Source organism: Paenibacillus rhizoplanae (assembly GCF_042684125.1).
Taxonomy (GTDB): domain Bacteria; phylum Bacillota; class Bacilli; order Paenibacillales; family Paenibacillaceae; genus Paenibacillus_AQ; species Paenibacillus_AQ rhizoplanae.
In genome coordinates, this window is record NZ_JBHUKY010000023.1 from 167,431 (window position 1) to 225,101 (window position 57,671).

The 57,671-nt window shown below is 54.0% G+C and carries 44 protein-coding genes (2 of these 44 only partly in view); 29 read left to right on the top strand and 15 right to left on the bottom strand.

What is annotated here, in order from left to right; genetic code table 11:
- A protein-coding gene (locus ACFSX3_RS13780) for a helix-turn-helix domain-containing protein (protein ID WP_209984721.1) crosses the window boundary here: on the top strand, positions 1-367 show its end. Its footprint begins 839 nt before the window's first position; the window shows 367 of its 1,206 coding nt (coding positions 840-1,206); the start codon falls outside the window, past its left edge; its stop codon occupies positions 365-367.
- 286 nt (positions 368-653) lie between these two features.
- On the opposite strand, the gene ACFSX3_RS13785 is transcribed toward ACFSX3_RS13780, so the two are convergent.
- The 5 genes from ACFSX3_RS13785 to ACFSX3_RS13805 form a co-directional block, all read right to left on the bottom strand.
- Positions 654-2,408: an ABC transporter substrate-binding protein gene (locus ACFSX3_RS13785; protein ID WP_209984718.1), complete on the bottom strand. Its 1,755-nt coding sequence runs from the start codon at positions 2,406-2,408 to the stop codon at positions 654-656.
- Between the two features lie 78 nt (positions 2,409-2,486).
- Positions 2,487-3,386 (bottom strand): carbohydrate ABC transporter permease, encoded by a 900-nt coding sequence (locus ACFSX3_RS13790; RefSeq protein ID WP_051478569.1) that lies wholly within the window; start codon positions 3,384-3,386, stop codon positions 2,487-2,489.
- Positions 3,387-3,398: 12 nt separating this feature from the next.
- On the bottom strand, positions 3,399-4,355 hold the full coding sequence (locus ACFSX3_RS13795; protein WP_209984716.1) for an ABC transporter permease: 957 nt from the start codon (positions 4,353-4,355) through the stop codon (positions 3,399-3,401).
- 87 nt (positions 4,356-4,442) lie between these two features.
- The gene (locus ACFSX3_RS13800) at positions 4,443-6,035 is read right to left on the bottom strand and encodes a response regulator transcription factor (protein WP_209984713.1); all 1,593 of its coding nucleotides are present in this window, start codon (positions 6,033-6,035) and stop codon (positions 4,443-4,445) included.
- Between the two features lie 5 nt (positions 6,036-6,040).
- On the bottom strand, positions 6,041-7,819 hold the full coding sequence (locus tag ACFSX3_RS13805; RefSeq protein WP_339219132.1) for a cache domain-containing sensor histidine kinase: 1,779 nt from the start codon (positions 7,817-7,819) through the stop codon (positions 6,041-6,043).
- A 215-nt stretch (positions 7,820-8,034) separates the two neighbouring features.
- On the opposite strand from ACFSX3_RS13805, the gene ACFSX3_RS13810 reads away from it, so the two are divergent.
- The 7 genes from ACFSX3_RS13810 (at position 8,035) to ACFSX3_RS13840 (ending at position 16,095) form a co-directional block, all read left to right on the top strand.
- Positions 8,035-10,110, top strand: coding sequence for an EndoU domain-containing protein (locus tag ACFSX3_RS13810; protein ID WP_379255941.1), 2,076 nt, complete (start codon positions 8,035-8,037; stop codon positions 10,108-10,110).
- Between the two features lie 19 nt (positions 10,111-10,129).
- Positions 10,130-10,591 carry a hypothetical protein gene (locus tag ACFSX3_RS13815; protein ID WP_209985161.1) on the top strand — a complete coding sequence of 154 codons (462 nt, stop codon included), beginning with the start codon at positions 10,130-10,132 and terminating at the stop codon, positions 10,589-10,591.
- Positions 10,592-10,758: 167 nt separating this feature from the next.
- Positions 10,759-11,235, top strand: coding sequence for a hypothetical protein (locus ACFSX3_RS13820; RefSeq protein WP_209984708.1), 477 nt, complete (start codon positions 10,759-10,761; stop codon positions 11,233-11,235).
- An 80-nt stretch (positions 11,236-11,315) separates the two neighbouring features.
- Positions 11,316-11,762 (top strand): hypothetical protein, encoded by a 447-nt coding sequence (locus ACFSX3_RS13825; RefSeq protein ID WP_209984705.1) that lies wholly within the window; start codon positions 11,316-11,318, stop codon positions 11,760-11,762.
- 220 nt (positions 11,763-11,982) lie between these two features.
- On the top strand, positions 11,983-13,875 hold the full coding sequence (locus ACFSX3_RS13830; RefSeq protein WP_379255949.1) for a cache domain-containing sensor histidine kinase: 1,893 nt from the start codon (positions 11,983-11,985) through the stop codon (positions 13,873-13,875).
- Positions 13,872-14,708, top strand: a complete 837-nt coding sequence (locus ACFSX3_RS13835; protein WP_209984700.1) for a response regulator transcription factor — start codon at positions 13,872-13,874, stop codon at positions 14,706-14,708. The genes ACFSX3_RS13830 and ACFSX3_RS13835 overlap by 4 nt, the downstream gene beginning before the upstream one ends.
- Before the next feature lie 244 nt (positions 14,709-14,952).
- Positions 14,953-16,095, top strand: a complete 1,143-nt coding sequence (locus ACFSX3_RS13840; protein ID WP_209984696.1) for a glycerate kinase — start codon at positions 14,953-14,955, stop codon at positions 16,093-16,095.
- 291 nt (positions 16,096-16,386) lie between these two features.
- Here ACFSX3_RS13840 and ACFSX3_RS13845 read toward each other — a convergent pair whose 3' ends face one another.
- On the bottom strand, positions 16,387-17,301 hold the full coding sequence (locus ACFSX3_RS13845) for a dihydrodipicolinate synthase family protein (protein ID WP_209984694.1): 915 nt from the start codon (positions 17,299-17,301) through the stop codon (positions 16,387-16,389).
- A gap of 96 nt (positions 17,302-17,397) precedes the next feature.
- Here ACFSX3_RS13845 and ACFSX3_RS13850 point away from each other — a divergent pair, with 96 nt between their 5' ends.
- From ACFSX3_RS13850 to ACFSX3_RS13860, 3 genes are read left to right on the top strand one after another with little or no spacing between them, the layout of a single operon-like run.
- Positions 17,398-18,156: an IclR family transcriptional regulator gene (locus ACFSX3_RS13850; RefSeq protein ID WP_209984691.1), complete on the top strand. Its 759-nt coding sequence runs from the start codon at positions 17,398-17,400 to the stop codon at positions 18,154-18,156.
- 41 nt (positions 18,157-18,197) lie between these two features.
- Positions 18,198-20,177, top strand: a complete 1,980-nt coding sequence (locus ACFSX3_RS13855) for a YjhG/YagF family D-xylonate dehydratase (RefSeq protein ID WP_379255952.1) — start codon at positions 18,198-18,200, stop codon at positions 20,175-20,177.
- Positions 20,174-21,757 (top strand): glycoside hydrolase family 43 protein, encoded by a 1,584-nt coding sequence (locus tag ACFSX3_RS13860; RefSeq protein WP_209984687.1) that lies wholly within the window; start codon positions 20,174-20,176, stop codon positions 21,755-21,757. Before ACFSX3_RS13855 ends, ACFSX3_RS13860 begins: the two co-directional genes overlap by 4 nt.
- A 276-nt stretch (positions 21,758-22,033) precedes the next feature.
- Here ACFSX3_RS13860 and ACFSX3_RS13865 read toward each other — a convergent pair whose 3' ends face one another.
- Complete coding sequence (locus tag ACFSX3_RS13865) at positions 22,034-23,650, bottom strand: mannitol dehydrogenase family protein (protein WP_209984684.1); 1,617 nt, start codon at positions 23,648-23,650, stop codon at positions 22,034-22,036.
- On the bottom strand, positions 23,651-24,727 hold the full coding sequence (gene uxuA / locus ACFSX3_RS13870) for a mannonate dehydratase (RefSeq protein ID WP_209984681.1): 1,077 nt from the start codon (positions 24,725-24,727) through the stop codon (positions 23,651-23,653).
- A 224-nt stretch (positions 24,728-24,951) separates the two neighbouring features.
- Here uxuA and ACFSX3_RS13875 point away from each other — a divergent pair, with 224 nt between their 5' ends.
- Positions 24,952-25,605: a GntR family transcriptional regulator gene (locus ACFSX3_RS13875; protein WP_209984678.1), complete on the top strand. Its 654-nt coding sequence runs from the start codon at positions 24,952-24,954 to the stop codon at positions 25,603-25,605.
- A gap of 147 nt (positions 25,606-25,752) precedes the next feature.
- Here the strand turns inward: ACFSX3_RS13875 and ACFSX3_RS13880 are convergent, their stop codons facing one another.
- Entirely contained in the window at positions 25,753-26,658 is a 906-nt protein-coding gene (locus ACFSX3_RS13880) for an AraC family transcriptional regulator (protein WP_339219105.1), read from the bottom strand.
- Positions 26,659-26,843: 185 nt separating this feature from the next.
- On the opposite strand from ACFSX3_RS13880, the gene ACFSX3_RS13885 reads away from it, so the two are divergent.
- Both ACFSX3_RS13885 and ACFSX3_RS13890 read left to right on the top strand, forming a co-directional pair.
- Entirely contained in the window at positions 26,844-28,928 is a 2,085-nt protein-coding gene (locus ACFSX3_RS13885; protein ID WP_209984675.1) for an alpha-glucuronidase family glycosyl hydrolase, read from the top strand.
- 91 nt (positions 28,929-29,019) lie between these two features.
- Positions 29,020-29,814 (top strand): Nif3-like dinuclear metal center hexameric protein, encoded by a 795-nt coding sequence (locus tag ACFSX3_RS13890; protein WP_209984672.1) that lies wholly within the window; start codon positions 29,020-29,022, stop codon positions 29,812-29,814.
- Positions 29,815-29,883: 69 nt separating this feature from the next.
- Here ACFSX3_RS13890 and ACFSX3_RS13895 read toward each other — a convergent pair whose 3' ends face one another.
- Complete coding sequence (locus ACFSX3_RS13895) at positions 29,884-31,209, bottom strand: sugar phosphate nucleotidyltransferase (RefSeq protein ID WP_209985150.1); 1,326 nt, start codon at positions 31,207-31,209, stop codon at positions 29,884-29,886.
- Positions 31,210-31,225: 16 nt separating this feature from the next.
- The gene (locus ACFSX3_RS13900; protein ID WP_209984668.1) at positions 31,226-32,041 is read right to left on the bottom strand and encodes a DUF6492 family protein; all 816 of its coding nucleotides are present in this window, start codon (positions 32,039-32,041) and stop codon (positions 31,226-31,228) included.
- 218 nt (positions 32,042-32,259) lie between these two features.
- Between ACFSX3_RS13900 and ACFSX3_RS13905 the strand changes: the two genes are divergently transcribed.
- The 6 genes from ACFSX3_RS13905 (at position 32,260) to ACFSX3_RS13930 (ending at position 39,369) form a co-directional block, all read left to right on the top strand.
- A complete protein-coding gene (locus tag ACFSX3_RS13905) occupies positions 32,260-33,015 on the top strand; it encodes a YheC/YheD family protein (RefSeq protein ID WP_209984665.1) in 756 nt (251 codons plus the stop codon).
- A gap of 221 nt (positions 33,016-33,236) precedes the next feature.
- Positions 33,237-34,256, top strand: a complete 1,020-nt coding sequence (locus tag ACFSX3_RS13910; RefSeq protein ID WP_209984662.1) for a LacI family DNA-binding transcriptional regulator — start codon at positions 33,237-33,239, stop codon at positions 34,254-34,256.
- Positions 34,257-34,381: 125 nt separating this feature from the next.
- Entirely contained in the window at positions 34,382-35,377 is a 996-nt protein-coding gene (locus tag ACFSX3_RS13915) for an ABC transporter permease (RefSeq protein ID WP_209984659.1), read from the top strand.
- Between the two features lie 73 nt (positions 35,378-35,450).
- Positions 35,451-36,278, top strand: a complete 828-nt coding sequence (locus ACFSX3_RS13920) for a carbohydrate ABC transporter permease (RefSeq protein WP_209985146.1) — start codon at positions 35,451-35,453, stop codon at positions 36,276-36,278.
- Between the two features lie 33 nt (positions 36,279-36,311).
- Entirely contained in the window at positions 36,312-37,952 is a 1,641-nt protein-coding gene (locus tag ACFSX3_RS13925) for a sugar ABC transporter substrate-binding protein (RefSeq protein ID WP_209984657.1), read from the top strand.
- Between the two features lie 61 nt (positions 37,953-38,013).
- Positions 38,014-39,369, top strand: coding sequence for a glycoside hydrolase family 30 protein (locus ACFSX3_RS13930; protein WP_209984655.1), 1,356 nt, complete (start codon positions 38,014-38,016; stop codon positions 39,367-39,369).
- 122 nt (positions 39,370-39,491) lie between these two features.
- Here the strand turns inward: ACFSX3_RS13930 and ACFSX3_RS13935 are convergent, their stop codons facing one another.
- On the bottom strand, positions 39,492-40,517 hold the full coding sequence (locus tag ACFSX3_RS13935; protein ID WP_209984653.1) for an ABC transporter substrate-binding protein: 1,026 nt from the start codon (positions 40,515-40,517) through the stop codon (positions 39,492-39,494).
- Between the two features lie 219 nt (positions 40,518-40,736).
- Here ACFSX3_RS13935 and ACFSX3_RS13940 point away from each other — a divergent pair, with 219 nt between their 5' ends.
- The 3 genes from ACFSX3_RS13940 (at position 40,737) to ACFSX3_RS13950 (ending at position 46,003) form a co-directional block, all read left to right on the top strand.
- Positions 40,737-41,252: a hypothetical protein gene (locus ACFSX3_RS13940; protein WP_209984651.1), complete on the top strand. Its 516-nt coding sequence runs from the start codon at positions 40,737-40,739 to the stop codon at positions 41,250-41,252.
- A 133-nt stretch (positions 41,253-41,385) separates the two neighbouring features.
- Positions 41,386-42,432, top strand: coding sequence for a LacI family DNA-binding transcriptional regulator (locus tag ACFSX3_RS13945; RefSeq protein WP_209984649.1), 1,047 nt, complete (start codon positions 41,386-41,388; stop codon positions 42,430-42,432).
- 376 nt (positions 42,433-42,808) lie between these two features.
- Positions 42,809-46,003, top strand: a complete 3,195-nt coding sequence (locus tag ACFSX3_RS13950; RefSeq protein ID WP_209984647.1) for an alpha-mannosidase — start codon at positions 42,809-42,811, stop codon at positions 46,001-46,003.
- 130 nt (positions 46,004-46,133) lie between these two features.
- On the opposite strand, the gene ACFSX3_RS13955 is transcribed toward ACFSX3_RS13950, so the two are convergent.
- Positions 46,134-47,879, bottom strand: a complete 1,746-nt coding sequence (locus tag ACFSX3_RS13955; RefSeq protein WP_209984645.1) for an ABC-F family ATP-binding cassette domain-containing protein — start codon at positions 47,877-47,879, stop codon at positions 46,134-46,136.
- Between the two features lie 139 nt (positions 47,880-48,018).
- On the opposite strand from ACFSX3_RS13955, the gene ACFSX3_RS13960 reads away from it, so the two are divergent.
- From ACFSX3_RS13960 to ACFSX3_RS13975, 4 genes are all read left to right on the top strand, one after another.
- Positions 48,019-50,709 carry a family 78 glycoside hydrolase catalytic domain gene (locus ACFSX3_RS13960; RefSeq protein ID WP_209984643.1) on the top strand — a complete coding sequence of 897 codons (2,691 nt, stop codon included), beginning with the start codon at positions 48,019-48,021 and terminating at the stop codon, positions 50,707-50,709.
- Positions 50,710-50,774: 65 nt separating this feature from the next.
- The gene (locus ACFSX3_RS13965) at positions 50,775-51,176 is read left to right on the top strand and encodes an RrF2 family transcriptional regulator (protein WP_209984640.1); all 402 of its coding nucleotides are present in this window, start codon (positions 50,775-50,777) and stop codon (positions 51,174-51,176) included.
- A 183-nt stretch (positions 51,177-51,359) separates the two neighbouring features.
- Positions 51,360-52,292, top strand: a complete 933-nt coding sequence (locus ACFSX3_RS13970; protein ID WP_209984637.1) for a class I SAM-dependent methyltransferase — start codon at positions 51,360-51,362, stop codon at positions 52,290-52,292.
- Between the two features lie 173 nt (positions 52,293-52,465).
- Complete coding sequence (locus ACFSX3_RS13975; protein ID WP_209984631.1) at positions 52,466-52,894, top strand: GreA/GreB family elongation factor; 429 nt, start codon at positions 52,466-52,468, stop codon at positions 52,892-52,894.
- An 88-nt stretch (positions 52,895-52,982) separates the two neighbouring features.
- On the opposite strand, the gene ACFSX3_RS13980 is transcribed toward ACFSX3_RS13975, so the two are convergent.
- Positions 52,983-54,917 carry an NAD(+) synthase gene (locus ACFSX3_RS13980; protein ID WP_209984629.1) on the bottom strand — a complete coding sequence of 645 codons (1,935 nt, stop codon included), beginning with the start codon at positions 54,915-54,917 and terminating at the stop codon, positions 52,983-52,985.
- Positions 54,918-55,111: 194 nt separating this feature from the next.
- Between ACFSX3_RS13980 and ACFSX3_RS13985 the strand changes: the two genes are divergently transcribed.
- Positions 55,112-55,951: an MBL fold metallo-hydrolase gene (locus ACFSX3_RS13985; RefSeq protein ID WP_209984627.1), complete on the top strand. Its 840-nt coding sequence runs from the start codon at positions 55,112-55,114 to the stop codon at positions 55,949-55,951.
- A 3-nt stretch (positions 55,952-55,954) separates the two neighbouring features.
- On the opposite strand, the gene ACFSX3_RS13990 is transcribed toward ACFSX3_RS13985, so the two are convergent.
- Positions 55,955-56,728, bottom strand: a complete 774-nt coding sequence (locus ACFSX3_RS13990) for a DeoR/GlpR family DNA-binding transcription regulator (protein ID WP_209984625.1) — start codon at positions 56,726-56,728, stop codon at positions 55,955-55,957.
- Positions 56,729-57,050: 322 nt separating this feature from the next.
- Here ACFSX3_RS13990 and ACFSX3_RS13995 point away from each other — a divergent pair, with 322 nt between their 5' ends.
- On the top strand, positions 57,051-57,671 hold the beginning of the coding sequence (locus ACFSX3_RS13995) for an L-fucose isomerase (RefSeq protein WP_209984623.1). 1,146 nt of this gene lie beyond the right edge of the window; only the first 621 of its 1,767 coding nucleotides appear in the window; the start codon lies at positions 57,051-57,053; the stop codon falls past the right edge of the window.

Here is a 57,671-nt window from a genome sequence, read left to right on the forward strand (position 1 = left end):
CAGACTTGCGGTAGCTAAGGGAGAATACAGCAAGGTTCTTGCGCTGGCGGAGCAGTACCCGCAGGAGGATGGACCGTATGCATCCAGCGTCCAGCTCATGTGCGGCATCGCCTGGGTTCATCTCGGCCGGGACGATGAAGCGCTGATCAGCCTGTCAAAGGCAGAGCCGGGGGATCAGGTCTACCACCCGCTTGACCGCGCCAACCTGTTGACAGCTTATGCTTACCGCGCACAGATCTGTATGCGCCGGGGCATGAAGGAGGAAGCATTGCGGCTGGCCCAAATCGCTTATGATCAGGTGAAGGAATACCCGCCTTCCATATACACCGAAATGATCAACGAAACTTACCGCGAGCTGCATAGCTAACTATCCTTATAGCGCAGCAAACAACACCCGTGCGATTTCCCGCACGGGTGTTCTTCCTACTGTATTGAAATTTAGTTTGAACTATAAATCTTCAGATAAAGGAAGGAGCGACGGAGGAGATTTTGGAACTGTAGGAGCGTTAGCGTCCGCCTTTGTTTCCGGATTTCTACCGCCAACAGCGGGCACAATCAAGAAATCTGGAAACAACAGCGGCCGGAAGTCCAAAATCTCCGCAGTGGCGACTACTCCGTTGATCTGTGTATTTGAGCTCACCCTACATAAAACTCTATTTGCTGCTCCACAGCTCCACACGGTCCTGGACATACTTGGTATAGCCAGCTTCCATTTTCTTAACGCCGGCTTTTTCCAGATCGGCCATGTAATCATCCCAGATTTTATCGAATTCAGCCGGTTTGGCCAGAATCGCCTGCGGGATGCGCTTCCACGTAATATCCTTCATTTTATTGCCCAAGATGGAGACCTCATCCTCACCCGGGATAGCAATGTTCCAGGCAGCGCCGTACGCTTTTTCCTTGAATTCTTCCTCTTTCGGGAACAGATCCTTCCAAGTAGTAGCTTTGTAAGCTGCCAGCGTCTCTTTCTCAACATCGCTATAGCCCAGCACCAGTTGCTCAGGGAAGTTCTTGGTGTAGTAGTTGCCCGTGGAATCCTTGGCACCATCACCATAATGAACCATCATGTTCCAGTAGAAGCCAATGCCCGTTTCCTTCGTGAAGGCGGTGTTGTCGTTATTAATGCGGTCCTGAACTTCCTGCGGAACTACGCGTTTACCGTTCTCCACTTTATAGTGCTTGCCTTCAATCCCCCAATTGTTCAGGATCTGACCTTCATCAGAAGCCAGGAAATCCAGGAACTTGATCGTCCGCACCGGATCGGGGTTGGTGGTGGAGATGGAGATGCCGTAGCCGCCCATGAAGCCGGTAGGCCAGAAGCTGGTTTCCTTGTATTCATCCGTCAGAGTGACCGGATAGTGTCCGTAGGTCTGCTCGAATTTGCCGGCTGTTTTGAGGGCTTGCTGCGCGTCATTGTAATCCCAGTCCTGGTCAATCAGGCCGAGCACGCGTCCAGTGGCTACTTTGGCTTTGTACTGGTCGTATTTCTGCACGAAGCTCTCCTTGTCAAGCAGGCCGATATCGTTCATGTGGTTCAGCCAGCGGAAATATTCCTTTTCTTCCGGACGGCGGAAGTGGTAGATCGCTTCGTGAGTCTCCTGATCGACGTAATATTCACCGTCATCGGAGCCGCCGGTAGTGGCTACCGCAGGGTTGGTTACGGAAATGTACATATGCCAGTCATCTGCGTTCAGGGAGACGCCGATGTTCTTGTTGCCGTTCTCATCGGTAGGGTGTTTATCCAGGTACGCTTTAATGACGTTCTCATAATCCTTGACGGTCTTAATCTCAGGGTATCCGGCTTCCTTCACGACCCGGTGCTGCAGCTCGAAGCCGCCGCCCGCTACGAATTTCTTCTCATCCACCGCTGCCCAGGTGGGGATCGCGTAGATCGATTGGTCTTCGTTCGTATACTTGGCCCGGGCGAGATTGTCGCCGAGCACTCGCTTGATGTTAGGGGCATGCTTATCGATCAGATCGGTCAGATCCAGGACCGCGCCGGCGTCCACCAGCTTGCCGATGTCGCCTTTAGCCGAGATAATGTCGGGGTATTCCCCGCCAGCTGCAATGAGAGCAATCTTCTGCTGCGGATCACCGACAGCGAATTCGGCATCGAGGGTGACGCCGGTCTTTTGCGTAATGACGGTGCTGACCTCATCCTTCATATTGTTCCAGTTCGGATTAGGGTCTTCCGCGAAGAAGGAGAGTGTCAGGGGACTTAAGTCCTCAGCCGCTGCCGTAGCTTCAGCTGTTGCCGTGGCATTGCCGCTGTTCGTAGCCTTGGCCCCGGTATTCTCAGCCGTATTCTTGTTGCCGTTATTATTGCCTCCGCCGCAGCCTGCCAGCACACTGAGCAGCAAGGTCAGTACCATCAGCGCCACAACCGGTTTCGCCGTCTTTCTTGTCATGAATAGAAACCCTCCCTTTGTCTGGTGAAAATCATATTGTATTCACAGGCGTCAGCCTGATGATACCGCTTTAGCAGATTAGCTTTTAACTGAACCCAGCGTCATGCCTTTGACGAAATAGCGCTGCAGGAACGGATAGACAATCAGAATGGGAACGGTGACGACAATGGTGATCGCCATTTTGACCGATTCCGGGGAGATCTGGGCCATGACCTCAGTCATATTGCGCCCGCGGAAATTATCCGCGTTGGTCGTGGTGCTCTGGATGACCTTCATCAGCTCGAACTGCAGGGTAGTCAGCGAGTCCTTCGAGCCGTTGTACAGATAGGTATCAATCCACGCATTCCACTGGCCGACGGCCAGGAACAGGGCAATGGTCGCCAGCGCAGGCTTGGTCAGCGGCAGAATGACGCGCCAGTAAATGGTGAAGTCATTGGCTCCATCCAGCTTGGCGGATTCCTGCAGGGCGTACGGCAGACCGTCGATGAAGGAGCGGATCACGAACACATTGAAGGCGCTTACCAGACCAGGCAGGACATACACGCCGAAGGTGCCCATCATATGCAGATCCTTGATCAGAATGTAAAAGGGGATCAGACCTCCCGATACATACATCGTCAATGCAAGGAAGGTGGAGACGAACTTACGGGCCTGGAAGTCTACCCGGCTTAAGGTGAAGGCCAGCATGGACGCACTGACCAGTCCGAGCAGAGTCCCGATAATCGTCCGCAGCACCGAAATTTTGAACCCGGTAATCAGGCCGGAGAAGGCGAAGATCGTCTCATAATTCTTGAAGGTGAACACCCGGGGGTAGATCGTAATCCCGCCCTTGATGCTGTCCGTCGAGTCATTGAAGGAGATTGCCAGCACGTTCAGAAAAGGGTACAGCGTAGCAACAGTTACCACCGTAATCGCCAGATAAACAACCAAATCGAAGATGCGGTCCGACCAGGATGCCGCAGCCAGTTTTTTAATCATGAGCAGGGCCTCCTATATGATGCTTTCCTTGGTTATTTTTTTGAAGATGCCGTTGGCAGTAAAGAGCAGAATCACACTCACCACGGAGTTGAAAATATTAATCGCCGTCCCGAAGGAGAATCGTCCCATCCCCAGCCCGTAATTCAGCGCATACAGGTCAAGGGTCTGCGAGTAGTCACGCACCAGATTGTTGCCGAGCAGGAACTGCTTCTCGAACCCGATGCTGATCAGATGGCCGATGGACATGATTAGCAGGATAACGATGGTCCCCCGGATGCCCGGAAAAGTGATATGACGCACCTGCTGGAGCCGGCTGGCTCCGTCCACCCTGGCTGCCTCGTACAGCTCCGGCCCGATGCCCGAGATGGCGGCGAGATAGATAATGGTGTTCCAGCCCGTCTCCTTCCAGACATCCGATGCGGTGACAATGCCCCAGAACAGATTGCCTTTGGCCATGAACTGGATCGGTTCACTGATGATATGAAGGCCCATTAGCAGGTCATTGACTGCGCCGTTGTCCGTGGAGAGCATCTTGGTAATGATCCCGGCAGCAACCACCCAGGACACAAAGTGCGGCAGATACGACACCGTCTGAACGAAGCGCTTCAGCACCTGCAGCCGTACCTCATTCAGCAGAATAGCGAAGATAATCGGAATGATAAAGCCTGCCAGCAGTCCCATGATACTCATGGCCAGCGTATTGCGCAGGGCGTTGAAGAATTGCTCATCCTGGAACAGCTCCCGGAAGTACTGGAGGCCGACCCATTTTTGCTCGAAAAAGGATTTGCCCGGCTTATACTTCTGGAAGGCCATCATCCACCCCCATAACGGAAGATAGCTGAAGACAAAGGCCCAGAGGACAAAAGGAACAGCCATCAGATAGAGGTATTTCTGCTGCCGGAATTTCCCCCAGAAGCTGGCGGAGGATCTCTTCGGCTCCGGCTTCATCGTGGTGGTAATCGCTTTCATTTATGTCCCTCCTTCGATATAGCTTTATCATAATCTGCCGCCAGGCCGGGAAACACCCGAAGATTTAAGTGTAAAAACAGGGGGAAATCAGTCCTTTTCGTAAGCGCTTTCTGAAAAAGCATCCTCCGGCTCCTTTCTCCGGTAAGCGGAGGGGGAAATGCCTGCGATTTTTTTGAACTTCTCGCGGAAATAATCGACATCGCTGAAGCCGACGCTGCTGGCTGCCTGATGGATTTTGCAGCCCTGGTCCAGCAGCTCCTTGGCCTTCTCGATGCGGATCGTATCCAGATAAGTGTTGAAGGAGCAGCCCATAGTGTTCTTGAACAGCTTGCCCAGGTAGGCACTGCTATAGGTGAACACATCGGCCAGCGTCTCCAGCTTCAGATTCTCGTCATAGTGCCGGTGGATCAGATCGACCATCCGCTTCATCAGGACATCCATATCGTCGCGGATAATCCCGCCAGCATATTCCTCCAGCAGACCTGTGATATAACGCTGGAGCTGGGGGAGGGAGGTATGCCTGTAGATCTGCTGAATCTGCTCTTCCATCCGGCTGTGCGCAGCGCTAAGCTCCTTATAATGAACGGAGAGCTTGCCAGACATGGAAGTGACAGCCCGGACATAGTAGGATTTCACCGCCATCTCGGATGAGCCGGCAGCAGCCATGAGGTCTCCTGCTTCCTGGATCAGGGCAGAGATTACAAGGAGATTGCCGGTATCCAGGGCGAAATACAACCGGTCCATCACCGGGGCGAGCCTGCTCTCCGTATCCTGGGGGTTCGCAGGCAGCCCCTGCTTCAGCTTAAGGGAATCGGGGCCGATCATCCCCGGCTCATCATAGAAAAAGTGATCCTTCATCCGCGCCAGCGCCGACTGATGGGAGACCGGCAGCTCCCTCAGACTGCCCACCATATCCCCGGCGGTGATGATGCACTCCAGTCCCTCTGCGGCAGCGGCTTCACGGATCTGCTCAGCCATCCGTTTGCTTATCAGCTCCTTCTGGTAAGAGGGCTCCAGCAGCACCCCAAGATAAGAATCGAGCGCGAAGACGATACCCCGGCGGTTGTCCTCGAAGCTGGACGTCAGCCGGGACTTGACGCTACTGGAAGGTCCATTGTCCGCATGATCCTGCAGCAGTAGCCGGATCAGCACGATCTGGTAGGATTCCCAGAGCAGCCCTGCTTCCAGCGCCGACTCCATCAGTGCCGGGGCGGGATGCAGACTGCTCTCCATCAGCAGGGATTGAACCAGCATCTCCCGGCTCCAGACTTTAACCGCCTCATGATTCTTGCGGTGTGCCAGCCGCGCATTCAGTACGGTGGCCAGGCCGGTAAGATACAGCTGCAATTCCTCCTCATCGACTGGCTTAAGCAGATAGTTATCGATATTGTAAGACAGCGCACGCTTGGCATAACTGAAGTCGGCATAGCCGCTCAATATGAGAATATGCAGCTCCTCGTGATCCTCCCGCAGCTCGCCGATCAGCTCCAGGCCGTCCTTTCCGGGCATACGGATATCGACAATCATCAGATCGGGGGAATACAGCTTAGCCTTATGCCGGGCTTCAACCGCATTGGCCGCTGTATCTACCACCCGGTAGCCCAGGCTCTCCCAATCCAGCAGAGTGACAAGTCCTTCGCGGATCGACAATTCATCATCAACAATTAACACACTATACATAGGAATCACTCCTTAAAAGGGATGGCGAAGCTGATCTGTGTGCCATATCCGCTCTGGCTGGCCAGAACCAGGCCGTATTCCGGGCCATAGGTCAGCTTCAACCGCAGATGGATGTTACGCATACCGATACTGTGGGTCTCATAGTCATCGTTGTTGTCCAGCATCTGCCGCAGCTCTGCGAGCCGGGCCGGTGAGATTCCGGTTCCGTTATCGGAGACCTGAACCTTAAGCAGGGCTTCCTCTACCCGGATGTCTACCCGGACCATTCCGCCGTCCATACGGTTCTCCAGGCCGTGAATGACACAATTCTCCACCAGCGGCTGAATAATAAGCGGCGGAATCCTTACGGTATTCGCTGCCGGATCTACATACAGCTCGTAGGCCAGCCGGTCATTATAGCGGAATTTCTGGATGACCAGATAGCAGTTCACGGTCTCCAGCTCACTTTGCAGGGTGATTCTGCCTCCGCCGACCTCTAAGTTTTTGCGCATCATCTTGCCCAGCAGCCGGACGACCTGCGCAATATCGGTCTGGCCGCGGGTATGGGCCTTCATCCGGATCGACTCCAGCGCATTGAACAGGAAATGGGGGTTGATCTGGCTGGCCATCATTTTGAATTTGATCTCATTCTGCTTCAGCAGGATGGCGTTCTTCTGCTGGTTGGACTCCTGCACTTCGCTCATCAGGTCGTTGACATTGCGGACCATGTGATTGAACTGCCGGGCCAGCTGGCCGATCTCATCTTTACCGTCAATGACCAGCCGGGCTTCCAGATTGCCGGAGGCAACCTTGGAGATATGCTTGCTGAGATGCAGCATGCGTCCCGTGAGCAGGCGGGAGAAGTAGTAGATTAGGATGATTGCAAGAAATAGGGAGGAGATAATGACGGAAGTAGCCAGGGAAATAATCCGGTTCGGCTCACTTACAATACTTTCTACCGAGAAAATAGAGATGATCCGCAGGCTGTTCAGGCTGCCCTCAGGATGCCAGTCGTCGATTAGCATTTTGAACGACTGCCCCTCAATCGTGATGTCCGCAGGCCCGTGCCCGGCAAGTGTGGACAGCGGCTTGAGGTTGATTTCCTGCAGCGACTTGCCTAGGGTACCTGCACGGTTGGAGGCGACAACATTGTCGTTCTCATCGACGATAAAGGTCTCGAAGGTCTCCTGCTTCAGGATACTGCTCAGCTGATCCGAATTGACATTCACGACCAGCACACCGGTTGTGCGCTGCTTGAGGAAGTCGACCTTGCGGATCAGGCTGAGATAATACTGGCCGTTCCGGCTGTCAGGAATGTAACTCCAGAACGCCAGCCCCTTCTGGGCGAGGGCGAGCTGGTACCACGGCTCCCTGGTAACTGCTTCGTCAGCCTGGAGGAACTCCCAGTTGTTAAGCACCGTCGGGTTGTCGATATACAGCCGGATGCTGGAGACCTCTTTGTAGAGGCGGACGAAATCCCGGAAGTCGGGATAATCCCAGTAGGCCTGCACCACATCATAGACCGATTCGTACCGGTGATTCGCGGCCTCCTCCAGCCGGCTGTCATTAGACAGGCGGTAGACGATATCCACCGGAACGTTCAGCATCTCACTGGTCCGTTTTTTCACACGGTCGACATTCGCCGTAATCTGCTTCAGCGCATTATTCATCGCCATATTCCGCAGTTCACTGGTCAGGAACACCCCCACAATCAGCACCGGGATCAGGACAACACTGCCGAAGGAGAGGAAGAGCTTGGTCCTGAGCTTCAGATTGTTCATGAAGGTGATGATACGGGTATACACGAATGAAATCCCCTCCGTTAGCACATTTGTAATAACGCTTACAATAGAGTATAGCGCGAAACCGGCAGCCAATATATGTCATGAAAATATTTTTTTGATAAACTTTACCGCTCCGAATTCCGATAATAAAGGGATCTGCACAGCAATATTGGATAAATATTGAATCCTTATGCGGGATATTGGAATTCCATTCTGGAGAAGGAAGGGGGGCCATCGTGTCTTCCACGAAGCTAGTATTTAATGAAGAAGAAGTCCGGCGCCTGCAATCGAAGATCGGCCAGGTGAGTCAGGACACCAATCGGTTATATCTTCAATTGAAGGGCCAGTCCAGTAGTTGGGGTGGCATTCCCATGGGCGACCATATGGTCAGGGCCCAGGTCCTGATCAATGAATTAACTGTAGAAGCGGAGAAATTAGAGGATATCATCCGGGTCGCCCTGAGAGGCGTCTCGGAATTGCAGGAAGAGAATAAACGGCAGGCGGACAAGTTGACGGGGCAATTTAACCTGTTGCTCTCGGCCTTCGGAAGCTTGGGGCTGCAATCAGCCGCCGGACGGTTCTCCATCCCCGAATTTGTGCAGCGAAGTGCGACGAACCTCATCACTTCGATTGCCGCTCTATCAGGAAAAGATGAGCTCAGCAGGGACCCGGTGGTGCAGCAGCTCAGGAAGGTCATTCAGACCTCCGGCCTGCTGACCGTAGAGAGTATAGCTGCACAAAGTAAGCTGACGGATATCTTTACGGCGCGGAATCAGATCGCCAAGGCACAGATGGCCTTCAAGGTGTATCAGGCGTTTGGAAACCAGTCGCAGATGGAGGCTGTTCATGCACAGGCCGAAGAAGCCCGGCAGAAGCTGGCCTCTCTAGGCGTAGCCAAGATCTACTATGAAGCCGGTAAGGATCTAAGCGCCCACTACAGACAACCAGCGGTTACAGCCTGTGAGTATGATCCTTCAATCACGGGGGACAAAGTTCCGTTACTACATAACGAAGAATATTTGCTGCTCCTGCGGCTGGCGATGGAGAAGACCGCTGCTGGAGCGTTCGCGCGGGGTCAGCTTGCGGCGAAGCGGCAGGAAATTCAGATCGCAGCGGCTCTTAAACAGGTTCAAGAGCAGATTGAAGCGCAGCGGCGGTTGAACGGGCCGCCGCTCACGCTTCCGGACGGCACGCCAATTACCGCAGACAACAAGGAAAATGAGACCACCTGGGACTTTTATCAGGCGAAAGTCTATGTGCCGAATGAATATCTCACCCCGATGTACACCAGTTATGTGGGGTGGCTGGATGAGACTTACGGGCTTACGACAGTGGAGAGCCGGATACGCCAGTCGGGGGATGTGGTGCTGGCTTTTACCGAAAGCTTGGTGAAAGAGGTTGTCATGGGTGTAGCGGACACGGCAACCTTTGCCTTCAAACTAGTGGTAGACCCGGTCAAAACCACCACAGAAATGAAGCAGCAAGCGCAATATCTCATCGAACACCCGGAAGTGCTGGTGGAAGCGGCGAAGATGGCGTATCATCAATTTGACGAAGGCACCCCGGAAGAGAAGGCAGCGATGCTGGGTTCGGTCGCCTCCTACCTTGCCCCGGGACTACAGATCACCAAAGCAGGCAAAGTGGGCAAAGTGGACAAAGTGCTGGGTGATGTAGAAGACGTCGTCAGTCAAGCGGCGAAGGATGCCCTGCAAGGGATTAAGCAGAAGCTTCCGAATCTGGGCCCGGTGGTACAGACGCCGGAAGGGTTTGTTTTCAAGATAGGGGAGATCCCCGATACTCCAGCCTTGCCGAAGACGCCGGTGCAACAGCGGTATGTGGATGAGTTGGAGGGTAGTGGGGTTGAGGGGCCGAGACAAGCTGGTAAACCTATTGTAGATAAAGAGAAATGGCTCGGAAATCTACAAAACACAGAAAACTTTAAACAAGGAACTAAAGAAAATGGATTAAACCATATTTTTGATGGTGAAATACTCAAAAATGGGAATGCTAATGGTTTTCATTATGAAGGGATGCCAAATAGTAATGGTAAAATTGTCGGTGATATTGACCCACCTAATGAGTTTGGTGTCTATCAAGCCATTGTTGAAATTAATGGGGTACTCAAAGGACCTAAATCTACATTTTTTCCAAAGGAATGGACACCACTACAGGTAATAGATTCAGTAAATGAAGCTTTTAATAATAAAGTAAATATAAAAAACAATAAATTCATAGGAAAAACCAGCTCGGGAATGGAAATAGAGCTTATTTTAAGAAACGATAAGATAATTTCAGCATATCCAATATACTGAATTGGAGGGTACTTCAATGATGATGAAATATAAATTTAGATTGAAATACATGGATGAATTTAATATGGTTGTATTGGATTTTGACGATGAAAAATCACTAGAGTTCGCCAGTATGATAAGTGATCCCTTAGGATCTGATATACCTTGGAGATTTAAAGATTTGAAAAAAGATATTGAGAATTATTTTGATTTATTAAGGGGAAATATACCCGAATATAGACATGGAGGAAATGCATCGAGCGTTATATCTTATAAAAAATATACTATAATTGAAGATCCGTTTTACGATGAGGAAGAAGATGAAATTGAACCGGTCTGTAAATTAGAGACAGTGGAATTCGTGAAAATTATATTACTATGGGCTTACGAAACTTATAAATATAAAAGCGAGAAGGGAGTAATTGCTCTGGAGGAGGCAGATATAGTTATGAAATGGATTGAACAAAAAATGTTAGAAGTTGAAAGTATAGAAAATGAATAAACATCTAACACATGATGAACTTTCAAAAGCTCATTCCCACTTGAAATATGATTAGGAATGAGCTTTTTGCATGTTCGAAGTCCCTTACTTTCGATTAAACACTGTGAGAAATCTTTAGAGTCATGGTTGATGGAAAAATCATGCGGATATTTGGGGGATAGATATGCATGAACTTTGAATTGTTTTTAGAATCTGACTTGAGTGTTGAATCATTGGCAGAAATTATTAGAGAAATAATATGTACAGAGTTGAACGAAGAGGTGTCAGTTCACAATGATGAAGAAGAAATAGTTATTGGAACTGAATACTTTGCTTTAGCTCTTGAACTAGTGGATATTTCTGATATTAAATTTGTTAGAAATCATTATCAAATAGATGTGAGTATTTGCATTAGAGTTCAATTATTTGGAAACACTCTTGATCAAGGATTAGAAATTATGTTTAAGGTTATAGGAAAGATATTAAAAAAACAGTATGTTGGGAACCTCTTGTTTTTAGAAGATGGTTCAGATCAACTTATTAGAAAAGAGAATGGTCAGTTAATTATCAATAGCGATTTGAATCAATACCAGATAAAGTATTTAACTCAGAGCCTGCTTAATTTACTTGATCATTCTTATGTCAAAGAAATATTGAAGAAATAGGTATCTCAGGCCAAGTACGTTTCCGGGTAGACAACTTGAGTTGCTTGAGACGTAATTCATATTGTGAAAGGTAGACGACTATGGAATATGAATTGTTTTTATATTCAACTTATGAAGCCGAGTATATCGCTAAAGTGTTGCTTGATTCAGATACATCTTTAGATTTTACAATGAAAGTTTATAAAGGTTTTAGAGTATTGATGGGCTGTAGTTTTTTCTCAATGAATATTGGAATAGAAGATACATCAGACTTAGGATCGATCATAGACAACTATGGTTTGAAAGTAAACTTATGTATAGATTTTCAGGTGTTCAACAAGACATTTGATACAGGAATTATGTACATGCTAGAAACGGTAGGTAGGATATTATCGCAGATTAAAGGTGATGCATTACTTCTAAGTAATTATTCAGCACAAGTTTTGAGAAGAGAAGATGAAGTTTTATATGTAACTAGTATTGAAGATTTCTCGGAATTTCCATTTGAAAAGCTTAGAATCTCTTATAAAGAAGCTGAACTCATTTGAATTAATTGTTACTGTAATTTTGCGCACTCTCAACAAGTCAACTACGGCCCTTTAGCCATAGTTGGCTTTTTTTGTCCCCTTCCCTTCTTGATCTTATTCCTCCTTATACGCAATATACCTAAAATCCTGCAACCCTGACTGAACTTTGAAGCCTTATGATAAGGAAAGTAATGAAATATAATAATGATATTAGAACAGTTGGAGGAGAAGAGGGCAGGAGATGGCCAGCATCAGAAGCTCGGCAGGGAAGTTGAAAAGTTGGTTTGCTGATTTATCTATTCATATGAAGTTAATCGGGGCGTATATCGTCATTATTCTGGTCCCGGTCATTGTGATCTCAAACTATTTGTTTACTGATTTCTATCAGGATACGGTCGATGACATCATTTCAGAGAACCGTTACCAGATCCATAACGAGAAGCAAGCGATCATGAGCAAGATTGAAGTGATGGAAAAGTCATTTTATATGCTCATTTCTGACCGGAGCCTGGGGGAGTATGTGACCGCTGAAGCGGAACCCGGAGTCAAAGAGATCAAGCAATTTCAGGACTACTCGCTGAACTTCTTACAGAGCGTATTGTTCAATAATCCCTATATTGCGAGTGTCCGTTTCTTCGTGAACAATCCGCGGGTTAGCGAGCTATGGCCGATTATTTATCAGGAAGAACGGATTAAGGACAGCCCCATGTACACGAAATTGATGAATCAGAAGGAGTATGCCTTATGGGAGATTCAGCCGGAGGATGCTATATTCGAGGATACCGGTCCGCTGGTGGAGGAACAGTCAAGCTCCATGGTCTCCTTGGCGGTTAAGAGTAACTTGGCCAACAAGCAGCACATTGGCATTGTCAAAGTTGAAATGCGGATTGAGGATCTTTTTGACAAGGCGTATAACAACAGCGGGGAGCGCGATTCAAGGTTCTTCATTCTGGATCAGCAGGACAAATTGCATACAAACAGCTTGGACCCGCTCACCGGGTTGAATGAAGCTCAAATCCTGGAGGCTGCCGTTAAGGTTAAGCAGGGAAGCGGTTCGTCCTTGTTATTTTCAGCGGGGGGTGAAGATTTCCTGTATCTCCTGGAGCCCATCGACCGCTTACATGTTGATCTGGTTAACGTTATATCTCTGCATGGCACTTACTCCAAAATTGACAGCACCAGAAATAAGGTTATTCTGATCATCAGCCTTCTGCTGGTTCTGCTTGCGGTCATTACTTACTGGATTCAATCTATTGTTCTGAAAAAGCTGCATGTCTTACGGGATTCGATGCAGAAGGTCCGTAAGGGTGACTTTCATGTGGAGATCGATGTGCAGGGCGGTGATGAGATCGGTGAGCTGGCGCGCCACTTCAGGGAGATGCTGGGCACCATCAATGGCTTGATTACGGAAGCTGTACAGCGCAGCGCTGCCACTAAAGAAGCGGAGCTTCAGGCCTTACGCAATCAGATCGATGCCCATTTCCTGTACAACACCCTGGAGAATTTGAAAATGCTCGCTGAGGTTGAGGGCCAATACACCGTATCGGATGCGCTTACTTCCCTCGGCAGCATTATGCGTTACAATCTTAGATGGACTGGCGATACCGTGCAGCTGGCAGACGAGTTGAAGCATATTCAGCATTACATCTCGATTATGAACATCCGTTACGATGAGAAACTTAAGGTTGAGATTCATGCAGAAGACAGATTCCATGCTCATGAATTATTGAAAATGTCTCTGCAGCCCATCGTTGAGAATGCGTTGAAGCACGGGATGTATTCCGCTCTGATGCGTGGTGACGGGCTGATAATCAACGTGCATGCGTATGCGGATGATCCTTTCTTTTACATAGAGGTAACTGACAACGGGATCGGAATTCCAGCGGATGGGCTACAGCAGTTGAATCACAAGTTGATCATGAGTGACGAGGAATTCAATCAACTAACGCAGGAGACTGCCGAGTATAGCACAGGACACAACGGGATCGGCTTGCGTAATGTGAATCAGCGCATCCGGCTGCATTATGGGGAGGATTATGGAATTTGCGTAGAGAGCAGACAGAGAAGTTATACCACAGTGAGGGTTAAGCTGCCTTTGTTGACATCGGTTAGAGGAGGAATGCAGAGCCTATGAGACAGCTGCTGATTGTAGATGATGAGAAGAATATCCGGTGCGGGCTTCGGGCTATGATTGAGCGGGAGGCTGCAGGGCGCTATGATATCCACTTGGCTTGTGACGCCTTTGAGGCCCTGGACATGATCGTGTCAATGAAAATAGAAATCCTGATTACGGACATTCGTATGCCCGAGTTGGATGGAATTGGCTTGATTAAGAAGCTTCAGGAGTTCAGGCCCCGACCGGCCATTGTAATTGTGAGCGGGTATGATGATTTCTCGTATGCCAGAGCCGCTATCCGCTATGAAGTGAATGAGTACCTGCTTAAGCCGGTCATTCGTGAGGAATTAGCTGAAGTGCTGGAGCGGATTGAAGAGGAGCTTAACGTTTCGGCAAGCAATCTTCACCTGGGCATGGAGCGGCGTAATACGGCCTTTGAGCAAGCGGAAGTTACAGTGGAAGATTCATTTCTGCAGCCTACTTCCGATAACATCCCCATACAGAAGGAGAATGAGGGGATAGAGCATGCCCTACAATACATCCACGACAATTATTCGCATAACATCAATATGATGATGGTTTCAAGCAAAGTGTCCTTTAACTACTCGTATTTCAGCCAGGCTTTCCGGGATTACACCGGAGAGAATTTTGTAAGCTATCTGAAGCGGCTGCGGATCAATAAGGCGAAGGAGCTGCTGCGGGATACGGAGGATAGAATCTATGAAATTGCCGGTAGGTCAGGCTTCGGGAACACCAAGAATTTTAACAGAGTATTCAGAGAAAGCGAAGGCGTAAGCCCGCTGGAGTACCGCAATCAGCAAAAGCTGTTAACCACACTGATGGAGCAATGATCCTCATAGGCATCAAACTGTTGGTCACTTGCACAATGCATTTCGTCCGTTCATCAATATTCTTTTCCTCCCAACCCGATTGGTACCGATCTCCGGGATACTGATGGCTGCGGCTACCGCATCAACATCCACGGGTGTTATTGTTGCTACCGGCTCCTTCGGGCAGGCCATTCTGAATATGGGCACGGTTACGCTGGTTTACGGATTTTTTCTCTAAGATCAATATTATAGATGAGGTGTGGAAATGAGAGAGAGAACCTTTGTGCTGGCGCCGGATTCCTTCAAGGAGAGCATGACCGCGAAAGAAGTATGTACAGCGATGGAGGCCGGACTCCGCAAGATTTACCCTGAAGCAACCTACATCCATATTCCGATGGCTGACGGCGGGGAGGGGACTGTACAGTCCCTTGTTGACGCTTCCGGCGGAGAGATTCATGATTTAGAAGTTGCAGGACCGCTGGGGCAGCCGGTGATGGCACAATTCGGCATTCTCGGTGACGGCCGGACGGCGGCAATCGAGATGGCTTCGGCCAGCGGTATTCAGCGGGTGGACAAGGCGGAGCGGAATCCGCTAATTACCACCACCTATGGAACGGGCGAGCTGATTCTGGAATGTCTGAACCGTGGTATCCGCAAAATCATCATCGGCATCGGCGGCAGCGCCACTAATGACGGAGGTGCCGGAATGGCCGAAGCGCTCGGCGCCCGATTCATGGATGATGCGGGGGACTTACTTCCTCGCGGCGGAGCCAGCCTGGGGCGGCTGGCGAGTGTTGACGTTAGCGGGCTTGATGAGAGACTGCAGCAGGTTCAGCTCATCGTTGCCTGCGATGTGACCAATCCTCTCTGCGGGGAGCAGGGGGCTTCAGCCGTATTCGGTCCGCAAAAAGGGGCCACGCCCGGCATGGTGCAGCAGCTTGACGCCAATCTGGCCCATTATGCGGCGGTGGTGAAGCAGCAGCTTCACAAGGATGTCCGCGACCTTCCCGGAGCCGGTGCAGCCGGAGGACTGGGCGCGGGTCTGATGATCTTCACGCAGGCCACGCTGCAGAAGGGAATCGAGATCGTGATTGAATACACAGAGCTTCAGCAGAAGCTGGAGCAGGCGGACTTCGTCTTCACGGGTGAAGGCGGGATTGACTTCCAGACCAAATTTGGCAAAACGCCGTACGGCGTAGCCCGCACCGCCAAGGCCAGCGGCAAAAAAGTCATCGCCCTGGCCGGTTACATCGGCGAGGGCATCGAGACGCTCTACGCCGAGGGAATCGATGCCGTCTTCGGCATCGTTCCCGGCGCTTCGAGCCTGGAGAAGCTGCTGGCTGACGGCCCCGCCAACGTCGAGCGGACCTGCGAGAATATCGCCAGGCTGCTGAAGCTAGCCGAATAGAATGTGCAAACTGTGGCCCCGGGATAAGATTTCCCGGGGTGTTTTGATATAGAGCGGTCCAAGGTGCTGCACATGCTCCTCTATGTGGTGCAGCTAATGGCGCCATACTCGCTCCCATCCCCGTGCACCGATCCCGCCCATCCAGACCACATCCATCATGTACAAGAAGCCGAACCTGGAACAGCACAAAGTACCGCCAGTACCAAAAAAGCCAGCCCAACGCGGGCTGACCTTGATAGACGGATTAACCTTGAAAAATAAGAATCAATGAGTCCGCGCTATAGATATCGCTTACCCTTGGGCGATACCTGCCCGGCTGAAAATTTGCTTCAGTCTCTCCTCATGCTCCGCACTCCATACCCCAGGCGAAGCCAGGCTGAAGGTAGATACCGGAACACCGGACAAGCGGACAGCTTCTTTAATAGAAGCAATGAATGGGTCATCAATGGCATACAGCGCCGGAATTTCAACGATCTGCTTGTTGAACTGAAGGACGCCTGCCAGGTCTCCCTTCTTGAAGCTGTCGTACACGCCAAGCATCAGCTGCGGAGCGAAGTTTGCACTGGCAGCGATCGCCCCGTCTCCACCGGCAGCCAGAGTTGGCAGCAAATACTCGTCGAAGCCGCAGAAGACGGAGAAGTCCGGACTAACCGCCTTAACCTGCATGATCATCTGGCGGATGTGGCTCAGCTGGTCCACGGTATCCTTGATGCCCGCTACATTCGGATAATGTGCGGCAAGGCGGGCCACGAAAGCCGGGGTCAGATCCTGGCCGGTCATGGCCGGGAAGTTGTACAGCATGAGCGGCACATCGACCGCTTCCAGAACAGCGGCATAATGCGCGAACAGAGCGTCCCCGCTCAGCTTGTAGTAATACGGATTCATAATGACGATGCCGGTAGCTCCATGCTCAGCAGCATGGCGGGAGAGCCGGAGGGTCTCAGCAACCGTGTTGCTGCCGGTGCCGATCCAGGCGGGAAGACGGCCGTTCGTATACTCCAGACATCGCTCTGCGATCTCTTCACGCTGCTCTGCGGTGAACAGGGTGAATTCTCCGGCTGTTCCAAGGAAGAACAGACCGTGAACCCCTTTGGCGATCAGGCTGTCGATCAGCAGCTTCATTCCGTCACGGTCGAATTTTCCGGCGGAATCCAGAATGGTCGGAACGGGAGGAATGACACCTGCATTCGGGTGGCTAAGTTTCATTTTATTTTTGCCTCCTGGTTTGGTATTATAAACATATGATTATTATAGTGAACTCGGAAGGCTTAATCAATGGATTTATGAGAGGGGAATGAAGGTGTGGACCAGAAGTACTGGGTTCCGGCATTGGAACGGGCTGATCTGATTCTTAAGGCCATCTCAAGACAGACCGGAGCGCTCAAAATGACAGACCTCTGCGAGGAGACCGGCATTAACAAAAGCTCGATGTTCTCGCTGCTGCGCACAATGGAGACTCTGGGGTGGGTGGTGAAGGATGCGGGCGAGCGGTATGTGCTTGGCGCCGGGATCTCCTACTATAATACCGTCTACAATGATTCGCTTAAGCAAAATATGAATCTGGTAGAGCGGTTTCTGGCAGAATCGGCGCAGAGTGTCGGGGCGGTGGGGGAGACCTTTCAGCTGTCGGTGCTGGACCGCGATGAGATTATTTATCTGGCCAAGCAGGAGGGGCAGTCCCTGGTAAGGCTGGAGTCCAGCCCCGGGATGCGGTTTCCGGCACATGCGACGGCGATGGGCAAGATGATGCTGGCGCTGCTGCCGGAGGAAGAGCTGGAGCGGCGTTATCCGGGTAAAATGTTGCCTGCGGTCACTTCCCGCACGCTCACAGACTGGTCTAAGTTCACCGCAGCCCTGGCTGCGATCCGCAAGACCGGCTATGCGCTGGATCAGGAGGAGATCATTGAAGGCATCAGTTGTGTGGCTGCGCCGGTTCTGGATGCCGCAGGCAAGGCCGTTGCCGCAGTCAGCACTTCGATGCTTCAGCATGCCTTCACCGCGAAGCAGGAAGCGGCAATCCGGGAGGTGACCCTACTTGCGGGGAAGCTCTCGTTGTCATAGACATCTGGGCACATTCATTCTGAGGGAGAGAAGGGATTCATATGAAATTGACCGTACAAGAGATTATGAAGGAAGACATCATTGAAGCTGTTCCGGTACATACCGCTGCGGAAGGGCCAGCAGGCCAGCTGCCGATCACCGGGGAGGTGCTGCGGAATGCGCCGAGTGGGGAGATTTTTGGTATGACACAGAATGCCGGGATGGGCTGGAATCCGCTGCTGCTGAACCGGCCCCAGTATCTGATTCTCGGAACGATGGGCGGCATCCGGCGCGAGGACGGTACTCCGCTGGCGCTCGGATATCATACCGGTCACTGGGAGATTGGCGTGATGATGGAGGAGATTGCGGAGGAGCTTACCGCGAATGAGGGGATTCCGTTCGCCGGTTATGTCAGTGATCCCTGTGACGGCCGTTCCCAGGGAACCACAGGTATGTTCGATTCCCTGCCTTACCGCAATGATGCGGCCATCGTGCTGCGGCGGCTGATCCGTTCACTCCCTACCCGTAAAGGTGTGCTCGGAGTAGCCACCTGTGACAAGGGACTGCCAGCTATGCTACTGGCCCTTGCCGGTATGCATAAGCTGCCGGGAATTATCGTGCCCGGCGGCGTGACTCTGCCGCCGGTGGAAGGGGAGGACGCGGGTAAGGTACAGAGCATTGGGGCGCGCTACAGTAACGGGGAGCTGTCCCTGGAAGAAGCGGCGGATCTCGGCTGCCGGGCCTGCGCGACGCCGGGCGGCGGCTGTCAGTTCCTCGGCACCGCTGCAACCGCCCAGGTGATCGCGGAGGCGCTGGGCATGGCGCTGCCGCATTCGGCCCTGTCTCCTTCGGGGCAACCGATCTGGAAGAACATCGGCCGCCAGTCGGCCCGGGCCCTTCAGCATCTGGATCAGAATGGAATCGTCATGAGCGACATTCTTACGGATAAGTCCATACAGAATGCGATGGTGCTGCATGCTGCCTTCGGCGGCTCAACGAATCTGCTGCTGCATCTGCCGGCCATCGCCCATGCCGCCGGGCTGAAGGTCCCGACCGTCGAGGACTGGAACCGGGTGAACCGGATGGTACCGCGCCTCGTTAGCGTGTTGCCGAATGGTCCGGTGCCTCACCCAACAATTCGGGTATTCCTGGCAGGGGGCGTTCCTGAGGTGATGTTGCATCTGCGGAAGCTGGGGCTGCTTGACGAATCTGTACTCACGGTTACAGGACGGACACTGGGCGAGAATTTGGACTGGTGGGAGACCTCACAGCGGCGGACCGATCTGCGGCAGCGGCTGCTGGAAGCAGATGGTGTGGACCCGGATACTGTCATCATGAGCCCGGAGGAAGCGAAGCGCCAGGGTATGGCGTCTACCATGACGTTCCCGGTCGGGAATCTTTGCCCGGAGGGAGCGGTCATCAAATCGGCAGCCATTGACCCTGCCGTTCTGGACAGCGAGGGCGTCTATCGCCATACCGGAAGAGTGAAGGTGTTCACCACAGAGAGAGCTGCCATCCGCAGCATCAAGCTGGGCATGGTCCAAGCGGGGGATATTCTGGCCGTCATCGGCCGTGGACCGAGCGGAACCGGGATGGAGGAGACTTACCAGCTCACCTCGGCACTTAAGCATCTGCCTTACGGCAAGTATGTCACCCTGATCACGGATGCCCGCTTCTCTGGCGTTTCCACCGGCGCCTGCATCGGTCACATGGGTCCGGAAGCGCTGGCTGGCGGCCCGCTCGGCAAGCTGCGCGATAATGACTGGGTGGAGGTGCGCATTGATACGGTGAACCTGGAAGGAAGCGTGAATCTGGTGGGCGAGGGAGATGAGCCGCTGACCAAGGAAGCGGGGACGCTGATTCTGGCTTCGCGGACGCCGCATCCGGGCTTGGCGGTAGATCCGGGTCTGCCGGAGGATACCCGGCTATGGGCAGCGCTTCAAGCGGCCAGCGGCGGAACCTGGAAGGGCTGCATTTACGATACTGACAAAATCATTGCCTTACTGGAAGCAGGACGGCAAGCATTGGAGGAGAAACTATGAGCCGAAATCTGATTCATAATCCCATTCTGCGCGGATTTCATCCGGACCCGTCGATCTGCCGGGCAGGGGATGACTATTACATCGCCACCTCAACCTTCGAGTGGTTCCCCGGCGTGCGGATTCATCATTCGCGCGATCTGGTGAACTGGCGGCCGCTGACCTATGCGCTGACCCGCAGCTCGCAGCTCAATATGGAAGGGGACCCGGATTCCGGCGGCATCTGGGCACCTTGCCTCACGTACGACAATGGACTCTTTTATCTAATCTATACCGATGTCAAAAGCCGCCAGGGTGCCTTCAAGGATACGCCTAATTATCTGGTGACGGCCGAAAATATCGAAGGCCCTTGGTCTGAGCCTGTCTATCTGAACAGCAGCGGCTTCGACCCCTCGCTGTTCCATGACGAGGACGGGCGCAAATGGCTGGTCAATATGCTGTGGGATCACCGCACCGGCCGCAACAGCTTCGCCGGGATTGTGCTCCAGGAATATTCGGTGGTAGAGCAGCGCCTGGTCGGACCGCTTACTCCGATCTACAAGGGAACAGAGCTGGCCCTAACCGAAGGCCCGCATCTGTACCGCAAGGACGGCTGGTATTATCTGATTACGGCTGAGGGCGGTACGCAGTATAATCATGCGGTAACTGTAGCCCGCGCGAAGCAGATTGAAGGTCCTTACGAGACTGCTCCGGTTAATCCACTACTAACCTCTGCCGGTAACCCGGAGCTGGCGCTGCAAAAGGCGGGTCATGCAAGTTTGGTCGAGACGCAAACCGGCGAATGGTATATGGTCCATCTGTGCGGCCGTCCTGTGAAGGACAACTACTGCAATCTGGGCCGGGAGACGGCGATTCAGCGCGCCATATTCACAGAAGAGGGTTGGCTGGCCCTGTCCGGGGGCGGGAACGCTCCGGTGCTGACCGTGGAAGGCCCGGATCTTCCAGCGCATCCTTTTGCCGCAGCCGCTCCGCGCGACGACTTCGAGGCTCCGCAGCTGGATGTCCGCTGGAGCACCTTGCGGGTGCCTGCGGATGAGTCCTGGCTCTCGCTTCAGGAGCGTCCGGGATACCTGCGCCTGCGGGGCAGGGAATCCATGAGCTCCATGCACCGCCAGAGCCTGGTCGCCCTGCGCCAGCAGGCCTTCCGTTGCAGCGCCGAGACCTCGGTTGACTTCGAGCCGGAGCATTTCCAGCAGATGGCCGGCCTGATCGTCTATTATGATACGAAGGATTACCTCTATCTGCGGATCACGCACGATGAAATCTTGGGGAGATGCTTAGGCATCATCCGCTCCAAGGACGGGGTCTATGAAGATACACTTACTCCAGAAGTCCCGCTGCCTGCCGGAGTAAGTGTTGCGCTTAAGGTCGTCATCGACGGCGAATTCGCCCAGTTCTATTATAAGGTTGGCGAAACTTCCTGGGAGAAGATTGGCCCAGCCCTGGAAATCTATCATCTGTCCGATGATTTCCCGGCCTACATCCGCTTCACCGGCACCTTCATCGGCATGTGTGCACAGGACCTCAGCGGCACGCTGCATCCGGCGGATTTTGATTATTTTGAGTATCTGGAGCAGGAGTAGAACAGACCCTTCTTACAGCCGCCTTCCGGCTGATGAAACATAAATACCAAAAAGACCAGGTGATTTTGCCTGGTCTTTTTGGTGTGATATAGATATAGGCTGCCTGGACGGGTAGCCAAACTGCGGAAATGTAGTGCATAAATGCACTTGAATTTCCCGAATAGAGCCCATCCGCGAAAATGAGGAGCATTAATGCCCTTGATTTACCTGGAGGGCGGGCCTCCGACCGATCCAGTCCCCGACATTTCAGCCGCCGGCTCGCCCCCCCGCCCACACTCAGCCAATATACTTCTCCAGCGTAGCCCTTACCGCGCCAGGTCCGGCCAGCATCTCGGTGAACATGCCCTCGATAGTCCCGCCGAGTCCGGCGGCGTACAGATCTACGCCGAAGATGGCCTGGTCCTCCAGCACCGCGCGCACGCCAGCGGCCTTCGCAGCATCCGCGCCCAGCGTAATTCCCGCAAGCCGCGCTTGCAGCGAATCCAGCAGCGGGTCGGAACTGAGCGTGAACGCAGCGCCTTCATCGTTCACGCCCAGCAGATACCGGCACCACGCTGCAATCGCCAGCGGGATGGCCGTTAACTGCGCCGGGTCAAGCTCCCCGCGGCGGATATACGACTTGATCGTCTCGCCGAAGCGGATGCCGACTTTCTGAGAGGTATCGGTAGCAATCCGCTGCGGAGTGTCAGGGATGAACGGGTTGGCGAACCGTTCCTGCAGCACCTCGTCCAGGAATTGCTTCGGACTCAGGATGCCCGGATCTACCACAACCGGCAGGCCTTCCTTGTAGCCGATAGTCTCGACCAGCTTCCGCAGTGTGGCATCCTGCATCTCATCGGCGATCAGCGTGTAGCCGAGCAGACAGCCCGTTACAGCCAGCGCCGTATGCAGCGGGTTGAGGCAGGTAGTTACCTTCATGGTCTCCACCTTGTTGACCGTATCACGGTCCGTGAAGATCACACCGGCTGTTTCAAGCGCCGGACGGCCGTTCGTGAATTTGTCCTCAATCACCAGATACTCGCTGATCTCCGCGTTAACGAAGGGAGCAGTGTACGTGTTCTTGGAGGTGACGATCACATCCATGCCGCCGATTCCCTGTTCCAGCAATGCTGCCTGGACGGATTCGGACGGGCGCGGGGTGATTTTGTCGATCATGGACAGCGGGAAAGTGATCTTCTGCTCATCCTCGAGATAAGCCACGAATCCCTCTTCTACATGACCCTTCGCCGCCCATTCCTTGGCGATGGTAACCATGCCCTGCTTCAGCTTGTCACCGTTATGCGAGCAATTGTCCATGCTGACGAAGGTCATCGGGTACTGACCCTTCAGGTAACGCTTGTAGGCGAAGGAAGCCACGATGCTCATGGCATGAACCGGTTGCTCCGGCCCGCCGGCGATATCCTTCTCCACGAAGCCCAGATACTGTCCGTCCGGTCCCGTGAGGGAGTAGCCCTTCTCCGTAATGGTGAAGCTGGCCATTTGCAGGCTGGGATTCTCGAAAATCTCAGTCAGACGGCTGTAATCCGCTTCCCGGGTCTTGTCTGCGGTGATGCCTTCTACGATGCTGCTGATGATCCGCTTCTGGAAGTCGCCGGCCGCATTCATCAGGACCAGCAGGGTCAGATTGTCGTAAGGCTTATAGACCTTGTCGATCATCTCGAAGTCGAAGGTCTCGGCGGCGATAATGCCGGTGTCGGCCTTGCCGCTGTCCAGCAGTTTCTGGTGCGCATTCGCCACGAAGCCTCTAAAAATATTCCCCGCCCCGAAGTGAACCCACTCCGGCTTCTCTAACGTATTCTGCGCTACCGCTGCGAAATCGAACTGCGGCAGCTCTACCCCTGCGGCTTCCCAGGCTTCCCGGTCCGCGATGCTGCTTCTGCTCAGACTCAGCATTTACTTGGCCCCCTTGACATTCTCCAGGCTGTCCCATACGCCGAGCAGATACATGATGCCCATCGCTCTGTCGTAAAGACCGTAACCCGGACGGCAGTTTTTCTCTTCGCCCCAGAGATGTCTGCCGTGGTCCGGCCGCACATAACCAGTGAAGCCGCTCTCATGATACGCCTTAACAACCTCTGCAACATCCACGCTGCCATCACGGCCCCGGTGGGATACCTCAATGAAATCTCCGTTCTCGAATACCTTCACATTGCGGATATGGGCAAAATAAATCCGGTCATGGAACTCGCGGATCATCGCCGGCAGATCATTCTCCGGGTTCGTTCCCAGCGAGCCGGTGCAGAAGGTCAGGCCGTTATACGGGCTGTCCACCATGTCCAGGAAGCGGCGGATGGAATCGCGGCTGCGGATAATGCGCGGCAGTCCGAAGATCGGCCAGGCCGGGTCGTCCGGGTGAATTGCCATTTTGATATCCACTTCTTCACACACCGGAATGATGCGCTCCAGAAAATACTTCAGGTTGTCGAACAGCATATCCTCGGTCACATCGGCATAGGACGCGAACAGCTCATCCAGCTTCGCCAGACGCTCCGGCTCCCAGCCGGGCATCGTGAATTGTCCGGCACCCCTCAGGATGCGGTCCACCATCTCGCGCGGATTATCGGTAATGGCAGCCTTTTCATAAAAGAGGGCGTTCGATCCGTCCGGCAGCTCCTTGTACAGCTCAGTACGGGTCCAGTCGAACACCGGCATGAAGTTGTAGCAGATGACCTTCACGCCAACCTTGGCCAGCTTGCGGATCGTATCGATGTAGATGTCAATATATTTGTCGCGGGACGGCAGTCCGATCTTAATATCATCATGGACGTTGACGCTTTCAACAACCGCTGTGCTGAAGCCCTTGGCTGTGATCTGATCGGCAACCTTCTGAATTTCTTCCATCTCCCAGACCTCACCGGCCACTTTGTGGTGCAGCGACCAGACGATGCCCATAACGCCCGGGATTTGACGGATGTGGTCAAGGGTGATGTTGTCGTTGCCCTCGCCGTACCATCTCCAAGTCATATTCATTGTCATTTCCTCCTTAGTAGATAAGCATAAATACAAATGATAACTATCCGAAGCCTTGTGACAATTGACCTTACAAAAACATCGGTTCATATGCGATAATCTTGTATACAAGATTCGATTCGTAATGATCATAGAATATGTGTTCATCTTTGTCAATGAAATTCATATCTCTTTTCTATATAATGGGGGGAAGAACAATCCCGTACAGAAAGTTGGTCTATTCCATGACTTCCAAAAAAGAAATAATGGCCTATCTCAAGCAGGAGATTCTCTCCCTTGAGCTGAAGCCGGGGGCGATGATCAGTGAGACGGCTCTGTCCGAGCGCTTCCAGCTGTCGCGGACGCCGATCCGTGATGTGCTGAAGCAGCTGTCCCTGGAGCAATACGTCGATATCTATCCTAAGAAGGGCAATCTCGTATCGTACATAGATCTGGAGTCGGTGGAGCAGATCATCTATCTCCGCAATGTACTGGAGAAGGAGATCATGAAGTCGCTGGCCGGGAATATCCCGCTAAAAGGGCTGCATGAACTGAGGGACAACCTCGCGCAGCAGCAGAAGTGTATCGAGCAGGCGGAGGGGGCGGAGGTATTCCTGCAGCTCGATGACCAGTTCCACCGCACGATGTTCGGGCTGGCCGGGCGTGAGTTCCTGTGGGGTGTGCTCCAGCAGTTCAATGTACACTACATCCGCTACCGCAAGCTGCATATGCTGAAGGACGAGAAGCTGGCGGCGATTCAGCAGGAGCATCAGCAGCTTCTCGACTATATTGTGCAGGGAGACACCGCCGGGATCGACGAGCTGCTGCATCACCATCTGCGGGCGGATATCGACTCCAAGAACCTCCAGGAGCATTTCGCCACGTATATCAAAAAATAGGGCGGGCCTTCATCAAGCATCGCCCGCAATAGCGCAAAAAGCCCGCCCTCATGATCCATGAAGGCAGGCTTTTACTAAATATAAGGCTGTAGAGGCTTCGCGCTCTACTTACTCCTGCGGCTGCCCTCTGAGCGGGGAATTCCGCAATTAGCTCCTGCCCTCGCGGTATTCCCGCGGCGACTGGCCGCTCCAGCGCTTGAACTGTCTGCTGAAATGGGCGATATCGCGGTAGCCGAGCAGGCCGGAGATCTGGCTGACGCTCAGGCTGTGGTCATCCAGCAGCACCTTGGCCTCATGTAGCATCTGCTCAGACAGGTAGACGCGGGGGGAGAGGCCGAATACCTGGCGGAAGACCCGGTAGCAGTGCGAGGGGCTGATCCCCAGCTCAGCCGCGATGTCGTCAACGCCATAATGGCTGTCATAGGGTACCTCCTGCTTGAACTGCTGATAGACCAGGCTCTGGAGGCGGCTGCGGATCTGGTGGGCCAGCTCGATTCGCTCATAAGTACCCGGGGAGGAATTGTCAGCCTCCAGAGAGAAGACCTCCCAGAGCTGGGCGAACAGCTCGAAGACGGCGGACTGCAGCCTCATGCGCTGGGAGATCGTGATGCTGCCGGAGCCGGAGGTGGAAATCTCCACCAGCCTGCTAAGGAGCGGTCCTAATCTGTGGGCAACATTGCTCTCTGAGGTGAACAATACATGATTCAGCCGGCTGAGAAGTGAAATGAACAGCTTGTCATCGATATCGAAATGGATGCAGAAATAAGTAAAGGCTCCGCCGTTTCCGCTGCGGCTGGAGTGGATATCGCCCGGCCTCAAGAGGACCAGATCCCCGGCGTGCTGGAGGTAGCTGTGGTTGTTGACCGTGAGCTGCTGCTCTCCTTCAAGCACATAATTGAATTCATACTGGGGATGGGCGTGCTGCGGATAATCCCATTCCCCGCTCACCTTGCGCAGATGCATGCCGAACAGGTTGAGCGTGGTTTTCACATCCGGGATGATAGTTTCACTAAGGCTTTGCCCCGGGACCGGCGGTTCAAAAGCTGCAACCAATAGGATCGCCCCCTGATACTTTGCGTTCTCTTGATAGGGATGTATACTTGTTATTAGTATACAGGATTCCGCTTGATTTGGGTAAATATTAGCGTGATTTGACAATGTTCCGGGGCTGCGGCTGCGTGGTAGGATGAACCTGAATGAAATCTAGTATACAAGATAGATGCAAAGGAGATATGGATATGAGACAACAATCCGGGAATGAGCAGGCTGCACAATATGACAGCGGATACAATGCGTGGTTAAGCTATCCTAAGCTTCAACAAGGCCCCTTATATAAGCAATATGCGAAATGGTGCGGAGCGGTATCCGTTACAGAAGGCGGGGAGACCCTCCAGGCTGCACTTCAGGAATGGACAAGAGGCATTGCCTCGCTATTGGACCTTGAAGCAGTCTCCAAGCCGCAGCCGGAAGAATTCGGTGTGGCCTTTGGTACCTTCACGGGGGGGCACCCTCTGATCCAGGGCTTGTTCGAGGACAAGACCGTCCAATCTGTAGGAGCAGAAGGGTTCGCCATCCGTACCAGCCAGTCCCGTAAGTGCATCGCCGTAGGGGCTTCCTCCCAGGCAGGTGTGTTATACGGCGTCTTCCATCTTCTGCGCCTGATCGCCAGCGGGAAAGACATTGAGAATCTGGATGAAGTAGTGAATCCTGTGAATTCGCTGCGGATGATTAATCACTGGGATAATTTCGACGGCAGCGTGGAGCGCGGCTATTCCGGCAGATCCTTCCTGTATGAGAATAACCAGTTCACGAAGGATATGGACAGAATTACAGACTATGCGCGGCTGATGTCCACCGCCGGTATTAACGCGATAGCGATCAACAATGTGAATGTTCATGCGCTGGAGACCTTGTTTATCTCTACCTATCTGCCTGATGTGGCAAGAATCGCAGATATCTTCCGCATCTATGGCATCCGCCTGTTCCTGTGCGTGAACTTTGCAGGACCTATGCATGAAGGGGAAGTGGGTACGGCAGATCCGCTGGATGCAGGGGTGCAGGAATGGTGGAAGTCGAGAGCAGCCGATATCTATGCTGCTATTCCCGATTTCGGGGGCTTCGTGGTCAAGGCCGATTCGGAGAACCGTCCCGGCCCGTTCACGTACGGGCGGAACCATGCAGATGGGGCCAACATGCTGGCGGAGGCCTTGGAGCCTTATGGCGGCATTGTCATCTGGCGCTGCTTTGTATACAACTGCAAGCAGGACTGGCGTGACCGTAAGACGGACCGGGCCAGAGCGGCTTACGATCATTTCAGGCCGCTGGACGGCCAGTTCCATGATAACGTTATTCTGCAGATCAAGAACGGCCCGATGGATTTCCAGGTCAGAGAGCCGGTATCCCCGCTCTTCGGCGCGCTGGAACGGACTAACCAAGTGATCGAATTCCAGATCGCCCAGGAATATACCGGACAGCAGCGCCATGTCTGCTATCTCGTTCCGCAGTGGAAGGAGATTATGGAATTCGATACGCAGGCCAAGGGCGGAACAGCGCCGGTGAAGCGGATCGTTGACGGATCGCTGTGGGGCAACCGTCTGAGCGGAATTGCGGCGGTGTCCAATGTGGGCAATGACCGGAACTGGACCGGCCATCTGCTGTCCCAGGCGAATCTCTACGGCTTCGGCCGGCTGGCCTGGAATCCTGAGCTGAGTGCGGAGGAGATTGCGGCCGAATGGATCGCCTTGACATTCGGCACGGACACAGCGGTTGCCGGAGTGATCAGCCGGATTCTGCTGGATTCCTGGGAGATCTATGAGTCATATACGTCGCCGCTTGGCGTAGGCTGGATGATCAATCCTGAGCATCACTACGGCCCGAATGTGGACGGCTATGAATATTCAATGTGGGGTACTTACCACTATGCCGATCATCAGGGCATCGGGGTAGACCGTACCGTGGCGACCGGTACCGGCTACAGCGCGCAGTACATGGGCAGCAACGCCGTGCGTTATGATTCGCTGGAGGACTGCCCGGATGAGCTGCTGCTGTTCTTCCACCATGTGCCGTACACTCATGTGCTGCATTCCGGCAAAACCGTGATCCAGCATATCTACGATACGCATTTCGAAGGTGCAGAGCGTGCCGAAGGGCTGCTGGACGCCTGGGGCGGACTGAAGGGCAGTATCGCAGACGGCCTGTACACTCAGGTGGAGGAACGCCTGAAGGGGCAGGCGGCTCATGCCAAGGAATGGCGTGATCAGATTAATACGTATTTCTACCGCAAGAGCGGGATTGCAGATGCATTAGGCCGGACCATCTACTAAGGGAGCGTCTGCGTACCGGACGGCAATGTCCTGTCTCTTGACAGGGTGAGGCATGAACTCATTTGAGTAACACCAAGGAGGATAAGATCTCATGGCACTGACTTTCAGTGATGTAATGGAGCACTTGAATGCAGGCGTACAGCTGCCCGTGAATACGGTGGATAAGCTTACGCCAGACGCTGCGGGAACAGAAGTGCAGGGAATCGTGACTGCCTTCGCCGCTTCGCAATATGTGGTGGAGCAGGCGGCCCAGCTTGGCGCCAATCTGGTGATCACGCATGAAGGTGTATTTTATAGCCACCAAGGTCACGGGAGCGCTCTGGAGCAGGATTCCGTCTACCGGCAGAAGTCTGCACTGATTACAAGCAGCGGGGTAGGCATCTACCGCTTCCATGACACGATACACCGTTATACGCTGGACGGAATCGTCGAAGGGCTGCTGGAGGAGCTGGAATGGGAAGCATATGTAGAGCGGCATTTGCCCGAGGTGTCGATCCTCTCCATTCCTGAGATGACCGTTTCAGAGGTTGCAGAGTATCTGAAGCAGAAGCTGAATATCCCTTATGTCCGCGCTGCCGGGAACTTCTCCGCGACATGCTCCAGAGTGGGTGTACTGGTCGGTTACCGGGGGAATGGTCATTCAGTCATTCCGATGTATGAGCAGGAGTCGCTTGATCTGATCATCGCAGGTGAAGGCCCCGAATGGGAGGTACCTGAGTATATCCGCGATGCGGACCGCCAGGGCAAGGACAGGGCACTTATCATGCTAGGCCATGCCGAGAGCGAAGCGCCGGGAATGAAGCTACTGGCAGCGCGGCTGGCCCGCCAATTCCCGCAGGTGCCGGTGCAATACATTCAAGAGCAGCCGGTGTTTCAAATCCTATAATTATAATTAACATAGCTTAAGATATCCCGAACCGCCTGCCACGGCCGTTTGGGATATCTCTTTGTTGTGTCAGCAGTCCTGCCTCCGCTGGTTATCCTCCGCTTCGATTATCTGCACCTCAATGAGCTTCATTGCGCTCCAGGCTCTGACCGTATGCCGTTGCCCCCGGGCTATTGTATAGATCCCGCCTGCCGCTGCTTCGGCTGCGCACCCATCCACCCATACCTCTCCGTGACCGGACACAATCATCCAGGACTTGGCACAATGCTCACAGGTCATTTCAGGGAGGTCATGGCCCGGAAGCAGGGTAAGCATTACCGTAAGGACAAGCTGGGAGCCGTCTGATTCCCGGCCTATAACGGTATAGCTGCCCCAGCCCGTTTCACCATACCTCGGCTCCGTTACTGAATTCTCCGCCAGAATATCCTTGATGGTGTTAGCGTCCTTCTTATCAGCGATCAGGATGCCTTCGGGACCGGCAATGGCGACTATACCGGAGACACCAATGACATGCAGCGGCACCTCCAGCTCGTTAATAAGGTGACTGTCTCCGCATTCTCCCCATAGCCCGCCTACTCCAATGACCTGTGATGGCAGCCGCGCCGTTAGCGTATCCCAGCTGCCCAGGTCGGACCATTCTCCTTCATGCCTGACGACAACAGCCTTGGTGCTGCGCTCTGCCACTTCCTTGTCGAAGCTGCGGACCGGGAGCCCTGGATACTGCTCGGTTAATGCTGCGAATTCCACGGGCAGCCCCAGCCTCTCCAGATGCTCCAGCAGGAAGCTAAGCTGCGAAGCGAATACCCCGCAATTCCATAAAGCCTGTTTCCGCATCAGCTCCAGGGCAGTAGACGCATCCGGCTTCTCTGCAAAAGATAACACCCGAGCATACCCGCCAGCGTCCTCCTGTACTGGCACGATATAGCCGTATTGCTCTGAGGGATAAGAAGGACTAGTTCCAAGCAGGAGGAGTTCGGCCTCAGAATCTGCCAGAATAGCCTCGAATTGATGGAACTGCCGGAAGAAATCATCATCCGCGAACATGTCGGCCGGAGCGATACAGATGATGTCCTCCGGCTGTGCCTTTCCGGCGGCAAGCAAATGCAGCGCGCCTAACGCGGCAGCAGTGAAGGTGCCGCGCTTGCACGGCTCTCCGATTATCGGATACTTACTTCCGGTATACCGCTGCGTGAGGGCTGTCTGCTCTTGATGGGCCACGAGCAACAGGGATTCATCCAGTCCGGCCTGTCTGAGCTGACGGCATACCCGCCCGATCATGGATTCTGTGCCCCCGCCCGGTGCCGGAAGCAGCTGCAGGAACATCTTGGAGCGGATGCTGCCGGACAGAGGCCACAGCCGCTGGCCGGAGCCGCCGCACAGAAGAATAGTATGCATCACGTTTCTTGCCTCCTTAAGGCTTGCCCGGAGTAGAGTATCCCTTGCGCTGATGGAAAGAGAGCGAACGGTAAGTCCCGGCGTACTTGCGGATTTGGGCTTGCGTCAGCGAGCCCGCCGGGGTTTTCAGCGCTTTATTATTGGCATTTTTGAGCAGCACAGAGGTGCGGTTTAAGCTGTACACGTAGTTGGCATAGGTCTCGAATTCAGAGAAGCCGAACTGCCGCTTCTTGTTGATAGAGTGCAGAATAGCCGCGTGCCAGGACATGCCGTGGCGGGCTGCAATTTTTCGTTTGAGACTGGCCAGCTTCGCGGAATCAAACAGCATGTAGTGGGTCACGAACGACTTGGGCGAAGGCGCAGGGGTACCGAGCAGCTTGTGGTAGGTGCGGAAATATTCCGGCTGGCTCCAGTTTCGGCAATAGAAGATGCTTTTCCCGCCGGAACGGAAGCGATGGGGACGGATGAGCACCGTATCTGCATCAATGACCAGGAAATACTTCTCACGGCACACCTGATCCCCATTCATCTTGAGCAGCTGCTGATACAGCCAGCCTGACCGGTTCCAGCGGGAGGAGGAATAGCGGATCGCTTTTTTGGTGAATGGCAGGACGGTGGTTTCATTGACAAAGACGCAAGCTTTCCGGGAGCACAGCTGTCTGATTCTACTATTCTCCGGCGAGACAATATAGATATTGCTGATAGGGTGCTGGACATAACGGCGAAGACTATCAATCACATAAGGGAGGGTGGCGAGATCTTTTTCGATAGCAGGAATCAGGACATCGATCGGTGGAGCGCTTGAGGCCACGCTTACGGCAGCAACGGACATAGATTCATCTCCATACATATATTGACATTTGAGCGTCTTCACTAGCGTATGCCTGCGTAGCTGCGGTGGAGAGGGCAATCATCCTGCCTAAAGTTAATCTTTCCATACGGGGCAAATGATATATTCCACGGTACCTTCACCGGCATAGGATGCTATGAACATGTAATTTTATGTTAAAAATTAGCGGTGGCTCCCAGCCCGGACAGGAGAGTGCATGAGTGACAGCTAAAAAGGTTCATTCAGGACTGAGCAAATGGTATAAGACACAACTGCTGCTTAAGAACGAGACAATCAAGGCCTTCATCCCCGATACCCGGAGATTTAACCGGCGTAATCTGGAGCAGATGATGCACGGCTATGGAATGATCTATATTAAGCCGGAACGGGGAACGTATGGCATGGGAGTGATCCGCGCGGAGCGGAGGGAACGGCAGGGATACACGTATCAGTATGAGGAGACCGTGCGCCGGTTCGCTACGTTTGATGCTTTTCATCACAGTCTGGCGACAAGAATCGGCAAGAGAAGCTATCTGCTGCAAAAAGGCATCCACCTGCTGAAGCATCACGGGCGCCGTTTCGATATCCGGGTGATGGTGCAGCTTAGTCCCAAAGGGGTCTGGGAAGCTACCGGAATTATCGGGCGGCTCGGGCATCCGCGCAAAATTGTGACCAATTACCACAGCGGCGGCAAACCAACCGCAGTGGAACATTTGCTCTCCACCCATCTGTCTGCGCAGCAGCTTGTGCAGCTTAAGGGGGAAATGAACCGGCTGGGTACACGCATAGCGCAGCAGTTGAAGAAGACTTATCCGCACCACCGGCAGTTCGGTGTAGACGTTGGACTAGACCGCTCACTGAAGCCGTGGATTATTGAAGTAAATATGAATCCCGATCCCTATATTTTTAATCAGCTCAAGGATAAATCCATGTACCGCAGAGTGATGCGTTACCGGCGTTTGGGCTTGACCCAATAATACGATATGCCAAAGGAAGGCCTGCCGAGCTAAGCAAGGTCTTTCTTTGGTATGAAACAGCGCCGTACCCTCACTCCCGCATAGCTAAATCCCGCTGTCTTATAGTAAAATAAGATGAAAAGGTGGCTGAATAGAGCTCATGAGAAAAAGTGTTGTATTTAAAGCGGTTTCATGTTACTTTAGAGTCAATAAAAACGTTTTTATCAAAAAGGAATATTGATATGGCTAAGATAACGATCAAAGATGTTGCACGGGAAGCCGGGGTCTCCATCTCTACGGTCTCTAACGCCCTGAATGATGTGGATGTGCTGAGCCCGGAGACCAAAGCCCATATTCTGAAGGTGGCCCAGCGCCTGAATTACGTGCCGAATCTGAACGGCAAGCTGCTGAAATCAGGGACCACGAAGATGCTGGGGTTCTTCACAACAAGTGTATCCGGTCCGTACTTCTATAAGCTGGTAGAATCCATGTCCCGTCAGTGCGACCGCCTGGGTTATGGCCTGAATGTATTCGTCACCAAGGACAAACAAGTCATTATGAGCAATATCCTCGGACGGCGGGTGGATGGCGTCATTATTTATGAGGAGCTGGGCATCGACGAACAGGACATTATCGCTATGAAGAAAGACAAGATCAAGGCGGTGTTTCTGGACCGGGTGCTGGAGGATGAGGGGATGGGCAGCATCATCTTTGATTCGTACGAATCAGGCTATGAGGCTACGAAGTATTTGATCAGCCTGGGGCATAAAAGGATTGCCTATATCTCAGGTGTGGATACGATGTTCGACAGCGTGCAGCGGAAGGAAGGCTATCTGGCCGCGCTGCGTGAATACCAGCTTCCGGTGGAGGAGGATTTTATCCTTCAGGGGTATTTTGAGGAGGACAGCACCTATAATGCCGTGAAGTCTTACCTCCGCCTGCATCCCGCGAGAGTCCCTGACGCCTTCCTGGCCGGCAATGATATCAGTGCAATGGGCTGTATTCAAGCGCTCAAGAGCTACGGTTACGAAGTGCCGCAGGATGTCAGCGTGATGGGCTTCGATGATATTGATATCGCCCCTTATTATTCGCCGCCGCTCACGACGGTAAGGAATCAGATTGCAAGGCAGGGCATGCTGGCGATTGATCATCTGGTCCGCATGATTCAAGACAAGGAGCAGGGTTCAGCTCAGAAGCTGCAGGGCGAGCTGGTCGTAAGAGGCTCAAGTCATGTGAAGCTGGAGCGGAAGGACCGCAGATAGAGGGCTGCGTGTGAAACTGATTTTACAGGAGGGGGATTTTTTGCGCCAAAATAAAAACGTTTTTATTGCTTTGAGCATCAACTTGAGCACCAACTGGATATCTCAATGGAGAGGGGGACAAGATCATGAATAAAACATCAGCGTCTGCTACATCAGCTTCCATCCCGCCAGCGTTCCCGCCGTCCGCCAAGAAACCTATGGGGCAGCGGATCAAAGAATTTGTAACCGATTACAAAAGACAGTGGGAGATTCAGTCGATGGTGCTGCCGGGCATTATTTTTATGATCATTTTCTGCTACATACCGATCTACGGTCTGAGCATTGCCTTCAAAAATTACACGGTCATTGATACCTTGTCTACTGCACCCTGGGTGGGTCTGGACAACTTCAGGATTATTCTGTCGGACGAATACTTCTGGGATGCGGTCATCAATACGCTGGGCATCAGCTTCCTGAAGCTTGGGATCGGGTTCATCATTCCGATTATCCTCGCCATTATGATCTATGAGCTGAACATGGGCCGCTTCAAAAAATTCGTCCAAACGATCTCCTATCTGCCGCATTTCCTGTCGTGGATCGTACTGGGCGGGATGCTGATTACCTGGTTCTCCACTTCCGGCTTGTTCAATGAGCTGCTGCTGAACCTCGGTCTGATCTCGAAGCCGTCCAACATCCTGCTCGATGCAGGCAAGTACTGGTGGATTGCCACGTTGTCCGATATCTGGAAGGAAGCCGGATGGGGCACCATTCTGTATCTGGCTATTATGGCTAAGATCGACCCCACCTACTACGAAGCGGCCCGGATTGATGGAGCCGGCCGGCTGCGTCAGATCTGGAATATCACCCTTCCGAACATGAAGGCGATCATCAGCCTGAATCTGATTTTGACGGTAAGCGGACTACTCGGCTCGAATCTGGATCAGACGCTGGTCTTGATGAACTCGCAGAACCGGGAGAAAGCAGAGGTTATCAACTCTTATGTCTACCGCATGGGGATGACGCAGGGCGATTTCTCTTATGCTACGGCTGTCGGCCTCGGTGTCTCCATTGTGTCGGTAATCCTGCTGCTTATGGCCAACAAGGTCACCAGTAAATTGAACGATAATCAATCCGTGTTGTAGAGGGGGCGCTAGAGTGAATCGGAAGGTCATACGGGAAGGTCTCGACAGCCGGATCTTTGATGCGGTGAATAAGATGCTGTTGGTCTGCTTCATGGTTATTATCCTCGTTCCCTTATGGAACGTAATTATCTCCTCCCTTAGTTCGGGTAAGGCGCTTGCCGAGGGCGGATTCATCTTCTGGTCCAAAGAATTCTCGCTGGAGAATTACCGGGCGGTCTTCAATGACAGCACGATCGGTCAATCCTTCGTTGTCTCGGTCGCCAAGACGTTCCTCGGGGTGATTACCCACGTGTTCTTTTGCGCGATGATCGGCTACGGTCTCAGCAAAAGATATATCCGCGGCCGCAAGCTGTATGTGGCGATGGGCGTGATCACGATGTTTTTCTCCGGCGGAATGATTCCGACGTATCTGCTCATCAAATCGCTCGGGCTGCTGAACAGCTTCTGGGTCTATATTATCCCCGCCTTATTCAGTTATTACGATGTGGTGATTCTGATGAACTTTTTCCGGAACGTGCCGGATTCGCTGGAGGAGTCGGCCAAGATTGACGGCGCAGGCGACTGGCATATTTTCCTCAAAATCTTCATTCCGCTGTCCATGCCCGCGATGGCAACGATCGCCCTGTTCAACGGGGTGGGACAATGGAACGACTTCATGACCACGAAGCTGTACATCACCGATCAGGCGCTCTACCCGCTGCAGATGAAGCTGTATGAGATTATTGTGCAGTCGCAGACCCAGTCCATGCAGAATATCGGAGGCTCCGTCGTCATTGAGACCACCACCAAAGGAGTTCAGCTGGCCACCATTGTCATTACCACACTGCCGATTGTTGCGATGTATCCCATTCTTCAGCGGTACTTCATCTCGGGCATGATGCTGGGAGCGGTCAAGGAGTAGAAGAGGTTCACTACATTATAGGAGGTCAAGAAGATGATCAAGATGACTAAAGTTCTCGGCACACAAATGCTTAAACCCGCGCTGCTCCTGATGGCGGCTATGCTGGTGGCGGCAGGCTGCAGCTCGGGCGGCGGCTCCACTAAGGCGGTAGAGGTGTCCCTGGACAATCGGTATACGGTAGACCCGGAGACTCCGGCCTGGCAGCTCGATAAGAAAGAGGAGACTACGGACTTAACCTGGTATGTGAACGCGGACTGGTGGAATACAGACTTCGGCAAGGATGTAGTCACCAAGAAGATCAAAGAGGATCTGAACATCAATATCAAGTTCATTACCGGGGATGATACGAAGCTGAATACGTTCTTCGCGGGCGGCGATATGCCGGATCTGCTGACGATCTTCGACTCTAATTCCCCGGTTGTGCAAAAAGCCGCCACCTGGGCGCTCCCGCTCAATGAGCTGGCGGAGAAGTATGACCCGTATTTCAACAAGGTGGCCGCTGCCGACACGCTGAACTGGTTCCAGCTGAAGGACGGCAAAACCTACGGTTATCCGAACTATTCCAATACACAGGCAGATTATGACAGCGGCAATATTCCGGCGAAGACGGCTTTTGTCATCCGCAAGGATGTGTATGAAGCGCTGGGTAGCCCTGACTTCGGGACCCCGGAGGCCTTCCAGAAGACAATGAATGAAATTAAGAGCAAATTCCCGGACATGATCCCCTTCGGATTCAATGCCATCGGGGAAGGAACCGGCTCGCTCGGGGATGCGCTGCAGGATTTCATCGGCGTTCCGCTGGAGACGGAGGACGGCAAGTTCTATAACCGCAATCTGGATGAGGATTATCTGACCTGGCTGCGGACGCTGAATGCCGTGTACAGGGACGGAGCGATCAGTGATGACAGCTTCGCGGATGACGGAACCGGCTTTGAGGAAAAGGTGAAATCCGGAAAATACGCAACGATGCTGCTCGACGGTACACCTCAGCAGGGCGGCAATCTGCAGATTTTCATGAGTGCCAATCCCGGTAAGGAGTATATGGCTGTTGACGGTCCGCAGAGCACCGTAGGACATCAGCCGACCCTGAATCAATCCGGGATTACCGGCTGGATGATCAATTACATCACCAAGAACTGCAAGGACCCGGCCAAAGCGATTCAAATCTTCACGTACCTGCTGAGCGAAGAAGGACAGAAGCTGATGAACTACGGGGTTGAAGGCGTGACATATAAATCGAACCCGGACGGTACAGTTGAGCTGCTGCCGGAAGTGAAGGACCTGCAGCTTAATAATGCGGATAAGTTCAAGAAGGACTACCGGATGGGCGAATTCATGTTCTTCGGACATGACCGCCACAAAGCGCTGAGCAAGGATGCTTTCCCCGAGTCGATCAAGCAGATGCAGGAATGGGGCAAGGGCAAGCTGAAGCCGCACTTCATCCTGGAGAACATTAACCCGGATCAGGGAACGCCGGAGGCCCGCGGCCAGACGGCCATTAATACGAACTGGAACACCACACTGGTCAGCATGATCCGTGCCAAGGACGAGGCTGCTTTTGACAGTACGCTGGCCAATCATAAAGCGTTCCTCGACAAGAACAACTGGAGCAAGATTGTAGAGGTTCGCAGCGAGAAGATGAAGGCCAATAAGGAAAAGCTGGGCATTAAGTAGGCAAGGCGCAAGGGAGGGCCCGTTTTGGGCCCTTTTATATAAGAAGATGGAGGGATAACACATGCGGGAAATGATCATGTACCAGTCCAGCGGAGAGAACGAGCTGTTTAAAGAGCAGTCCGCAGCACAGCTGCCGCAGATTTCTGATGATGCAGTTACGGTCACCGTAGACATTGATGCAGGCAAGACCTATCAGGAGATGGATGGCTTCGGGGCTTCCTTCACCGACTCGGCCGCCTACCTGATCCATCAGGTGCTAGGTGCAGAGCAGCGGACGGAGGTGATGCGGAAGCTGTTCGATCCGCAGGAGGGCATTGGCTTGTCCTTTCTGCGCAATCCTATGGGGGCGTCGGACTATGCAAGAACGGTCTATAGCTATAACGACCTGCCTGAAGGCGGGAGCGATCCGGAGTTAGCCCGCTTCTCCATCGCCCACGACGAAGCGGACATCATTCCTCTGGTGCAGGAGGCACTCAGGCTTAATCCTGAGCTGAAGCTGATGGCCTCACCCTGGAGTGCGCCGGGCTGGATGAAGACCAGCGGCTCGATGATCGCCGGGCGGCTGAAGCCGGAGTATTACGGAGTATATGCGGATTATTTTGTCCGCTATATTCAGGCCTATGCCGCTCATGGCTTACCTGTCTATGCTGTCACTGTGCAGAACGAGCCGCTCTATGAGCCGCAGCATTACCCCAGTATGCTGATGCTGCCGGAGGAGCAGCGGGAGTTCATCCGGGACTATCTGAAGCCTGCGTTCAGACAGCACGGGGTGGCCGCCAAAATCTTCTGCTACGACCATAACTGGGACCGGCTGGATTATCCGCTGTCTGTGCTGGAGGAAGCCGGGGCAGACGTGGACGGCGTAGCCTGGCACTGGTACGGCGGTGCGGCGTCCGCGCAGTCAGAGGTGCAGGCGGCCTACCCGGAGCACGAGGTCCATTTCACCGAAGGCTCCGGCGGGGAATGGATTCCCCCGTTCGAGCAGGCCTTCTCCAATGTGATGCGCACGGGGATTGAGATTCTGCGGAATCACAGCAAATCGTTCGTGCTATGGAATATGGCCTTGGATGAACAGAACGGCCCTACGGTGCCCGGCTTCGGGGAGAGCACCTGCCGCGGGGTAGTGACGGTCAACCAGCAGACCCGGGAGCTGACGTATACCCTGGACTACTATGCACTGGCACATTTCAGCAAGGTGATCCGCCCCGGGGCATTGCGCCTGGAGTCTGCCGCCAGCCATGAACCCGTGCGCTCCGTGGCCTTCCGCAACTGCGACGGGTCCATCGCAGTCGTCCTGTTCAACGACGGGGAGACCCCGGAGACCGTGGCTGTGCGGCTGGAGGGGGAAGAATTACTGACCCTTGCCATCGCTGCGAAGGGTGCGGTTTCGGTGAGGGTAGGCGGGATCGAGGTATAGTGTGACCAAGCATAGGCAGTGAAACGTGAAAAAGGACAGGGCAGCCTGTCCTTTTTGCGTTGCTGTACAGTGAATTATGATCGAAAAACCGAACACAATTCTCGAGCGCGATATTTTTCTAATTATTGGGTACCCTTGCTGCTGAAAATCTCCACGATCTCATCCAGCAGCCGGTCGAGGGTAATCGGGTCATCGAAGTTATACTTGCTGTCGAAGGTGTATACACGGCCTTCCTTAACGGCAGGGATCGCTTTCCATAGGCCGCTGTCCATCAGCGCGCTCTGTCTTGCAGCCGTCTTGCTGCTGGTGTCGGTAAGGAGGAACATATGCTTTCCAATATACTGTGGCAGCACCTCATCGGAGATGGTTACAAACCGTTCGCCGGCATCGACCAGCTTCTGTACGCCTTCTGCCGGCTTGAAGCCAAGCTGTCCGTACAGTGTTTCGTTCAGACCTTTGCTGCCCATAATGTACAGTTCCGAGCCAAGCACAAGCAAGGAGGTAGCTGTATCCCCTTCGGTCAGGTTGAGCTGCTTCTTCACGGAGGCAACCTTCGTCTTATAATCATTGAACCAGCGGTCCGCAGCTTCCGTACGGCCGAACAAGTCAGCGAGTTGCCGGACACGCTCCTCCGTCGGGAAGGTGCCGTCAAGTCCAACCACCACGGTCGGAGCAATCTGGCTTAGTGATTCAATACCGGTCTCATCCCAGTCGTCGAAGATAATCAGGTCTGGTGATAGGGCAAGAATTTTCTCAGGGGAAAAAGGGTAGCCGATATCTTCAATCCCTTCGAGCAGATCGGGATAAGCCACCTGTGTGCCGATGACGCTTAGCGAAGCTCCCGCAGGCTTAATGCCTAGTGCAAGCAGGTCACCCGGATTACTGCCTACATACACAATCTTCTGGGGCTGGGTTGGAATCTCAACCTCCCGTTTCTTGTAATCGGTATACATCCGTGTTGCAGCAGCCGCTTCCGTGACAGCCGTCTGGCTGGCCTCAGGCGCTACGGTTGCCTGACTTGTGGCGGCGGCTGAAGGAGCTGTCGCAGTAGTTGTGTTGTTTGGCTTGCCGCACGAGGCCAGGATCAAGGTGAAGAAAAGCAGGGTTAACGGGAGTAATGATTTTTTGGCGCTAGTAATGCTAGACATGTGCAGTGCTCCTTAAGAGAGTATGTATTTTAATGACGATGATAATCATTATCATTTAATTATGTATGATAGAGAGGAATAGCCGCGTTGTCAATCCTTAAGCTGCTTTTATCTCACTTGGAAAAAATAACAGTTGGCTGTTTTCTGCCGAAGAGAAGCACCCGCCGCAATAAAATGATAGAATAATAGTCATAGTCTTATACAGGGAGTGAATTTCTTATGAAAAAGATTGTTGCCGGAGTCATTGCCGGAGCGATACTAATGGTGGGTGCGCAGGCGCTGGGCGCTTCGGCAACCCTGGTAGGAAAGGCCATTCAGGCGGAGTATACGGTAAATGTGTATGGGAAGAAGCTGGCCGATCCGGCTATTGTTATTGACGGCAAGAGTTATGCGCCCGTGCGCGCCATCGGCGAACTGGCCGGATTCCAAGTGACAGTGAAAGGCAAAACGATTAGCCTGGATGATAAAGGTCAAGCCGCTCCTCCGTTGTCCGACGAGAAAAGCTCGCTGGTTGGTCCTGTGCCGGTTAGCACACCTGATCCTGCCATCACTGCAGCCAAGAGCAAAATTGATATTATTGACGACAAAATCGATGCCGTGGTCACTAATATCCTCACCAGCAGCAGCCTGCTGAAGACGAGCCCCGGCAATGCCGAGCTCAAGCAGAAGCTGGAACAGTACAAGGAAGAATACGCCGACCTGCTGAAGCAAAAGGATCAGGAGCTGCAGAAATAAATAAGTTGCCCCGTATCCATGAGTGATGTTGATGATGGGCTGCGGGGCTTTTTTGTGCGGATGGGTAAGCGGAGTGAGACGCTATACATTGTTTTATAACACGTGTTATACTTCCCTTGAGGTGCTGATTAGTATGAGCAAAAAAAGAGTAACCAGCTTCGATGTAGCCAAACGGGCGGGTGTGTCCCGTAGTGTAGTCTCTGCGGTGCTGAATGATACGCCCGGCATTGGCGTTGGAGCCGATACGCGCGAAGCTGTGCTGGAAGCCATCCGTGAGCTGAATTATCATGTGGATGCCGGAGCACGCAGCATGAAGACAGGAAGAAGCATGACGCTGGCTGCTTATGGAGACACCCGCCACCCGCTGTTCACCCGGCTGCTGGAAGGCATGCAGCGGGAATGTGAGCTGAGCGGGTATCACATCCTTCTCTGTTCCCCCCGTCCCAAGGGGAATGCGGGCGGCAGGGCCGAGCTGCTGGAATTGTATCACCAGCGGAAGATCGACGGAATTGTCACCCTGGACCACACCAGCTACCGGGGCGAGGAATGGGCCTCCAGTGTCAGCGATGCCGGAGTCCCCTACGTCTCTGTGGAAGGGTATGCTGAAGTGCCAGGCGTACACTCTGTACTGGCTGATTATTCAGGCAGTGTGGAGACCGCGATGAATTATTTGATGCGGGAAGGTACGGTACAGCAGCCGGGTCCGGTCTACGCCGAGGTATATCATGCGCTTGACCCGGATAACTGGGCAGAGCGAAACCGCCGGGAGGCCTATACAAACTGGTGTGCAGCACGTGGAATGGAGCCGGTGATCATTCGTTTGGAGGAGCATGGAGACGCGTGGGCAAATTGTCTCCAGAGGCTTGAGGTGGGAAGCGGCCAGCCCCATGCCCCGCTCCTGGTTAATTGGTCGAGCGCAATTCCCGATCTGTATCGGGCCGCTCATAAGCTAGGCCTGCGGATCGGTGAAGACGTACGTATTATGGCAGCAGACAACACGATTCAAGGCGACCGGCTCAGCCTGCCCTCCTTAAGCTGCGTAGAGATCCCCTATGTGAGCATGGGGGAGGAAGCCGTCCGCTGCCTGCTCGCGCAGATGAGCGGAAGGAACGGCAACAAGGCTGGTCAGGCCGGGAAAATCTGGCTCCCGGCCGTGTTGAGGGCGGGAGAAAGCGCGTAGATGCTGGTGTAAGTGATGCTAAAGTGTTAGCTGCTGGAGGTAGTGGAGATAGTCTGGTTGGTGACGTGGAGTGCGGTGAGCCAATGAGGTGCATTAGTGCCCCTGAATTAGCTGAAAGTGGGCTAGGTGAGCCAATGAGGTGCATTAGTGCCCCTGAATTAGCCGAAAGTGAGCTAGATGAGCGACTGAGGGGCATAAGTGCCCCTGATTTTGCCGAAAGTGGGCTGGGTGAGCCAATGAGGTGCATTAGTGCCCCTGAATTAGCCGAAAGTGGGCTATGCGCTGGAATGAGGAGCACTAGTGCCCCTAATCTCACCCCGCCCCCCACTTTCTGCTTGTTTAATAACACGTGTTATAAAGAAGGAGGAGAACGAATATGTTTTGGACAGAAGAGAAGCTTGGCGCGCGGTTGAGAGAGCTGGAGAGTTACAGGTACCGTGAGGGGATTACACTTGAAGAATGGCAGGTTACTGAGGATCTGGAGGGGGCTAATGGTGCCTATCCGCCCGTACTTGACGGGGACAGGAAGCTGCGGACCGGGGAGTATTGGACCGGCTATGATACTTATCTGTGGGTGCACCGCAAGGTAACCGTACCTGCCGAATGGCAGGGGAAACGTGTTGTCGGGCTGTTCGATTTCGGGCGTACCGGCGGGGGTAATAACAGCGGGTTCGAATCGCTGCTGTACCTGGACGGGAAGCCTTATCAGGGCGTGGACTCCAACCATAAGGAGGTGTTCCTGGAAGACGGTACGGCCGGTAGGGAGCTGGAGCTCACGTTCCGCTTATGGTCGGGTCTGAACGGTGACGGTCAGCTGATTCCGCAGGAGCACAAGATTAAGCGGGCGGAACTGGCCTATCTGGATGAGTCCACTGACAATCTCTATTATACCGGCCGGGCTGCGCTGGGTACGATCAAACAGCTGCAAGACAGCCAGATTCAGAAGCATGAGCTGCTAACCGCCTTGAACAAGGCGTTCAACCTGCTGGACTGGTCCAGACCCGGAAGCGCTGCGTTCTATGCTTCAGTTCAGGAGGCCGAGTCAAGCCTGCTCGCAGACCTGTCCCGGCTGGAGCAGGAGCATCCGGTAACGGTAACCGCCATCGGCCATACACACATCGATGTGGCCTGGCTATGGCGGCTTACTCACACCCGGGAGAAAGCGGCCCGTTCCTTTTCGACGGTGCTCCGGCTGATGAAGCAGTTCCCGGAGTACATTTTTTTGCAGACGCAGCCTCAGCTCTATGCGTATATCAAGCAGGACTACCCGGAGATCTATCAGGAGATTAAGGAGCGTGTGGAAGAGGGCCGCTGGGAAGCCGGAGGGGCGATGTGGCTGGAAGCGGACTGCAATCTGACGAGCGGTGAGTCGCTGGTGCGGCAGATTCTGTACGGGACAAAGTTTTTCCGCGAAGAGTTCGGGGTGGACTGCAAATACCTATGGCTGCCGGATGTATTCGGGTATAGCTGGGCGCTGCCGCAGATTCTGCGCAAATCGGGCATTGATACCTTCATGACGACCAAGATCAGCTGGAGCCAGTACAACCGGATGCCGCATGATACGTTTCAATGGAGAGGGATTGACGGCAGCGAGGTGCTGACCCACTTTATCACGACGCCGGAGGGGCCGAATTCGGGTGCCTGGTATTATACTTATAACGGCCTGATCGAGCCTTTCTCCGTGCAGGGAATCTGGGAACAGTACCGGGACAAGAATCTGAACCGGGAGCTGCTGTTGTCCTATGGTTACGGGGACGGGGGCGGCGGTGTCAACCGCGAGATGCTGGAGATGCGGCGGCGGCTGGATACGATGCCGGGTCTTCCGCAGGTGAAGACGGGCCGGGCAGCGGAGTACTTCGAGCGGCTTCATGAGACGATAGACAACACTGAGGAGTATGTGCATACCTGGGACGGGGAGCTATACCTGGAGTACCACCGGGGAACCTATACCAGCCAAGCCTATAATAAAAAAATGAACCGCAAGCTGGAGCTGCTGTACCGCGAAGCGGAATGGCTGCAGATGCTCTGGGCGGCGGAGAGCGGCGAATTCAGCCAGTATCCTGCGGACTCGCTCCTCGAAGGCTGGCAGATCATTCTGCGCAACCAGTTCCACGATATTATTCCTGGCTCCTCCATCCATGAGGTGTATCAGGATTCAAGGGTGGAATATGCCGAAGCGGAGCAGCTTGGCTTGGCGGCGCGGGAGGCTGCAGCGGCAGGGCTTGTCGGCCTTACAGCTTCTGCCGGGCAGGAGACCATGGAAGCTGCCGATCCGGCTGAAACCCCGGTGCAGACAGAATACACGCTGTTTAACAGCGCCTTCTTCACCGCTACCCGGCTGGCCGCCATACCTCATGATGCTGAGAATGCGGTCTGGACAGACGCCGGGGGTAACCGGCTGACTGCCCAGCGCTCCGGCGGGCAGTGGCTGGTGGAGACGGCGGCGGTCCCGGTGATGGGCAGTGCAGTGATTGTAGCCGCTGAACCTGGCAGTTCCGAAGCCGTTCCGCCGGCACCATCTGTTCCATTCCGCTGGCAGGATTCCACACTGACCACTCCTCATTATATTCTGGAGTGGAATGCATCTGGACAGCTTAGCCGGATCTTCGACCGCAGCGCAGAACGCGAGGTGCTGGCACCGGGTGAATGCGGCAATGTGCTGCAGGTCTTCGAGGATAAGCCAAAGATGTTCGATGCCTGGGATATCGATCTCTTCTACCAGGAGAAGATGCGGATCATCAGCGAGCTGCGCTCCGTCAAGCTGACCGAATGCGGACCGCTTCAGGCGGTGCTGGAATTCGTCTGGAACTACATGGATTCCACCATTGTCCAGAAGGTCAAGGTCTATGCCGGAAGCGCGCGGATTGATTTCGAGACTTATGTAGACTGGCATGAGCAGCACCAGTTGCTGAAGGCGGCCTTCCCGGTTGCCGTGCGGGCTACGGAAGCGACCTATGATATCCAGTTCGGCAATGTGAAGCGGCCGACCCACTGGAATACAAGCTGGGATTACGCGCGGTTCGAAAGTGTGGGCCATCAGTGGGCCGATCTGTCGGAGCGGGGCTATGGGGTCAGCCTGCTGAACGACTGCAAATACGGCTATGACATCAAAGATCATACGATGCGGCTGTCGCTGATCAAATCGGCAACCAGCCCGGACCGGCTGGCGGATCAGGGAGAGCACAACTTTACGTATGCCTTGCTTCCGCATGAAGGGGATTGGGTGGCTGCGGGCACGGTACAGGAAGCGTGGGCGCTGAACCAGCCGCTTCTGGCCGTGGAAGGAGCCTACACCGCCGGAGCCGGCAAATCTCTGATCACCTGCGATGCCCCGAACATTGCCATCGATGCCGTGAAGCTGGCCGAAGACGGCAGCGGCTGTATCGTCCGGCTGCATGAGTTCACCGGAACACGCTGCACGGCGCATGTCAGCAGCGATTATGCCGTCTCCTCCTGGCAGCTGCGTGATCTGATGGAACGCCCGCTGGACACAGAGACAATGGACGGACCCGCCATCCGGCTTGATTTCAAGCCTTATGAGATCCATACGGTTCATGTAGCTTTTGCCTAATTCTTGCGTCTGATCTGCCCGTCCAGGCAGAATAATGCACATCTAAAAGACCGCCATTTCGGCAGGGGAGTTTTCACACACCCTGCCGAAATTGGCGGCCTTTTTAGAACATATAACTGTTACTGTCCGCTTACATCAGCTTAATCAGCTCTTCAAGCTCAGCAACCAGACTTTTGGCAAGCTCAAAATTGTTATCCTTCAGCGCCAGTTCTACTCTGGTTTCGGCAGCTTTTTTCTTCTGCTCCAGCTCCAGATAATCTTTATCGAAATGCCGGGCATAGATCATCTTCTTGAATTTCTTGATCGTCATCTTGCGGACCGTTTTATCGTCAATAATCAGGACATAATCCATCCCGTTGACCACAGAATAGAAGTCATGCGAGATCATAAGAACCGCGCCCTTGTACTCCTGGATGGCTTTGTCCAGAGCGATTTGCGTGTAGGTATCCAGATGGCTGGTCGGCTCATCGAGCAGCAGGACATTGGCCTTCAGGGCAGATACCTTGGCCAGCTGCAGCAGGTTTTTTTCGCCGCCGGACAGGGATGCTATTCTCTGGTTCACGATCTCGCCTTCAAAGCCGTAGTCTGCCAGATGGGAGCGGATCTCATCATAGGTAGCCATACCGGCCTCAATGAATTCTTCAAGCAGGGTGCTCGAATCCGTCAGCACTTCGCCTTGAAGCTGGGACAGATAAGCTACCTTAGTCTCCGGGCTGAGTGTGATAGAGTCGTGTTGGCCCCGCGCAATATCGCGCAGCAGAGTTGTTTTGCCGGTACCGTTCGGACCGATCAGGGCGACCTTATCACTGGCGTTCATCTCGAAGCTAACCTTGTCCAGCAGCAGCTCATCGAAGGCCGCCCGGTACTCCTGGACTGTCACAACAGGAGCGGCGGCGTCCTGCGGCTCATTCACCATCCCCAAATGAATCTGCGGCTGCTTAATGTCCACGAACGGCGCTTTGATTCTGCGGGCTTCCAGTCTTTCCTGGAACCTTACTCTCGCTTTCAGCGCTCTCCCTCTGGAGGCTTCTGAATTATACGTGGCGATCGCCCGGAGGTTGTCGATGATGTTTTCGTTGCGCTCAATCTCTTCCTGTTCAGCGAGGGCCAGCTCCTGCAGCTCTATTTTGGTCTGAAGCAGGGAGAGGTTGTACTCCAGATAGCGGCCGTCAAACTCCTGAAGCTCCTTATTCTCGAGGTGAATGATTTTGTTAAAACAATGGTTAAGCAGATAACGGTTGTGCGTAACCACCAGCAGAATTCCCTTATGGGAGTTAATCAGCTGCCGGAGCGCATTCAGGTTCTCGAAGTCCAGGAATACATCCGGCTCATCCATAATCAGGAAGTCGGGGCGGTTCAGCATTTCCTTCATGACCTGAACGAGCTTGAATTCCCCGCCGCTCAGCTCGGAAACCTTGAGATCCCTGCGCTTCATGAGATCGGCCAGATTTAGTTTTTTGTGAATGAGGCTCTCGTAATCATCTCCGCCCAAGGCCTCAAAAGCGTCCAGAGCCAGTTGATACTTCTCCAGCAGCGGCTCAATATCCGCCGAGGTCTCCATCTCTGTGCAGATTAGCTGTATTTCCTCCTGTAGCTTAATGAAAGGTCCGGCTATATATTCAAACACGGTGGTGTCGGCAGACAGATCCGGCTTGGCGAACTGGCTGACATACCCGATGCTGCAATCAGGCTCCATCTCAATGCTGCCGTCGAACAAATATCTGTCCCGGTCCATCAGGATGTCGATCAGGGTGCTTTTCCCGCTGCCGCTGGTTCCGATAAAAGCGCAATGCTGCGCCTCTTCGAGCGTAAACGAAATGTCAGTGTAGAGCTCTTTTTGCGGGAAGGAGAAGGATAGGTGTTGAACTTTAATCATAGGACTACCTTTCTGTGTAGCTGGAATAGTAACTCTTCCCTATTATACAGGTTACAGGGGCAATCGGGGGTTCTATAATTGGAATGGAATGCGTTTCCTATGTATAAGGCCAATCTTAGAATAGGACGGGGTGGAATTCATGATCGCAGTTGGGCAATTACGTGTGGAGTATAAGGAGAATCCGCTGGGGCTGGATATCCGTAATCCAAGAATCAGCTGGCAGGTGAGTGCGGATGAGCGGGATGTAAGGCAGCAGGCGTATCAATTACAGGTGGCAGGCGCGGCGGACTTCGGGAGCGTATGGTGGGATTCGGGCAGAGTGGAGTCCGGGGACTCCCTGCACATTGAGCTGAAGGAGCTGGAGCTGCAGTCTAAGGAACGTTATTATTACCGGGTGAAAATATGGGATCAGCACAATCGTCCCACGGAGTGGTCCGGGGCGGCCTGGTGGGAGATGGGGCTGCTCTCGCCGGAGGAGTGGACCGCTGAATGGATTACGGCTCCGCTGGCCTGCCTTGCGGAAGACGCAGAGCAAAGCCCGCTGCTACGCGGGAACTTCCAGGTGGACCGGCCGGTCGCCCGGGCCCGGATCTATGTGACCAGTCTCGGGCTGTATGAGCTGGAGCTGAACGGAGCGCGGGTCGGAGACACTTATCTCAATCCTGGTTGGACCAGTTACAGCCATCGCTTGCAATACCAGACGTATGATGTGACCCCGCTGCTTACCCTTGGGGACAATGCGGCTGGTGCCTGGCTTGGGAACGGCTGGTACAAAGGGAATCTCGGCTGGGAGCACAGGAAGCATATCTATGGCAACCGCACAGCGCTGCTGTTGCAGCTTCATCTCACTTATGAGGACGGCACGGAGCATATCATAGGGAGCGGCCCGCAGTGGAAGGTGTTGCCCGGCCCCCTTCTGATGTCGGAGCTGTATCACGGCGAGACCTATGACGCCCGCCTGGCGCAGCACGGCTTCAGCCTGCCGGGATATGACGACACGCTGTGGACACCGGCTGAGATTCTTCCGTATGACAAGAATATTCTGCTTGCACAGGAGAATGATCCGGTCCGGGCGGTCCAGGAATTGGCACCTGTTGCTCTCATCCGCACTCCGGCGGGGGAGACGGTACTCGATATGGGCCAGAATATGGTCGGCTGGCTGCGGTTCACCGTAGATGGCGCGGCGGGTCAGGAGTATCAGCTGCGGCATTTCGAGGTGCTGGACCAGGGTGGCAATGTGTATACCGACAACCTCCGGACGGCCAGGCAGACCGTTACTTATATCGCCCGTGGCGGAGGCAGGGAGAGCTTCCAGCCGCGTTTTACCTTCCAGGGCTTCCGGTATGTCCAGCTGCTCGGCTTCCCGGACCCGCTGGATCTGCAGGACTTCACAGGCGTGGTGCTGCATTCCGATATGGAGCCGACCGGCACCTTCTCTTGCGCAAGTGCACTGCTGAATCAGCTCCAGCACAACATCCTCTGGGGGCAAAAGGGCAATTTCGTCGATGTGCCGACCGACTGCCCGCAGCGGGATGAACGGCTGGGGTGGACCGGCGACGCACAGATGTTCATCCGCACGGCGGCGTATCTGATGAATGTGGCACCTTTTTTCAGCAAATGGCTGGGGGATCTGGCTGCGGATCAGCGGGAGGATGGCGGCGTTCCCTACGTGATTCCGCATGTATTGGGGGAGGAGGCACATTCTTCTGCGGCGTGGGGCGATGCGGCGGTCATCTGTCCGTGGACGATCTACCAGTGTTATGGGGATAAGCGGATTCTGGAGCAGCAGTACAGCAGTATGCAGGGCTGGGTGGAATATATCCGCCGCCAGGGAAGCGGGGGATTGCTGTGGAATACCGGCGTCCACTTCGGAGATTGGCTGGGTCTGGATGCCAAGGCAGACAGTCATGTGGGTGCTACGGACCGGAATTATATCGCAACGGCCTTCTATGCTTATTCGGTCCAACTGATGGAGAAGACGGCGAAGGTGCTGGGCCGGACCGAAGATGTGGAGAAATACTCGCAGCTTCATCACCGGGTCAAGGATGCGTTCAACCAAGCGTATATCCTACCAGCTGGGGAGCAAGGTCCGGCTACCCAGACAGCCTGTGTGCTGGCGTTAATGTTCGGACTGGTGGAGGGGGAAGCGAAAAAGCGTACGGTAGCGAGACTTATTCAGCTGCTGGAAGCGAGCGGCTATCACCTTACGACAGGCTTCGTCGGCACGCCTTACTTAAATCTGGTGCTGGCGGATGCGGGACATTACGAGGCTGCCTACAAGCTGCTGCTCCAGACGGACTATCCATCCTGGCTGTACCCGATTACCCGGGGCGCAACTACGATCTGGGAGCACTGGGACGGGATTAAGGAGGATGGCAGCTTCTGGAGCAAGGAGATGAATTCCTTCAACCACTATGCTTATGGGGCAGTAGGGGATTTCCTGTACCGCCATGTGGCCGGGATCGAGCAGACAGAGGAGGGGCCGGGCTATAAGCAGTTCCTGATCCAGCCACATCCGGGAGGCGGACTCACTTCGGCTGCCGCCAGTCTGGAATCCATGTACGGGACGATCCGTTCTGAATGGACAATAGACTCTGGGACAATCGAGCTGACCGCCGTGGTTCCCCCAAATACCTCAGCTACGGTGCTGTTGCCGGATGCCTTGCTGGCTGAAGTGTCGGAGAGCGGGATGCAGAATGGACAGCAGCTTGAGCAGGTCCCCGGCATTCATTCCGCTGAGCAGCTGGTACAGACGGTGAAGGTTACACTCGGCTCCGGGGAATACAGATTCCAGTATCCTTTGCCCGCCCCTTGCAATCTCCCCGCATAAGGGCTATCATAGATAAATGAAGTCTGTAATTACGGACATAGTCCATAGGTAAGGTGGAATAAGACATGAAATACTCCAAAGCAACGAACTACGCTCTGCACACGATGCTGTTCCTGGTGGCGCACACTCCCGATAAGCCGATGGGCGTGCAGCAGCTTGCCGAGCGGCAGAATGTATCGCCTACGTATTTGTCCAAGATTCTGACCAAGCTGGTCAAGGCTGGGCTCATCGAGTCTGCATCCGGGGCGAATGGCGGGTATCGTCTGCGGCGCAAGGGGGACGAAATCTCGTTCCTGGATATCATCCATGCCATTGAAGGCACAGCATCGCTGTTCGACTGCACCCTGGACCATCCCAGTGAGTGTCTGATTCAGCAGGAGATGGTCAAGGCCGAAGGGCAGATGGAGGATTATCTGCGTAACAAAATGATGTCCGAGCTTGCCGCGAAGATGCTGGCCAGCCATTAAGCTCTGGAATTATGCTGTGTCTTTCTATGTGCCGCTATTTCCCGCTGTAACGGATACCGTCCCTTCAGGGGCGGTATAGCCGTTGTAACTTAGCGGGTATTATAGATATCCAAAGTCTTTTAAGTTTGTGTAATTGCAGTGCAGTTAAGACAATCAAGACAATCAGGAGAGGATGAATTAGTAATGAATAAAGGATTATTCGATGCAAGCGTATGGGAGAAGGCCTGGAAGGAAGATCCCAAGGCAATGGCTAACAAGTTCAAGGCGATGGGCATGAACCCGCACACGAGCTTCGATCATAAAGCGCAGGTGTTCAATGAAGAGGTCTTCAGCAGTGCCGGGCGGGACCGGAGCGAGCGGATTATCGGCTGGATGGAAGGCCAGGGCGTGGACTTTAACGGGCTGACTGTCCTCGATGTGGGCGCGGCTTCGGGCGGGTTCACGGTTCCTTTTATCGAGCGGGGGGCCAAGGTTACAGCAGTAGAGCCTAATGTTCCCTTAGCGGAGCTGTTCCTGAAGAACACTGCCGGAGCGGCTCCGGGACAGGTCGAGCTGGTGCATGAAGCATTCGAGAATATCGACATTGCCGCACGCGGCTGGCTGAACGCCTTCGATCTGGTCTTCGTGTCCATGTGTCCGGCGGTCTTCGACTGGGAGAGCACGGAGAAGGTGATCAGCTGTGCCCGGCAATACTGTTATATCAGCACCTCGGCAGGTGTGCAGGAGCATAGTCTGATGAATGAAGTGCTGCCGCTGCTGACGGGCCGGGAGGTTCATGCAGAGTCCTCGGATATGGCTTATCTGACTCAATTATTATATTTGAAGGGCTATTCCTATGAGACGATTATTACCCGCGAAGCGAAAAGCAAGGAGCTGCCGCTGGAAGCAGCAGCAGCTGAGGTGATGGAGATGCTGCCGCTGCATCATCTGAACGGGGATGAGGCTACCCGCAAGGCAGTTACGGACTATCTGCACACCGCCTACCCGGAGCACAAAGTCGTTGTCCGCCAAGGCGGACGGTTCGGCAAGGTGCTGATTAAGCTGCAGGATCTGAATATGTACAGCCGGGCCGCTGCTGTAACGTCCGGGAAATCTGCCGATTCTGTGAAGCGTTGAACCGGATCACGCGATCCCCTGTACATGAGATTGTCTTTCCATAGAAAGATGCTATCATAGAGAATAGGTCCCTGCGCGGGATCTATTTTCTTATATGGGAGGACTGAGGGCTATGAGCAGGAACAAGCGTATTTTCGAGCATGACCTGATGAAGAAGGTAGGTGAAATCTACTATGAGCCATAGTCTCGGAACAGTGTCCTTACGCGAGGAGCTGGTGAAACAGCTGGTTTATCTCGATGAGCATAAATTCTCCATTCTGGACAGGGGAACGTGGGATTCTCCGGCTGAGCGGGCAGAGGTACAGACGATGATCAAGAGCTATCAGGCGACGGTGGAGCGGATTCTGTCCGGTGACAACGATGCGCTTGAACGTTCTATGGTGCTGGTCGGGTCCCGGGTGTCGCTGCGTATCGGGCAGGAGACGCTTGATGAGCCGTACCGGATTGTAATTCCTGGTGAAGCTGAGCTGGATGAATTCTGCATCTCACTCTGGTCGCCCATGGGCAGAGGGCTGATTCTGGCGTGTCCGGGGGAGACGGTAACGATTCAGACCCCGTTCGGCAGCGATGAAGTTTTGATTCTGGATAATAAGTACGAGTGAAGCTGATTGCTGACAAAAAGAGGCGTCCCTGATCATCCTGCGATGATGGGGGACGCCTCTTTGTCTTCCGTGTTGCACCGGCCAGGAGCTACAGTTCTTCGATTTCCTGCAGCCAGAGCGCGGCAGAAGCATCGCTTGGCATACGCCAGTCGCCGCGCGGCGAGAGGCTGACCGTACCGACCTTCGGTCCGTCCGGCAGGCAGGAGCGCTTGAACTGCTGGGTGAAGAAGCGGGTGACGAACACCTTCAGCCAGGCGGTTAGCTGCTCCTTGGGATAAGCACCGCCGAAGGCGTGCTGGGCGAGGTAGAGCATTTTGCCGGGGGAAGCGCCTGTACGCAGCATGTAATACAGGAAGAAGTCATGCACAATGTAAGGCCCCAGGATATTCTCAGTCAGCTGGACAATCTCTCCGGTGGCCGAAGGCGGCAGCAGCTCCGGGCTGATTCCGGTCTCAATGATGCTGTAGAGGTACTTATTGACCGTCTCGTCGGCTTCATGGTCCGCATACCAGGCGACAACATACTGGATCAGCGTCTTCGGAATGCCCGAATTCACGCTGTACATCGACATATGGTCGCCGTTATAGGTACACCAGCCCAGCGCCAGCTCGGACAGGTCGCCTGTCCCGATGACAATCCCGCCGTTCTTGTTGGCGAGGTCCATCAGAATCTGGGTGCGCTCGCGGGCTTGTACGTTCTCGTAAGTCAGGTCATGCACCTCGGGGTCGTGGCCGATGTCAGCAAAGTGCTGGAGGCAGGCCGCCTTGATATCAACGACCTTCATGGAGGCGCCGAGCGCCTTGATCAGGCCTACGGCGTTGTCATATGTGCGGCTGGTCGTGCCGAAGCCCGGCATCGTGACTGCCAGCACATCGCTGGCCGGACGCCCGAGCAGCTCCATCGCCCGCACAGCAACCAGCAGCGCAAGCGTAGAGTCGAGGCCGCCGGAGATGCCGATCACAGCTTGCTTCGTTCCAATATGGCGGATACGCTTCATCAGGCCGGAGGTCTGGATCGAGAGAATCTCCTGGCAGCGTTCGTCCCGCTGCAGCGGATTGCCCGGCACGAACGGGTTGACGCCTACGTTCCGTTTCAGCTCCCGCCGGGTGCTGCTGAGCGGCGTAGCGTAGAGAATCTCGCGGTAATTGCGTCCGCCCTTGCCTGCCCGGAACGTTCCCATCACGGTGCGGGAATACTGCAGCCGCGGCAGGTCAATGTCGGCGGTAATCATCCGGCTCTCATGGGTGAAGCGTTCCGATTCGGCCAGCAGCTGGCCGTTCTCTGCGATCAGCGAATGTCCGCCGAAGACAACGTCTGTTGTCGATTCGCCGGTATTGCAGCCGGCATAGACATAACCGGCTACACAGGAGGCAGACTGGCCGCCGACCAGCTGGCGGCGGTAATCGGCCTTGCCGACCAGCTCGTTGCTGGCCGACGGGTTGAACAGCAGCGTCGCACCGGCCTGGGCCAGCAGGCTGCTTGGCGGCACCGGCACCCAGAGATCCTCGCAGATCTCAACGCCGAACGACAGATTCCCGTCACGCTCACAGGCAAAAATCAAATCATTGCCCACCGGCACCACCGATCCGCCGATCCGCAGCTCGGACACCTCCAGCTCCTCGGCTCCCGCGAACCAGCGCGGCTCGTAGAATTCACTGTAGCCAGGAATGCAGGTCTTGACTACAATCCCCAGAATCCGGCCCTGCTGGAGGACAGCGGCACAGTTAAACAGCCTGCTCTTGATGGAGACCGGCAGACCGGCAATGACAATCATCCGGTGCTCTGCCGTCGCGGCCGTAATCCGCAGCAGCGCCTGCTTCGCGGATTCCAGCAGCCGGGGCTGGAGGAACAGGTCCGCACAGCTGTAGCCGGTAATGCACAGCTCAGGGAGTACCAGGTACTCCACCTCCTGGGCATGCGCGGTCTTAATCACTTCAATAATCTGGTCTGCATTGAATACGCAGTCAGCCACCCGGAGTTCCGGGGAAGCGGCGGCGACTCTTGCGAATCCGTAATTCTGCATTCATTTCACCTGTCCTTTACCTGTTCCTTATGTTGAAGTACATTATCTAATAATTGTACCCATCATTTGGCACCGGTAACAAGCAGGGATTTGGACAAGCGCTTCCATTTGGCTTCAGCCGGGTATAAACTAAACAGGGATGTAACAGACAGCTGTGAAGAATGAGAGATAGAAGAGGAAGGGAGCAACCCGTTATGCCATTATCAGGACAAGCACTGATCGAAGAAATCCGCAGCACCGAGGTGCCTTACGGCTGCCTGGCGGTCTGGTTCCTCGGACAAGCCAGCGTTATTGTCAAGGGGGCGGGGGTGACCGTCTATATTGATCCTTATGTATCCCCGAACCCGGACCGCACCTTCCCGCCGCCGGCCCAGCCCGGGGAGATTACGAATATGGAGGTCTGCCTGATCACCCATGACCACTCGGATCATCTGGATGAGGAGGCCCTGCCCGTGCTTGCCGGACTGAATCCGCAGGCGCAGTTCATGGCTCCGGCGGTCTGCCTGGAGCGTCTGCAGGCGCTGGGCATCGGCAAGGAGCGTCTGGCTGCTGCCCTGCCCGGTCAGGAGGCAGAGCCCGCACAAGGGCTGAAGGTATATCCGGTGGCAGCGGCGCACGAACAGCTTGAACGCGATGAACAGGGTCATCCTAAGTACGTGGGCTACATTCTGGAGCTGAACGGGGTGAAGCTGTATCATGCCGGGGATACCGTGCTGTTCCCTGAGCTGATTGAGGAGGTAGGCAGCCGTAAGATCGATCTGGCGCTGCTGCCGATTAATGGACGCGATTATTACCGGGGCAGCCGCAATATCGTCGGTAATATGAATTACCGGGAAGCGGCGGAGTTCGCGGCGACCTCAGGCTTTGAGACCGTGGTACCGCTGCATTATGACCTGTTCGCCGGCAACGCCGAGAATCCGGGCTACTTCGTGGATCACCTGTACCGCCACTTCCCGGAGCAGAAGTTCCATATGATGGCCAGAGCGGAACGGTTCGTGTACGTGTCGGCACAGGCTTTTAAGCGTGAACGTTAAGACTTATTGTGAATCAGCAGGGTAGAGCAGGGAAACCTGATATTTGGCAAGGAACTCGATCCATTCCTCAGACGGCCGCTGATCGGTGACGATATAATCGACCTTGTCGAAGCTGAACAGCCGGATGAAGGCGATCCGGTCGAACTTGGAATGGTCAGCCAGAAGGACCACCTTGCTCGCCTGCTGCTGCATCAGCACCTTAAGCTCCGTCTCCGCTTCGTTGGAATCACAGAGTCCGCCGGTCATGGAGAGTGCCTTGCAGCTGAAAATCGCCACATCCACATTATATTTCAGAATGGTCTGCGAGGCCGTAGGCCCTACGAAAGAGCTGGTCTCCGGCCCAAGCAGGCCCCCCGTGGAGATGAGCTTTTGCCCGGAATGCTGGAATTCTGACAATACCGCCAGGGAATTGGTGATGATGGTCAGATTTTTTCTGTCCTCCACGATTCTCCGCAATCCTTCAAAAGCCGTAGTGCTAGTGTCCGTCATCACACTGTCCCCGTCATTAATCAGCTCCAGCAGCCTTACCGCAATCATCCGCTTCGCTTCAATGTTGACCTGATGCCTGTGCGAGTAGGAGGGGTCCTCATTGGTGTGAGCGTTCAGAATCGCCCCGCCGTAATTCTTCTTGGCAATGCCCTCCTTGTCCAGCCGGTCAAGATCGCGCCGGATCGTCTCCTCCGATACACCAAATTTCTGCGCCAGATCCGCAACGTGAACCTTCCTATGCCTGTAGAGCTCATTAATGACCAGATCCCGCCGTTCAAAAGCCTTCATATCATGCCCACCCTTACGTTATGTAGTTGTATACAGTTTACTATAATCTGCTGCCTAACATAAATCCCACAACCACAAACAATTCCACAGTTTATCGTAAGTATATCACACAAAACCACACAATAACCAAATTTAAAGTGTGGAATAGTGTTGACTTTGAAGGTGAGTAATTCTATGATGTAGAAGAAATAGATTAGTCGGCGGCGAAAGACAAGCGTGTGCAGGCCGCAGAGGCTGTATTTGGTAGCGCTTACTAATCGGAGCTAGAGCTCCAGTGTAATGTTCTCATACTATCAACTTATGATTCCGGGGAGGAACAGCAGTGACAGCATTTTATCCTAAGATTGGAATCCGGCCGACGATTGACGGCAGAAGACGCGGGGTGCGCGAATCGCTGGAGGCGCAGACAATGGGCATGGCGCAGCGCACAGCAGCATTTTTGCAGGAAAATTTAAGATATCCCGACGGTTCACCTGTGGAATGTATCATTGCCGATTCTACGATTGGCGGCGTGAAGGAGGCTGCGGCGGCGGCGCAGAAGTTCGCGGGTGCAGGTGTAGGCGTATCCATTACAGTCACCCCGTGCTGGTGTTATGGCTCGGAAACGATGGACATGGATAGTGGCATCCCGCATGCGGTATGGGGATTCAACGGAACAGAGCGCCCCGGGGCAGTATATCTGGCGGCAGTTCTGTCTGCTTATGCGCAAAAAGGCATTCCGGCGTTCGGCATCTACGGAGAGGATGTCCAGGAATCCAGCAGCGAGGAGATCCCGGCGGATGTTCAGGTGAAGCTGCTGCAGTTCGCAAAGTCCGCGCTGGCGGCCGCTCTGATGAAGGGGAAGTCCTATCTGTCGATGGGCTCCGTGTCTATGGGGATCGCCGGTTCTATCGTGAACGAGCAGTTCTTCCAGGAATATCTCGGCATGCGCAATGAATATATC

Coding starts and splice junctions, on each gene's coding strand:
- ACFSX3_RS13785 (WP_209984718.1), bottom strand. CDS start 2,408: ATGACAAGAAAGACGGCGAAACCGGTTGTGGCGCTGATGGTACTGACC.
- ACFSX3_RS13790 (WP_051478569.1), bottom strand. CDS start 3,386: ATGATTAAAAAACTGGCTGCGGCATCCTGGTCGGACCGCATCTTCGAT.
- ACFSX3_RS13795 (WP_209984716.1), bottom strand. CDS start 4,355: ATGAAAGCGATTACCACCACGATGAAGCCGGAGCCGAAGAGATCCTCC.
- ACFSX3_RS13800 (WP_209984713.1), bottom strand. CDS start 6,035: ATGTATAGTGTGTTAATTGTTGATGATGAATTGTCGATCCGCGAAGGA.
- ACFSX3_RS13815 (WP_209985161.1), top strand. CDS start 10,130: ATGATGAAATATAAATTTAGATTGAAATACATGGATGAATTTAATATG.
- ACFSX3_RS13820 (WP_209984708.1), top strand. CDS start 10,759: ATGAACTTTGAATTGTTTTTAGAATCTGACTTGAGTGTTGAATCATTG.
- ACFSX3_RS13825 (WP_209984705.1), top strand. CDS start 11,316: ATGGAATATGAATTGTTTTTATATTCAACTTATGAAGCCGAGTATATC.
- ACFSX3_RS13830 (WP_379255949.1), top strand. CDS start 11,983: ATGGCCAGCATCAGAAGCTCGGCAGGGAAGTTGAAAAGTTGGTTTGCT.
- ACFSX3_RS13835 (WP_209984700.1), top strand. CDS start 13,872: ATGAGACAGCTGCTGATTGTAGATGATGAGAAGAATATCCGGTGCGGG.
- ACFSX3_RS13840 (WP_209984696.1), top strand. CDS start 14,953: ATGAGAGAGAGAACCTTTGTGCTGGCGCCGGATTCCTTCAAGGAGAGC.
- ACFSX3_RS13845 (WP_209984694.1), bottom strand. CDS start 17,301: ATGAAACTTAGCCACCCGAATGCAGGTGTCATTCCTCCCGTTCCGACC.
- ACFSX3_RS13855 (WP_379255952.1), top strand. CDS start 18,198: ATGAAATTGACCGTACAAGAGATTATGAAGGAAGACATCATTGAAGCT.
- ACFSX3_RS13860 (WP_209984687.1), top strand. CDS start 20,174: ATGAGCCGAAATCTGATTCATAATCCCATTCTGCGCGGATTTCATCCG.
- ACFSX3_RS13865 (WP_209984684.1), bottom strand. CDS start 23,650: ATGCTGAGTCTGAGCAGAAGCAGCATCGCGGACCGGGAAGCCTGGGAA.
- uxuA (WP_209984681.1), bottom strand. CDS start 24,727: ATGAATATGACTTGGAGATGGTACGGCGAGGGCAACGACAACATCACC.
- ACFSX3_RS13875 (WP_209984678.1), top strand. CDS start 24,952: ATGACTTCCAAAAAAGAAATAATGGCCTATCTCAAGCAGGAGATTCTC.
- ACFSX3_RS13885 (WP_209984675.1), top strand. CDS start 26,844: ATGAGACAACAATCCGGGAATGAGCAGGCTGCACAATATGACAGCGGA.
- ACFSX3_RS13890 (WP_209984672.1), top strand. CDS start 29,020: ATGGCACTGACTTTCAGTGATGTAATGGAGCACTTGAATGCAGGCGTA.
- ACFSX3_RS13895 (WP_209985150.1), bottom strand. CDS start 31,209: ATGCATACTATTCTTCTGTGCGGCGGCTCCGGCCAGCGGCTGTGGCCT.
- ACFSX3_RS13900 (WP_209984668.1), bottom strand. CDS start 32,041: ATGTCCGTTGCTGCCGTAAGCGTGGCCTCAAGCGCTCCACCGATCGAT.
- ACFSX3_RS13910 (WP_209984662.1), top strand. CDS start 33,237: ATGGCTAAGATAACGATCAAAGATGTTGCACGGGAAGCCGGGGTCTCC.
- ACFSX3_RS13915 (WP_209984659.1), top strand. CDS start 34,382: ATGAATAAAACATCAGCGTCTGCTACATCAGCTTCCATCCCGCCAGCG.
- ACFSX3_RS13920 (WP_209985146.1), top strand. CDS start 35,451: ATGCTGTTGGTCTGCTTCATGGTTATTATCCTCGTTCCCTTATGGAAC.
- ACFSX3_RS13925 (WP_209984657.1), top strand. CDS start 36,312: ATGATCAAGATGACTAAAGTTCTCGGCACACAAATGCTTAAACCCGCG.
- ACFSX3_RS13930 (WP_209984655.1), top strand. CDS start 38,014: ATGCGGGAAATGATCATGTACCAGTCCAGCGGAGAGAACGAGCTGTTT.
- ACFSX3_RS13935 (WP_209984653.1), bottom strand. CDS start 40,517: ATGTCTAGCATTACTAGCGCCAAAAAATCATTACTCCCGTTAACCCTG.
- ACFSX3_RS13940 (WP_209984651.1), top strand. CDS start 40,737: ATGAAAAAGATTGTTGCCGGAGTCATTGCCGGAGCGATACTAATGGTG.
- ACFSX3_RS13945 (WP_209984649.1), top strand. CDS start 41,386: ATGAGCAAAAAAAGAGTAACCAGCTTCGATGTAGCCAAACGGGCGGGT.
- ACFSX3_RS13950 (WP_209984647.1), top strand. CDS start 42,809: ATGTTTTGGACAGAAGAGAAGCTTGGCGCGCGGTTGAGAGAGCTGGAG.
- ACFSX3_RS13955 (WP_209984645.1), bottom strand. CDS start 47,879: ATGATTAAAGTTCAACACCTATCCTTCTCCTTCCCGCAAAAAGAGCTC.
- ACFSX3_RS13960 (WP_209984643.1), top strand. CDS start 48,019: ATGATCGCAGTTGGGCAATTACGTGTGGAGTATAAGGAGAATCCGCTG.
- ACFSX3_RS13965 (WP_209984640.1), top strand. CDS start 50,775: ATGAAATACTCCAAAGCAACGAACTACGCTCTGCACACGATGCTGTTC.
- ACFSX3_RS13970 (WP_209984637.1), top strand. CDS start 51,360: ATGAATAAAGGATTATTCGATGCAAGCGTATGGGAGAAGGCCTGGAAG.
- ACFSX3_RS13975 (WP_209984631.1), top strand. CDS start 52,466: ATGAGCCATAGTCTCGGAACAGTGTCCTTACGCGAGGAGCTGGTGAAA.
- ACFSX3_RS13980 (WP_209984629.1), bottom strand. CDS start 54,917: ATGCAGAATTACGGATTCGCAAGAGTCGCCGCCGCTTCCCCGGAACTC.
- ACFSX3_RS13985 (WP_209984627.1), top strand. CDS start 55,112: ATGCCATTATCAGGACAAGCACTGATCGAAGAAATCCGCAGCACCGAG.
- ACFSX3_RS13990 (WP_209984625.1), bottom strand. CDS start 56,728: ATGAAGGCTTTTGAACGGCGGGATCTGGTCATTAATGAGCTCTACAGG.